The 57,671-nt window shown below is 70.7% G+C and carries 53 protein-coding genes (1 of these 53 running past the window's edge); 35 read left to right on the top strand and 18 right to left on the bottom strand.

Annotated elements, in window-relative coordinates; genetic code table 11:
- Positions 1-38: 38 nt before the first annotated feature.
- Positions 39-638, bottom strand: a complete 600-nt coding sequence (locus tag QWI33_RS01905; RefSeq protein WP_289954305.1) for a TetR/AcrR family transcriptional regulator — start codon at positions 636-638, stop codon at positions 39-41.
- A gap of 184 nt (positions 639-822) precedes the next feature.
- On the opposite strand from QWI33_RS01905, the gene QWI33_RS01900 reads away from it, so the two are divergent.
- Positions 823-2,364: an MDR family MFS transporter gene (locus QWI33_RS01900; protein ID WP_353895373.1), complete on the top strand. Its 1,542-nt coding sequence runs from the start codon at positions 823-825 to the stop codon at positions 2,362-2,364.
- Between the two features lie 98 nt (positions 2,365-2,462).
- Here QWI33_RS01900 and QWI33_RS01895 read toward each other — a convergent pair whose 3' ends face one another.
- From QWI33_RS01895 to QWI33_RS01870, 6 genes are all read right to left on the bottom strand, one after another.
- Positions 2,463-2,873: a hypothetical protein gene (locus tag QWI33_RS01895; protein WP_289954300.1), complete on the bottom strand. Its 411-nt coding sequence runs from the start codon at positions 2,871-2,873 to the stop codon at positions 2,463-2,465.
- A 145-nt stretch (positions 2,874-3,018) separates the two neighbouring features.
- Positions 3,019-4,566: a polyamine aminopropyltransferase gene (locus tag QWI33_RS01890; protein ID WP_353895372.1), complete on the bottom strand. Its 1,548-nt coding sequence runs from the start codon at positions 4,564-4,566 to the stop codon at positions 3,019-3,021.
- A 43-nt stretch (positions 4,567-4,609) separates the two neighbouring features.
- The gene (locus QWI33_RS01885; protein WP_289954295.1) at positions 4,610-5,056 is read right to left on the bottom strand and encodes a DUF350 domain-containing protein; all 447 of its coding nucleotides are present in this window, start codon (positions 5,054-5,056) and stop codon (positions 4,610-4,612) included.
- Between the two features lie 36 nt (positions 5,057-5,092).
- Entirely contained in the window at positions 5,093-5,557 is a 465-nt protein-coding gene (locus QWI33_RS01880) for a DUF4247 domain-containing protein (protein ID WP_289954294.1), read from the bottom strand.
- Positions 5,558-5,614: 57 nt separating this feature from the next.
- Positions 5,615-6,106, bottom strand: coding sequence for a DUF2617 family protein (locus tag QWI33_RS01875; protein ID WP_289954293.1), 492 nt, complete (start codon positions 6,104-6,106; stop codon positions 5,615-5,617).
- Between the two features lie 70 nt (positions 6,107-6,176).
- Positions 6,177-6,788 carry a DUF4178 domain-containing protein gene (locus tag QWI33_RS01870; protein ID WP_289954291.1) on the bottom strand — a complete coding sequence of 204 codons (612 nt, stop codon included), beginning with the start codon at positions 6,786-6,788 and terminating at the stop codon, positions 6,177-6,179.
- 210 nt (positions 6,789-6,998) lie between these two features.
- Here QWI33_RS01870 and QWI33_RS01865 point away from each other — a divergent pair, with 210 nt between their 5' ends.
- Positions 6,999-11,897, top strand: coding sequence for an NAD-glutamate dehydrogenase (locus QWI33_RS01865; protein ID WP_289954289.1), 4,899 nt, complete (start codon positions 6,999-7,001; stop codon positions 11,895-11,897).
- Positions 11,898-12,075: 178 nt separating this feature from the next.
- Positions 12,076-13,245 carry an ROK family transcriptional regulator gene (locus QWI33_RS01860; protein ID WP_289954287.1) on the top strand — a complete coding sequence of 390 codons (1,170 nt, stop codon included), beginning with the start codon at positions 12,076-12,078 and terminating at the stop codon, positions 13,243-13,245.
- Between the two features lie 66 nt (positions 13,246-13,311).
- Here the strand turns inward: QWI33_RS01860 and QWI33_RS01855 are convergent, their stop codons facing one another.
- Positions 13,312-14,337, bottom strand: coding sequence for an ABC transporter permease subunit (locus tag QWI33_RS01855; protein ID WP_289954285.1), 1,026 nt, complete (start codon positions 14,335-14,337; stop codon positions 13,312-13,314).
- A complete protein-coding gene (locus QWI33_RS01850; protein ID WP_289954283.1) occupies positions 14,334-15,401 on the bottom strand; it encodes an ABC transporter ATP-binding protein in 1,068 nt (355 codons plus the stop codon). Before QWI33_RS01850 ends, QWI33_RS01855 begins: the two co-directional genes overlap by 4 nt.
- Before the next feature lie 234 nt (positions 15,402-15,635).
- Between QWI33_RS01850 and QWI33_RS01845 the strand changes: the two genes are divergently transcribed.
- Positions 15,636-16,427: an ABC transporter ATP-binding protein gene (locus QWI33_RS01845; RefSeq protein WP_289954281.1), complete on the top strand. Its 792-nt coding sequence runs from the start codon at positions 15,636-15,638 to the stop codon at positions 16,425-16,427.
- A gap of 319 nt (positions 16,428-16,746) precedes the next feature.
- Positions 16,747-18,129, top strand: a complete 1,383-nt coding sequence (locus tag QWI33_RS01840) for an alpha/beta hydrolase (RefSeq protein ID WP_289954279.1) — start codon at positions 16,747-16,749, stop codon at positions 18,127-18,129.
- Between the two features lie 58 nt (positions 18,130-18,187).
- Here the strand turns inward: QWI33_RS01840 and lipB are convergent, their stop codons facing one another.
- Positions 18,188-18,859, bottom strand: a complete 672-nt coding sequence (gene lipB, locus QWI33_RS01835; protein WP_289954277.1) for a lipoyl(octanoyl) transferase LipB — start codon at positions 18,857-18,859, stop codon at positions 18,188-18,190.
- Positions 18,860-19,109: 250 nt separating this feature from the next.
- On the opposite strand from lipB, the gene QWI33_RS01830 reads away from it, so the two are divergent.
- From QWI33_RS01830 to QWI33_RS01805, 6 genes are all read left to right on the top strand, one after another.
- On the top strand, positions 19,110-19,865 hold the full coding sequence (locus QWI33_RS01830) for an amino acid ABC transporter ATP-binding protein (RefSeq protein WP_289954276.1): 756 nt from the start codon (positions 19,110-19,112) through the stop codon (positions 19,863-19,865).
- 57 nt (positions 19,866-19,922) lie between these two features.
- The gene (locus QWI33_RS01825) at positions 19,923-20,846 is read left to right on the top strand and encodes a glutamate ABC transporter substrate-binding protein (RefSeq protein ID WP_289954275.1); all 924 of its coding nucleotides are present in this window, start codon (positions 19,923-19,925) and stop codon (positions 20,844-20,846) included.
- A 154-nt stretch (positions 20,847-21,000) separates the two neighbouring features.
- Positions 21,001-21,657, top strand: a complete 657-nt coding sequence (locus tag QWI33_RS01820) for an amino acid ABC transporter permease (protein WP_289954273.1) — start codon at positions 21,001-21,003, stop codon at positions 21,655-21,657.
- A 13-nt stretch (positions 21,658-21,670) separates the two neighbouring features.
- Complete coding sequence (locus QWI33_RS01815) at positions 21,671-22,567, top strand: amino acid ABC transporter permease (protein ID WP_289954271.1); 897 nt, start codon at positions 21,671-21,673, stop codon at positions 22,565-22,567.
- A 177-nt stretch (positions 22,568-22,744) separates the two neighbouring features.
- Entirely contained in the window at positions 22,745-23,713 is a 969-nt protein-coding gene (locus QWI33_RS01810) for an ATP-binding protein (RefSeq protein ID WP_289954270.1), read from the top strand.
- Positions 23,714-23,841: 128 nt separating this feature from the next.
- Positions 23,842-24,252 carry an SCO5389 family protein gene (locus tag QWI33_RS01805; protein WP_205323911.1) on the top strand — a complete coding sequence of 137 codons (411 nt, stop codon included), beginning with the start codon at positions 23,842-23,844 and terminating at the stop codon, positions 24,250-24,252.
- Between the two features lie 73 nt (positions 24,253-24,325).
- Here QWI33_RS01805 and QWI33_RS01800 read toward each other — a convergent pair whose 3' ends face one another.
- Positions 24,326-25,036: a TetR/AcrR family transcriptional regulator gene (locus QWI33_RS01800; RefSeq protein ID WP_289954264.1), complete on the bottom strand. Its 711-nt coding sequence runs from the start codon at positions 25,034-25,036 to the stop codon at positions 24,326-24,328.
- Positions 25,037-25,056: 20 nt separating this feature from the next.
- Positions 25,057-25,470: a hypothetical protein gene (locus tag QWI33_RS01795; RefSeq protein ID WP_289954263.1), complete on the bottom strand. Its 414-nt coding sequence runs from the start codon at positions 25,468-25,470 to the stop codon at positions 25,057-25,059.
- Positions 25,471-25,621: 151 nt separating this feature from the next.
- Here QWI33_RS01795 and hisF point away from each other — a divergent pair, with 151 nt between their 5' ends.
- The 3 genes from hisF (at position 25,622) to QWI33_RS01780 (ending at position 30,449) form a co-directional block, all read left to right on the top strand.
- On the top strand, positions 25,622-26,386 hold the full coding sequence (gene hisF, locus QWI33_RS01790; RefSeq protein WP_289954261.1) for an imidazole glycerol phosphate synthase subunit HisF: 765 nt from the start codon (positions 25,622-25,624) through the stop codon (positions 26,384-26,386).
- A 413-nt stretch (positions 26,387-26,799) separates the two neighbouring features.
- On the top strand, positions 26,800-28,668 hold the full coding sequence (locus QWI33_RS01785) for an ABC transporter ATP-binding protein (RefSeq protein WP_353895371.1): 1,869 nt from the start codon (positions 26,800-26,802) through the stop codon (positions 28,666-28,668).
- Positions 28,665-30,449, top strand: a complete 1,785-nt coding sequence (locus QWI33_RS01780; RefSeq protein WP_289954257.1) for an ABC transporter ATP-binding protein — start codon at positions 28,665-28,667, stop codon at positions 30,447-30,449. Before QWI33_RS01785 ends, QWI33_RS01780 begins: the two co-directional genes overlap by 4 nt.
- Before the next feature lie 316 nt (positions 30,450-30,765).
- Here QWI33_RS01780 and QWI33_RS01775 read toward each other — a convergent pair whose 3' ends face one another.
- Positions 30,766-31,692: an NADP-dependent oxidoreductase gene (locus QWI33_RS01775; RefSeq protein WP_353895370.1), complete on the bottom strand. Its 927-nt coding sequence runs from the start codon at positions 31,690-31,692 to the stop codon at positions 30,766-30,768.
- Between the two features lie 112 nt (positions 31,693-31,804).
- On the opposite strand from QWI33_RS01775, the gene QWI33_RS01770 reads away from it, so the two are divergent.
- Positions 31,805-32,812, top strand: coding sequence for a GlxA family transcriptional regulator (locus QWI33_RS01770; protein WP_289954254.1), 1,008 nt, complete (start codon positions 31,805-31,807; stop codon positions 32,810-32,812).
- Between the two features lie 3 nt (positions 32,813-32,815).
- On the opposite strand, the gene QWI33_RS01765 is transcribed toward QWI33_RS01770, so the two are convergent.
- The 3 genes from QWI33_RS01765 to QWI33_RS01755 form a co-directional block, all read right to left on the bottom strand.
- Entirely contained in the window at positions 32,816-33,778 is a 963-nt protein-coding gene (locus tag QWI33_RS01765; protein ID WP_289954252.1) for a quinone oxidoreductase family protein, read from the bottom strand.
- A 54-nt stretch (positions 33,779-33,832) separates the two neighbouring features.
- Entirely contained in the window at positions 33,833-35,581 is a 1,749-nt protein-coding gene (locus QWI33_RS01760; protein ID WP_289954251.1) for a BCCT family transporter, read from the bottom strand.
- 194 nt (positions 35,582-35,775) lie between these two features.
- Positions 35,776-36,501: a RibD family protein gene (locus tag QWI33_RS01755; RefSeq protein ID WP_289954249.1), complete on the bottom strand. Its 726-nt coding sequence runs from the start codon at positions 36,499-36,501 to the stop codon at positions 35,776-35,778.
- A gap of 79 nt (positions 36,502-36,580) precedes the next feature.
- On the opposite strand from QWI33_RS01755, the gene hisI reads away from it, so the two are divergent.
- The 19 genes from hisI (at position 36,581) to QWI33_RS01660 (ending at position 55,654) form a co-directional block, all read left to right on the top strand.
- Positions 36,581-36,925, top strand: coding sequence for a phosphoribosyl-AMP cyclohydrolase (gene hisI, locus QWI33_RS01750; RefSeq protein ID WP_289954247.1), 345 nt, complete (start codon positions 36,581-36,583; stop codon positions 36,923-36,925).
- Positions 36,922-37,506, top strand: coding sequence for a Trp biosynthesis-associated membrane protein (locus QWI33_RS01745; RefSeq protein ID WP_289954245.1), 585 nt, complete (start codon positions 36,922-36,924; stop codon positions 37,504-37,506). The genes hisI and QWI33_RS01745 overlap by 4 nt, the downstream gene beginning before the upstream one ends.
- 6 nt (positions 37,507-37,512) lie before the next feature.
- Positions 37,513-38,313, top strand: a complete 801-nt coding sequence (gene trpC / locus QWI33_RS01740) for an indole-3-glycerol phosphate synthase TrpC (protein ID WP_353895369.1) — start codon at positions 37,513-37,515, stop codon at positions 38,311-38,313.
- Positions 38,314-38,399: 86 nt separating this feature from the next.
- Positions 38,400-39,608: a tryptophan synthase subunit beta gene (trpB, locus tag QWI33_RS01735; RefSeq protein WP_289954241.1), complete on the top strand. Its 1,209-nt coding sequence runs from the start codon at positions 38,400-38,402 to the stop codon at positions 39,606-39,608.
- Positions 39,609-39,610: 2 nt separating this feature from the next.
- The gene (trpA, locus tag QWI33_RS01730; RefSeq protein ID WP_289954239.1) at positions 39,611-40,399 is read left to right on the top strand and encodes a tryptophan synthase subunit alpha; all 789 of its coding nucleotides are present in this window, start codon (positions 39,611-39,613) and stop codon (positions 40,397-40,399) included.
- 159 nt (positions 40,400-40,558) lie between these two features.
- Complete coding sequence (gene lgt, locus QWI33_RS01725) at positions 40,559-41,590, top strand: prolipoprotein diacylglyceryl transferase (protein ID WP_289954238.1); 1,032 nt, start codon at positions 40,559-40,561, stop codon at positions 41,588-41,590.
- A 22-nt stretch (positions 41,591-41,612) separates the two neighbouring features.
- Positions 41,613-42,767, top strand: a complete 1,155-nt coding sequence (locus tag QWI33_RS01720) for an FAD-dependent oxidoreductase (RefSeq protein ID WP_289954236.1) — start codon at positions 41,613-41,615, stop codon at positions 42,765-42,767.
- 229 nt (positions 42,768-42,996) lie between these two features.
- On the top strand, positions 42,997-43,515 hold the full coding sequence (locus tag QWI33_RS01715; RefSeq protein WP_289954235.1) for a GNAT family N-acetyltransferase: 519 nt from the start codon (positions 42,997-42,999) through the stop codon (positions 43,513-43,515).
- Between the two features lie 33 nt (positions 43,516-43,548).
- Positions 43,549-44,520: a hypothetical protein gene (locus tag QWI33_RS01710; RefSeq protein WP_289954234.1), complete on the top strand. Its 972-nt coding sequence runs from the start codon at positions 43,549-43,551 to the stop codon at positions 44,518-44,520.
- Between the two features lie 38 nt (positions 44,521-44,558).
- Positions 44,559-45,542, top strand: a complete 984-nt coding sequence (locus QWI33_RS01705; protein ID WP_289954232.1) for an NAD-dependent epimerase/dehydratase family protein — start codon at positions 44,559-44,561, stop codon at positions 45,540-45,542.
- Positions 45,542-46,306: a WecB/TagA/CpsF family glycosyltransferase gene (locus QWI33_RS01700; protein WP_289954230.1), complete on the top strand. Its 765-nt coding sequence runs from the start codon at positions 45,542-45,544 to the stop codon at positions 46,304-46,306. Before QWI33_RS01705 ends, QWI33_RS01700 begins: the two co-directional genes overlap by 1 nt.
- Positions 46,307-46,436: 130 nt before the next feature.
- On the top strand, positions 46,437-47,033 hold the full coding sequence (locus tag QWI33_RS01695; protein WP_289954228.1) for a maleylpyruvate isomerase family mycothiol-dependent enzyme: 597 nt from the start codon (positions 46,437-46,439) through the stop codon (positions 47,031-47,033).
- Between the two features lie 162 nt (positions 47,034-47,195).
- The gene (locus QWI33_RS01690) at positions 47,196-47,963 is read left to right on the top strand and encodes a methyltransferase domain-containing protein (protein WP_289954227.1); all 768 of its coding nucleotides are present in this window, start codon (positions 47,196-47,198) and stop codon (positions 47,961-47,963) included.
- A 104-nt stretch (positions 47,964-48,067) separates the two neighbouring features.
- Positions 48,068-49,243, top strand: coding sequence for a sensor histidine kinase (locus QWI33_RS01685; RefSeq protein ID WP_289954225.1), 1,176 nt, complete (start codon positions 48,068-48,070; stop codon positions 49,241-49,243).
- Between the two features lie 292 nt (positions 49,244-49,535).
- A complete protein-coding gene (locus QWI33_RS01680) occupies positions 49,536-50,198 on the top strand; it encodes a response regulator (RefSeq protein WP_289954224.1) in 663 nt (220 codons plus the stop codon).
- Between the two features lie 94 nt (positions 50,199-50,292).
- A complete protein-coding gene (locus tag QWI33_RS01675; RefSeq protein WP_289954221.1) occupies positions 50,293-52,449 on the top strand; it encodes an MMPL family transporter in 2,157 nt (718 codons plus the stop codon).
- Between the two features lie 84 nt (positions 52,450-52,533).
- Positions 52,534-53,694 (top strand): alkaline phosphatase family protein, encoded by a 1,161-nt coding sequence (locus QWI33_RS01670; RefSeq protein ID WP_289954219.1) that lies wholly within the window; start codon positions 52,534-52,536, stop codon positions 53,692-53,694.
- A gap of 163 nt (positions 53,695-53,857) precedes the next feature.
- Positions 53,858-55,042 (top strand): DNA polymerase IV, encoded by a 1,185-nt coding sequence (gene dinB / locus QWI33_RS01665; RefSeq protein WP_435367553.1) that lies wholly within the window; start codon positions 53,858-53,860, stop codon positions 55,040-55,042.
- Positions 55,043-55,243: 201 nt separating this feature from the next.
- On the top strand, positions 55,244-55,654 hold the full coding sequence (locus tag QWI33_RS01660) for an SCO2097 family morphological protein (RefSeq protein WP_289954213.1): 411 nt from the start codon (positions 55,244-55,246) through the stop codon (positions 55,652-55,654).
- 132 nt (positions 55,655-55,786) lie between these two features.
- Here the strand turns inward: QWI33_RS01660 and QWI33_RS01655 are convergent, their stop codons facing one another.
- Positions 55,787-56,482: a DUF4191 domain-containing protein gene (locus tag QWI33_RS01655; RefSeq protein WP_289954211.1), complete on the bottom strand. Its 696-nt coding sequence runs from the start codon at positions 56,480-56,482 to the stop codon at positions 55,787-55,789.
- Between the two features lie 61 nt (positions 56,483-56,543).
- Entirely contained in the window at positions 56,544-57,455 is a 912-nt protein-coding gene (gene lipA, locus QWI33_RS01650) for a lipoyl synthase (RefSeq protein ID WP_373897056.1), read from the bottom strand.
- Between the two features lie 155 nt (positions 57,456-57,610).
- On the opposite strand from lipA, the gene QWI33_RS01645 reads away from it, so the two are divergent.
- Positions 57,611-57,671 carry the 5' end (the start) of a phosphoribosylaminoimidazolesuccinocarboxamide synthase gene (locus QWI33_RS01645; RefSeq protein WP_289954205.1) on the top strand. 776 nt of this gene lie beyond the right edge of the window, so the window shows 61 of its 837 coding nt (coding positions 1-61); its start codon is at positions 57,611-57,613; the stop codon falls past the right edge of the window.

Here is a 57,671-nt window from a genome sequence, read left to right as displayed (position 1 = left end):
GGACGGGAAACCGTCCGGCCCTGCGGCGTGCCCGCGGGTCAGCGGTCGGCGGTGATCAGGGGCATCACGACCTGGTCGAGGATCTCGTCGACGACCTGCTGCGGGGCGGCGTGGCCGCGGGTGAGGAAGTAGTGGGTGAGCAGGTTCGGGGCGAGGTTCACCACGCGCGGCTGGAGGGCTTCGGGGCGGACCGCGCCGCGTTCGACGCCGTGCTTGAGGATCTTGGCGAAGACCATGATGCGCGGTGTCTCGATCCGCTGCCGCAGGTCCTCGGCCTCGGCCTCGTCGGCGGGGGAGGAGCCGAGCTCGCCGACCCAGCCGCGGATGGCCTCGCCGAAGGGCCCGTTCTGGTAGTCGGCGATGAAGCGCATGACGCGCGCGAAGTCGGCGCGCACGTCGTCGCTCGGTTCGAAATCGGTCTCGACCTCGGTCGCCTTGTAGCGGGCGGCGGCGCGCACGAGGTGCGCGCGGTCGGGCCAGCGCTTGTAGAGGGACGCCTTGCCGGCCTTGGCGCGGGCGGCGATGGCCTCCATGCGGAGGTTGGCGTACCCGACTTCGGCCAACTCCTCCAGGGCGGCCTCGAAGATCGCGCGTTCGAGGTCGTCGCCGCGTCTGCGGCTCGCTGTGGAATCGGTCACCGGCCATCCCTTCGGTAGTGAACGATGCGTTCACTAAATGCTAGCGTTATATAAGAGACGCAGCGTTCACTACATTGCGGCGTCTTCATGTCTCCGGCCGCCGGGCCCAACGACCCCCCGGCCCTCCTCCAGCAACACCCTAGGAGGCCGTCTCTTGACCGCCGCAACCGCCGCACCCGCGCCGATGACCCACCGCGAGATCATGCGGGCCCTCTCCGGCCTGCTCATGGTCCTGTTCGCGGCGATGGTCTCGTCCACCGTCGTCTCCGTCGCGCTCCCGCAGATCGTCGGCGACCTCGAGGGCACGCAGTCCCAGTACACGTGGGTCGTCACCGCGACCCTCCTCGCGAGCACGGCGTCGACGCCGGTGTGGGGCAAGCTCGCCGACCTGTTCGACAAGAAGCGCCTGCTCCAGATCGCGATCGTCATCTTCGCCGCCGCCTCGCTGCTGTGCGGCCTGGTGGAGAACACGGGCCAGCTCATCGCCCTCCGCGCGGTCCAGGGCCTCGGCATGGGCGCCCTGCAGGTCCTCGTGCAGGTGATCATCGGCGCGATGGTCAGCCCGAAGGAGCGCGGCCGGTACAACGGCTACCTCGGGGCCGTCATGGCCGTCTCCACTGTGGGCGGACCGCTGCTGGGCGGCGCGATCACCGACGCCGACTGGCTCGGCTGGCAGTGGTGCTTCTTCCTGGCCGTCCCGATCGCGGTCGTGGCCTTCCTGATGCTCCAGCGCACCCTGCACCTGGCCGAGACGAAGCGGCCCGACACGAAGATCGACTACCTCGGTGCGACGCTCATCGCCGCGGGCGTCAGCCTGCTGCTGCTGTGGGTCACGTTCGTGGGCAACGACTTCGACTGGATCTCCTGGCAGACCGCGCTCATGGTCGCCGGCTCGGTGCTCCTGCTCGGCGCGGCCACGGTCGTTGAGGCCAAGGTCAAGGATCCGGTCGTGCCGCTGCACGTCATCAGGCGCCGCGACCCCGCGCTCGCGGTCGTCGCCAGCCTCGCGGTGGGCATGGCCATGTTCGGCGGCGCGGTCTTCCTCGGCCAGTACTTCCAGATCGCCCGCGGCTTCTCGCCGACCGAGGCCGGGCTGCTGACCATCCCGATGATGTTCGGCGTCATGGTCTCCTCCGCGGTGGCCGGGCGGATGGTGTCCGAGTCCGGGAAGGTCAAGCCGTACATCGTCACCGGCGCACTGGTCTTGACGGGCGGCTTCGCGATGCTCGCGACCATCGACCACACGACCTCCCTGGTGTTCATGGGGGCGGGCATGTTCCTGGTCGGCACCGGGGTCGGCATGGCCATGCAGAACCTCGTGCTGGTGGTCCAGAACTCGGTGCCGCTGCGCGAGCTCGGTGCGGCCTCGGGCGCGATCGCGTTCTTCCGTTCGCTCGGCGGCACGATCGGCGTGTCGGTCCTGGGCGCGGTTCTCGCGAACCAGGTCGCGGACAAGATCGCCTCGGGCCTTGCGGCCCTGGGCATCGATGCGAGCGGCAGTCTCGGCGGATCCACACTGGACTTGGATGGGATGCCCGAGCCGGTCGCCGAGATCGTGCGCGCCTCCTACGGGGACGCGACGGGGCACCTGTTCATGATCTCGGCCTGCATCGCGGCGGTCGGGTTCATCGCGGCACTGTTCCTCACCCCTGTGAAGCTGCGGGAGACGGTGGATCTCCTGGAGGAGGTCGTCGTGGGCGAGGAGACCGTGCTCGGGGCGAAGTAGCGGCCCGGTGGCAAGTGGCGGGGGGGGGGGCGGGGGGGGGGGGCCCCCCCCCCCCGCCACATTGCCGTGTCCGATGTGGCCGTTCGCTTGGCCGGGGGTCAGGCCTGGGGGAGGACTGCGATGAGGCGGGCGAGGTCGTCGCGGTTCATGCCGACCATGCTGACCTTGCGGGGGCCGCCGCTCTGGCGGGCGCGCATGATCTTGGACTTGGCCGGGTCGAAGTAGATGCGCTCGCCCTTGGGCGCGCCGTAGGAGCGCATGCGGTAGCCGAAGGGGTGGAACAGGTCCAGGGCGCCGGTCGCGGTGTCGTAGGTGGCGTAGGGCCTGGTGAGGGAGAGGATGCCCATGGCCAGGAGGAGCGGGCCGAGGACGAGCCAGAAGCTGAACCTGCCGCCGAGGAGCGCGAGCACGCCCAGCAGCAGGAGGAGGCCGCCCGCGACGATGTTGAGGACGGAGAGGCCGGTGCCGTACTTGACGGGGACGAGGTATGGGTTCTGCGGTGCGGTCACTGGGGTTCCTTGTGTGAATGGTGGGCTGGTGGGGCTGGGGGCGAGGGGAGTGTCAGGATAGCGCAGTGTGCCGAGCCGGTGCCGCGGTGCGGTTCGGGCCGGGTTGCGGCGGACGGCGTTCACGTGCGGGGCGGGGTGCGCCGGGTCAGTAGTTGTTCCACTCGGATTCGACCCGGTCGAGGATCACGGGGCGCATGAGGGTGGAGGGCTCCATGTCCATGCGGTCGCGGTCGGGCGGGAAGACCTGGGCGGCTTCCACGAGTTCGGGCGTGAGGGACTGGAACGGGCCGACGGAGGTGTCGAGGCCGAGGTCGGGGACTTCGCCGCCCGCCTGGACGAGCATGTAGCCCCAGTCGCCGAAGCTGGGCACCGACACCCAGTACGGGGCGGGCTTGTGGCCGGCCGCTTCGAGGGTCGAGGCGATGGTCCAGAACGTCTTCGGCGCGAAGTAGGGCGAGCCGGCCTGGACGACCATCCGGCCGGTCTCGGCGAGGTGGTCGGTCGCGAGGCCGTAGAACTCGACCGAGTACAGCTTCGCGGTCTCGGTCGCGTCCGGGTCGGGCATGTCGACGATGATCGTGTCCCAGGTGCCGGTCTGCTCGCGCAGCCAGGTGAACGCGTCGGCGTTGACGACGTCGACCTTGGGGTCGTTCATGGCGTCTTCGTTGAGCGCCACCAGGTCGTCGAATTCGCGGGCGAGGTCGGTGACGGCCCCGTCGAGGTCGACCAGGGTCACCGTCTCGACGTCGGGGTAGCGGAGGATCTCGCGCACGGCGAGGCCGTCGCCGCCGCCGAGGACCAGGACGTTCTCGTGGGGGCCGTTCATGGCCGGGTGGACGAGCGCCTCGTGGTACCGGTATTCGTCCACTGAGGAGAACTGCAGGTCGCCGTTGAGGTAGAGCCGCAGGTCCTGCTCGCCGAACGGCGAGGCGGCCTCGGTCATGACGATCTGCTGGTACTGGCTGTCCTCGCTGTAGACGATCGGCGCCGCGTACAGCGCCTGCCGGGCCGCGGTCTCGAACTTCCCGGTGTACGCGAACGCGGCCACCAGCAGTATCGCGGTCAGTGCCGCGACGACGGTGAGGAGCTGCTTCGCGGCCTTGGAGAGGTCGTGGCGGAACAGGACCCACACGAGGAGGACGCCCGCGACGGCGTTCACCGCGCCCACCAGGAGCGCGCCCTGGATCTGCCCGAAGAACGGCAGCAGGATGAACGGGAACGCCAGGCCCCCGATGAGCCCGCCCAGGTAGTCCGCGGCGTTCAGGTCCGCGACGGCCGCGCCCGCGGCCTGCTCCCTGATGCGCTGCAGCAGTTCCATGAGCAGCGGGATCTCGGCGCCGATCAGGAGCCCGATCGCCGCGGCCACGACCACCAGCGGCAGGCTGTACAGGTCGGTCCAGGAGAACGCCGCGTACAGCAGCATCACACTGAACCCGCCCAGCAGGGCCAGGGCGAGCTCGACCGCGGCGAACGCCAGCGCCGGCCAGCGCCGCAGCGGCTTCGCCGCCAGTGCGCCGAGCCCCATCGCGAACACCATGACGGCCAGGACGATCGACGCCTGCTTCGCGGTGTTCCCGACCAGGTAGGCGCCCAAGGTGATGAGCGCCAGTTCGTAGACGAGCCCGCACGCCGAGACCGCGAACGCGGTGGCGAGCAGACCGAAGCGCGCCAGGCGGACCCGGCGCGCAGGCATCACGGTCTGAGGGGCGGCCTCAGCGGTCAAGACAGCACCGGGTTCACGACAGCGCCATGGCGATGACCCCGCCGAGGGCCAGGTGCATGGCGGAGCTGACCCACACGGCCGGGTGCGGCTCCTCGTCGACGACGAGCGCGCCGAGCTTCCCGGGGGTGATCACGTCGAGGATGAGGAACGCGACGGCCATGGCGCCCAGGCCGATCACGCCGAACACGAACGTCGAGATGACGCCTTGGACGAGGTTCCCCTCCGAGGCCCAGATCGCGCCGACCACAATGAGGCCGACGCCGATCAGGTTGGAGGAGAGCAGGAGCGAGGCGTTGCGGTTGCGGTGGGTCCAGATCAGTTCGCCGAGCTTGCCGGGGGTGAGCCAGTCGACGATGAAGAATCCGAGCACCATCAGCGCGATGCCGATGACGCTGTAGGCGAGCGCGCCGGCGACGTCGCCCCCGAACCCTCCCAGTTGACTTTCAACCTGTGCGAGCATGTTGGGTTGCCTTTCCTTGTCTGGGTTGGGTTCGCGCTACTTGCCGGAGCCGGGGCCGCCGCCGCGGAACGGCGAGGGGGGTGAGGACGACCATCCCCACAGGATGAACACCGAGGAGTAGTGGTTGTAGCCGCTGCGGTAGTCGTGCAGCATGATCTTCGAGCCGCCGTTGTAGGGCGAGACGGCCACGATGTGCTTGGAGTACTGCAGGTAGTACGTGCCGCCCGAGGACCGCTCCGAGCGCGCTTCGGCGTCGTCGTCGATCTGGTCGGCCACGATCGCCGGGGAGGAAGACGAGGTGTACGCCTTGCCGCCGCCCTCGTCGAGGTTCGCGGCCCGCGTGTAGTGGTCGCGGATCGTGTCCGTCGGGTTCGAGAAGTTCGTGTTCATCAGGAAGACCCCGCCGCAGCACAAGGCGATCACGACGATGATCGCGGTCCAGTGCTTCCAGTTCAGGCCGCGGGAGGCGGGCGGCGGAGGGGGCGGGTGCTGATCGGTCATCGGTGGTCCTCGGGTCGTCCTGTCGGGGAGTCGGTTCAGCTTACGGGCGCATTGCGACTACGTCGGTACGACAGTGCTCGTGGTGGTCACGACTTCGCCGTACTGCGGGTAGGTGTGGACGGTCCGCCACGACAGCGGCGCCGTCCCGGTGACCTCCAGGGCCGTGAGCGCGTCCGGGTCCTCCCCGAACACGCCCACCAGCAGGTCCGGTTCGCCGGTGCGCAGCACGGCCCGGTCGCGCAGGGCCCGGACCCGCTGCCGCAGTTCGGGAACCGTGAGCTTCTCGACCCTGCACTCGTACCGGTGCCGCCACGAGCCGACCCGCTGGCTGAACGCCTCGGGCAGGTCCGGCCCGAAATCGGACCGGTAGGCGAGGGTCTCCGAGAGGAGCCCGTCAGGGGTCGCGACGACCGCCTGGTGGCTCGCGCCGAGCAGCCGCAGCGAGAGCCGCAGCGGTCCGGCGTCGCGTTCGAGCAGGTCCAGGACCGGCATCGACGGGGCGTCCGGCCGGAAGGTGAGCGAGGCGGCCGAGACGTCGACGAACGGCACCTCGATATGCGCTATCAGCGTGGGCTCCAGTGGGGAAGGCGAGCGGGGATCGCGGGGGAGGGAACGGGGGTCAGGCCTCGTCGCTCTGGTGGTAGATCGTGACCTGGTTGCGGTCCAGGGTAAGCCCCTTCGCCACCTCCCACTTGGCGTCGTCGCCGAACGCCTCGAAGGACAGCTTCTGGCCGTCGGGGCCCGCGTAGTCGTGATAGCGCAGCGTACCGGCCGGGGCCAGGCCCGTCGTCGCCTCGCTCACGTACTTCGCCTTGCCCTTCTCGTCCGACTTGAACGAGACGCCTTCGTGACTGAGTTCACGCGGGCCGGGCTGCAGGTCGGTGTCGGTGACCTCCTCCCACAGCACCATCTCCACGTCCGGGTCGGCCTCGACCGACAGCCAGCGCCGCACACCGGTGCCGGTGTCCAGGAAGTGCTCGGCCCACCGGTAGTCGCCCTCCGACAGGCGCAGCGTGCCGCGCACGGCGAGGGTTTTGCCGTACAGCTCGACCAGGTCGGCCGCCTTGAGCCGCAGCGGGTCGCCGCGCAGCACGTCGGTGTCGGCGTCCGCGAACGGGTCGGCCGGGGGCCGCGGGGGGACGGGTTCGTTCTTGCGGGAGTTCCTGCGCCACAACCACCAGCCGGCGAACACGACGGCGGCGATGAGCAGCAGGATGATGACGGCTTCCATGGCGTGGCCTTCACAAAGTGGGTGCGGGATGGTTCCTTGACGTCACTCTACCGCCAAGTTGGCAAAGCCGGTGTCACCGCAGTTCCGCAATGCAGGTGTAACCCCCGTGTCGCGTGAGAACCCTACGATGCCCGCTCAGATCCATAGGATCTAGCCTGTAGGCGGCCCACGACGAGGTGGGCCGAGTCGAATCGGACTGGAGATCGAGACGTGTTGGCGTTCATCGGCGACGAAGAGTTCCGCGAGACCCTCCCCGACCGGGAGGAACTGCTCCAGGAGGCCGCCCGACTGGCCGGCCCCGACGAATCCCTGGCGAGACTGGTCGAGCTCTACTGGAGCCTCGTCTCCGACGACGACCTCGTCGGCCGCAGCGCCCACCAGCTCCTGGAGACCACCGCCCACCACCGCCGCATGGCCGAGGTCCGCGCCCCCGGCCAGATCATCCTCGAACTCGACTGCCCCGAGGACGCCGAAGGCCCCGACGCCGCCTCCTCCACCCGCGTAGACATCGTCTGCGACGACTCCCCGTTCCTCGTGGACTCCCTCACCGGCCTGTTCAACAAGCACGGCGTCGACGTCTCCGTGTTCGTCCACCCCATCGTCCCCGTCCGCCGCGACCAGGACGGCAACCTCCAGGAAGCCCCCGCCGCCGACGGCCGCGCCGAATCCTGGATGCACATCGAGACCCAGCGCGTCGCCGACGCCGCGTTCCTCGCCGAACTCGAAGCGGACATCCTCGAAGTCCTCTCCGACGTCGGCGTGTGCGTCGCCGACTGGCAGGCCATGCGCGCCAAAGCCCTCCAGATCGCCGAAGACCTCGACCGCGCCGCCACCGGCACCGAAGGCACCACGCCCCTCCCCGTCCCGCCCAAGGACATCGACGACACCGTCGAACTCCTGCGCTGGCTCGCGGACGACAAGTTCACGTTCCTGGGCTTCCGCCAGTACCGCCTCACCGGCGCCGGCGACGACGAAGCCCTCACACCCATGGCGGAGACCGGCCTGGGCCTGCTGCGCAAGGCCCCGACCGCGCCGCGCCCGCTCGCCTCCTTCAACACCGACGCGCGCGCGCAGATCGGCGCCAAGCGGCTCCTGGTCATCACCAAGTCGAACGCCCGCTCCACCGTCCACCGCACGTCCTTCATGGACTACATCGGCGTGAAGACCTTCGACGCCGACGGCAACCCCGACGGCGAACTCCGCTTCCTCGGCCTGTTCACCTCCGCCGCCTACCTCTCCAGCGTCACCGACCTGCCCGTCGTCAAACGCAAAGTCCAGGACGTCCTGGAACGCTCCGGCGTCACCCTCTCCTCCCACTCCGGGAAGGACCTCGTCACCGCCCTCGAGACCTACCCCCGCGACGAGCTGTTCCAAGCCCGCACCGACGACCTCTACACCACCGCCATGGGCGTCCTGCGCCTCGCCGGACGCCGCCGCCTGCGCCTGTTCGCCCGCCGAGACGTCTACGGCCGCTTCTACTCCTGCCTCGTCTACCTCCCGCGCGACCGCTACAACACCGAGAACCGCCAGAAGATCGAAGAGATCCTGCGCCGGCGCCTGCGCGGCTCCCAGATCGACTACGACGCCCGCGTCACCGAATCGGTGCTCGCCCGCCTCCACTTCGTCGTCCGCATCGACCCCTTCGCCGACCACCCCCCGGTCGACGTCGAGTCCATCCAGGCCGAACTCGCCGACGCCACCCGCTCCTGGGACGCCGACCTCGCCCTCCAACTCGACCACCACATCGGCGAAGGCCAGGCCCGCATGCTCGCCAAGGCCTACGCCCACGCCTACCCGCCCGCCTACAAGGCCGAGCACTCACCGATCGACGCCGCCAAGGACATCGCGAAACTCGAAACACTGCGCGAACCGGGCGACATGGAACTCCAGCTGTTCCGCCGCGGCGGCAGCGACGACGACGTCCACTTCAAGATCTACGCCTTCGACCAGGCCATCGGCCTCTCCGAAGCCCTCCCCGTCCTGCGCCACCTCGGCGTCACCGTCGCCGAAGAACGCCCCTACCACATCAAACGCGCCGACGGCACCATCCACCTCCACGACTTCGGCCTCCAACTGCCCGGCCGCGCCGCCGAATCCGTACCGCAGCTGCGCATCCGCTTCGAGAACGCGTTCCGCGCCGCCTGGACCGGCGAAGCCGAATCCGACCGCTTCAACGAACTCGTGATCGCCGCCGGCCTCACCTGGCGCCAAGTCGTCGTCCTCCGCGCCCTCGCGAAATACCTCCGCCAATGCGGCTTCGTGTTCTCCCAGGCTTTCATCTCCGCCACCCTCGGCGCCTACCCCGAGATCGCGGCGAACCTCGTACGGCTCTTCGAAGCCCGCTTCGACCCCCGCGTCGGCGCCGACCGCGACGCCGCCGTCGCCCGCATCGACGACTCACTCGCCGAAGGCCTCGCCGCCGTCCCCAACCTCGACGCCGACCGCATCCTCCGCGCCTTCCTGACCCTCATCCGCTCCACCCTCCGCACCTCCTACTTCCAGCGCGCCGACACCGGCCGCCCCAAGGAGCACGTCGCCTTCAAATTCGACGCCCGCGCCATCGACTTCCTGCCCAAACCCCGCCCCATGTTCGAAGTGTTCGTGTACTCACCGCACTTCGAAGGCGTCCACATGCGCTACGGGCGCGTCGCCCGCGGCGGCCTGCGCTGGTCCGACCGCCTGGAGGACTTCCGCACCGAGATCCTCGGCCTCGTCAAAGCCCAGGAAGTCAAGAACACCGTCATCACCCCCGTCGGCGCCAAAGGCGGATTCGTCCTCAAACGCACCGACTTCCCCGACCGCACCGCACTCCAAGCCGAAGGCGTCGCCCGCTACCGCGAGTTCATCTCCGCCCTGCTCGACATCACCGACAACCGCGACGCCGACAACACCGTCGTCCCGCCCCCGAACGTCGTCCGCCACGACGGCGACGACCCCTACCTCGTCGTCGCCGCCGACAAAGGCACCGCCACCTTCTCCGACATCGCCAACGCCGTCGCCGCCGAATACGGCTTCTGGCTCGGCGACGCCTTCGCCTCCGGCGGCTCCGTCGGCTACGACCACAAGAAAATGGGCATCACCGCAAGAGGCGCATGGGAATCCGTGAAACGCCACTTCCGAGGGCTCACCCGAGACGGCGACGAGCACAACCCCGCCGAAGGCATCGACACCCAGACACAGGACTTCACCGTCGTCGGCATCGGCGACATGGGCGGCGACGTCTTCGGCAACGGCATGCTCCTCTCCGAGCACATCCGCCTCGTCGCCGCGTTCAACCACATGCACATCTTCATCGACCCCAACCCCGTCGCCGCCGCCTCCTACACCGAGCGCCGCCGACTCTTCGACATGCCCCGCTCCACCTGGGCCGACTACGACCCCACCCTCATCTCCGCCGGCGGCGGCGTCTGGGAACGCTCAGCGAAATCCATCCCCGTCTCCCCGGAAGCACGCACCGCACTCGGCATCCACGCCGACACCAAGGACCTCACACCGCCCGAACTCATCCGCGCGATCCTCACCGCCCCCGTCGACCTCCTCTGGAACGGCGGCATCGGCACCTACGTCAAATCCACAGCGCAGACCGACGCCGACGCCGGCGACAAGGCCAACGACGCCGTCCGCGTCAACGGCGAGCAACTCCGCTGCCGCGTCGTCGGCGAAGGCGGCAACCTCGGCTTCACCCAGCTCGGCCGCATCGAATACGCCCAAACCGGCGGCCCCGACGGCACCGGCGGACACTGCAACACCGACTTCATCGACAACTCCGCCGGCGTCGACACCTCCGACCACGAAGTCAACATCAAGATCCTCCTCCGATCCGCCGCACTCACCGGCCGCGTCGAACCCGAACACCGCAACAAGCTGTTCATGGACATGGCCGACGACGTCGCCGACGCCGTCCTCGCCCACAACTACGGCCAGAACATGGCGCTGGCGAACGCGTCCCGCCTGGGCACCCGCCTCCTGCCCGTCCACATCAGACTCATGAAGCACCTGGAGAAGACGGTCGGCCTCGACCGCGAGATCGAAGGGCTGCCGAGCGACAAGCAGCTCAAAGAGCGGGTCGCCACGGGCACGGCGATGACCGAACCCGAACTCTCGGTCCTGCTCTCGTACGTGAAGATCTGGGCGAAGCGCGCGGTGCTCGACTCGGGGCTGCCCGACGAGGAGTGGACCGCACCGGTGCTGCGCTCCTACTTCCCCGCACCGCTTCGCGAACCGTACGCCGACCTCATGGCCGACCACCCGCTCCGGCGCGAGATCGTGGCGACCGCGGTCGTCGGCGAAGCCGTGAACCGGGCGGGCACCACGTTCCTGTTCCGCATCGCCGACGAGACCGGCGCCGACGTCGTGGACGTGATCCGGGCGTACGTGATCATCCGGGACGCGTTCGGCCTGCCGGACCTGTGGCGGCGCATCGAGGCGCTCGACAACCAGGTGCCGCAGGACGCGCAGATCGCCGGGATGCTGGTCATCCGCCGGCTCCTGGACCGCGGCGTGCGCTGGCTCGTGCAGCACCGGCGCGGGGCCCTGGACGTGTCGGCCGAGACCGAGCGGCTGCGGCCGGGCCTCGCGGTGCTGCAGCCGCGCCTGCCGGAGCTGCTCCACGACTCCGAAGCGGTCGGGTTCGAGCAGTTCTGCGACGAGCTGGAGGAGCAGGGGATGCCCGCGGAGATCGCGCGGGACGCCTCGGCCCCGATCTTCGGGTTCGGCCTGGTCGACGTCGTGGAGTGCGCGCGGCTCAACGACACCGATCTGCACCAGACCGCCGAGGTGTACTACGGGATCGCGGCGACGGTCCACCTCGACGCGATCCTCAACGAGATCTCGGCGCTGCCGCGCACGAACCGGTGGCAGACGCTCGCGCGCTCGGCGCTGCGGTACGACCTGTACGGCGCGATGGCGGGCCTGACCGCGAGCGTGCTGCAGGCGAAGCCGGGCACGGACCCGGACGAGGCGGTGGACTCCTGGGCCGACCGCAACGCCGCCGAGATCGAGCGGATCCACGAGGCGACGGCCGAGGCCACCCGCTCGGACGAGAAGCTCGCGGTGCTGTCGGTGTCGCTGCGCCAGATCAGGGGCCTGGTCGAGACCGACGGGGAGTAGAGGAGGCGCCGGGTGCCGGACTCGGGGCGGGCGGCGGCGCCGCCGCTGCACGCCGAGCCCGGCACCCGCCCGCTCCGCCGGGGTTTGCCGATCAAGCGTTCGGCTTTCGCGCGCTAGCTGCGGGAGGGGCGGGTGGGCAACCGTGGATAATGTGGGCTCGGAGAATAAGGAAGTACGAATGCCGAAGAGCCACACCCCCGGGGTGCCCAAACTGCTTCGCGTCCTGAACGATCAGGCCGCGCTGAAACTCCTGCTGGAGGACGGCCCCCAGACCCGCGCCCAGCTCGCCGAGCGGACCTCGATGTCCAAGGTCACCGCCTCCCAGATGATGGAGCGCCTCCAGACCCGCGGCCTCGTCGAGGTCGTCGGCTCCAAGTCCGGCGGGCGCGGCCCCAACGCCTCCCTGTACGCCGCCGTACCGGCCTTCACGTACGTCGTCGGCGTCGAGGTCGGCCCCGTGACCACCAAGGGCGCCTGCGCCGACTTCACCGGCCGCATCGTCGGCCGCGCCGAGATCGACGTCGAGCACTCGACCGACCCGGTGGCCGTGGTCCGCCGCGTCGTCACCGACTCCGTCGCCGACGCGGGCGTCGAGATGTCCAAAGTGCAGCGGATCGTCCTCGGCACCCCCGGCGTCATCGACCCCGCGAGCGGCGACATCGGCTTCTCCTGGAACCTCCCGGCCTGGCACCGCGGCCTGCGCACCGCCCTGAACGAGGAGTTCACCCCGGCCGTCGAGATCGAGAACGACGTCAACCTCGCCTGCCTCGCCGAGCAGCGCTCCGGCGGCGCCGGCGGCGCCACCGACTTCGTCTACGCCTGGTTCGGCGGCGGCCTCGGCCTCGGCGTCATCCTCAACGGCCAGTTGTACCGGGGCGCCAGCGGCGCCGCCGGCGAGATCGGCTTCCTGCCCGTCCCCGGCGGCGAACTGCCCACCGGCGGCGTCGTCACCCGCCTCTCCAAAGGCTCCTACCAGCGCGTCATCGGCGGCGACGCCGTCATCGACATCGGCGCGAAGCACGGCTTCGACGCCGCCGAACCCGGGGACGTCCTGACCGCCGCCATCGACGCCGGCCCCCAGGGCGCCGCATGCCTCGACGAGATCGCCCGCGGCATCGCGCTCGGCATCGTCGCCGTCTGCGTCCTCCTCGACCCCACCGTGGTCGTCCTCGGCGGCCCCGTCGGCTACGCGGGCGGGCTCGAACTCGCCGGACGCGTCGCCGCCCAGACCTCTCAGCTCGCCCCCGTCAACCCGAGCGTCGTCGCCGGCTCGGTCACCGACGAGCCGGTCATGCGCGGCGCGATCCTCCACGGCCTCGACGCCGTCCGCGAAAGCCTCTTCGACTAGCCCCGCCCGAGACAGCAGGACGCCGCCCGCGGAAACCCGCGGGCGGCGCCCTCGCTTGTGCTGCGACTACGACACGTCGCGCCGCTGGAACGCCCAGGTCGCCAACGCCGCGAAGGCGAGCACGATCCCGCCCAGCATCAGCCCCGCCTCAGTCGAGGTGATCACCATGACGTCCGGGAACTCCTGGTTCATCTCGCTCCAGTCGTGCAGCTCGATCTTCCCCTCGATCCACGCGGTCACCCACGTGTACAGCGACAATCGCTCCGAGAACGGCATCTGGATCGCCATGCCCGCGAACCGCACCAGCATGTCGCCCACGATCAGGTAGCCGGCGATGATGCCGCCCGAGATCGCCGTGTGCCGCCCCAGCATCGCCAGCGACGCACCGAGCACCGTCATCGCCACCGCCAGCAGGCCGGCGCGCGCGAGCTTCGGCAGGTTCTCGTCCCACCAGGCCGCGTTCAGGTCACCGACCTCGCCGCGAGCCGCCGCCGTCATGTACAGCAGCCCGAACGCCAGTACCAGCACCGCGACCACCGCCGCCACGCACACCACGGAGGCCGCACCGAGCTTCGCACCCCACACCTTCAACCGGTTCGGATGCCACAGCAGCAGGTTCGCCAACCCGCCGCTCGACCACTCCGCGCCGATCGCCGACGACGCGAGCATCATCATGATCAGGCCCGCGATGACCGCCGCACCGATGAGGACCAGCGGACTCTCGTCGGCGAACACGAACGTGTAGGTGTAGATGAAGTCATCGGCGGTCCACATGACGAACATGTCGGCGCAGAGCTCTTCATGCGTCATGTCCGCGTAGTACGGCTCGGTCTCGATGTAGCTGTACTCCTCGGCGTCGAAGTACGCCTCGTCGTTCAGGCACTCCTCGTACCCCGAGTCGACCCCGTTCTCCTCGTTCATCATGTCGGCCTGGGCCTGCGCGTCCGCGAGCTCGGCCTCCGTCGGGCCCTTGCTCGAGGTGAACCAGAACACCGCCGTCAGCACCAGCAGCCCCGCCGCGGCGATGATGGCGAACACCAGCGACAGGCGGCGGCGCGCCAGGCGCCGCAGTTCGGTCTTGAACAGATTCACCGCTCGGCCCCTTCCGGCTCGACCTCGATGGCCACGACACCGTCGGCGACCGGCCCGGCCGGCGCCTGCGGCACCGTCACCGACTCCCCGATCTGGACGGTCTGCCCCGGGACCGGCGCGGTGCCGGTCAGCTCCAGGAACACCGACTCGAGGTTCTTCGTCTCCGCCCGCAGCTCGGACAGGTAGATCCCCGCGTCAGCGAGCGTCTTCGTCACCCACGCCGCCTCCGGCGCGCCCTTCACGACCAGCCGGTCGCGGTCGACCGAAGCCGTCACCGCGGCCTTCGCCGCATCGAGCGAACCCGACGCCACCGCAAGGGCCTCCGCCGCCTCAGGCAGCGACGCCGCGTCCGGGAACCGGACCGTCAGACTCGCCTCCCCGTGGCCGGCGATGATGTCGGCGACCTTGCCGTCGACGATGCGCCGCCCCCTCGAGACGATCGTCATCGAATCGCACAACTGCTGCACCTCGGAGAGCAGGTGCGAACTGACGACCACCGTGACGCCCTGCGAATGCGCCAGCCACTGCAGCAGCTCGCGCATGTGGTGGATGCCGGCCGGGTCCAGCCCGTTCGCCGGCTCGTCCAGAATCAGCAGCTGCGGCTGCTTCAGCAGCGCCTGCGCGACCGCGAGGCGCTGCCGCATGCCCAGCGAGTAGCCCTTGACAGAGGCCTTCGCGGCATCGCGCAGACCCACCTGCTCCAGCACCTCCTCGACACGAGCCCTCGACACCCCGGCGCTCTCGGCGAGCAGCTGCAGGGTCAGACGCCCGGAGAAGTGCTTGAAGAACTGCGGGGACTCCACGACCGCGCCGATCCTCGCGATGACGTCGGGGAGCCGGTGGGGGACCTCCTCGCCGAAGATCCGCATGGTCCCGCCGTCGACGCGGATGAGACCGAGCAGGGCCCGCAGGGTCGTGGTCTTGCCGGAGCCGTTGGGGCCCAGGAAACCGTGCACCTGGCCCGCGGCGACCTCGAGATCGAGGCCGTCCAAAGCATTGTGCGGCTGACGGAAGGCCCTCGAATAGGTCTTCCTCAGCCCCGATATCTCGATGATGGGGGGCATCTGCTCATTCCAGTTAGGACTTGCATGGTCAAGGCGACCGGCCGGCGAACGCCGGCGCCGAGGCGCCGCCGCCGGAGACCGGCGTCTGATAGTTCAGACGCCGCCGGACGCGGCGTCGTTGCACCGCCCGGCGATGCACTCCAACGCGCCACCGGACGTTCGCCCGTGTGTCGTAATACCGCCGCCGAGGCCCGCCCGCGACCGTTCGTCCCGAGCCCGTGGTTTCATTGACCCGTGGCTCAGTCTGAACGCGTCCTCGACCTGTCCGGCGTCACCGTGCGACGCGGCGGCAACCAGCTCCTCGACGGCATCGACTGGCAAGTCGACGCCGCACAGCGCTGGGTCGTCCTCGGCCCCAACGGCGCCGGCAAGACGACGCTGCTCAACCTAGCGGCCGCCCGCAACCACCCCACCTCCGGCGTCGTCGAGATCCTCGGCGAACGCCTCGGCCGCGTCGACGTATTCGAACTGCGCCCCCGCATCGGCCTCACCACCACCCAGGTCGCCGACGCGATCCCCAACGACGAGCAGGCCTTCGACGTGGTCCGCACCGCCGCCTGGGGCATGATGGGCCGCTGGCGCGAGGAGTACGACCCGCAGGACGACGAGCGCGCCGCCTCGCTCATGCGCTGGCTCGGCGTCGCCCAGCTCGCCGAGCGGCGGTTCGGAACGCTCTCGGAAGGCGAGCGCAAGCGCGTGCTCATCGCCCGCGCGCTCATGACCGACCCGGAGCTGCTGCTCCTCGACGAGCCCGCCGCCGGGCTCGACCTGGGCGCCCGCGAGGCCCTCGTGGCGACCCTCGCCGGTCTCGCCCGCGACGAGGCCGCGCCGGCCCTGGTGCTGGTGACCCACCACGTGGAGGAGATCCCGCCGGGCTTCACGCACGCGCTGGTCCTCTCGGCCGGCGGCGTGATCGCCGCGGGCCCGATCGCGGAGGCGCTCACCTCGGAGACCCTCTCGAAGGCCTTCGGCCTCCCGCTCACCCTCACCGCCAACGGCGACCGCTTCACCGCCACGGCCTCCTGACCAGCGGGCCCAGCCCGCCAACGGCCCCGAACGCGAGCGGTGCTCGGTTCGTGCCGCGATGTCAGACCCGTGTGTCAGGGTTTGCACCGGGGGCCCGAAACACGGCCCCGATCGGCTCGGCCCCTGCCCTGAAAACCGGCCCCGATGCGAGACCGGCTCGGACTCAACGGCATGTCGTACCCCCATGTCAGGGTCTATACCGGGGGCCCGAAACACGGCCCCCGGCAGCTCGGTCCCTGCCCTCGTTTGCTCCGCCTGGAGGCTGCCCTCACACGCGCAGCGTTCGCCGGGCCCCGACGTCCTCGGTTACGCTGACTCGGTGAGATTTCGGTGGTGGCGTGCGACGGTCGTGACGGCCGTCGCCGTTTTCGCGCTCGTCTACCTGGCCGGCCTGACGCGCCTCGGTGAAGCCGAGGCCGACCAGCTCCACGCGGTCCCCGTCCTCGCCGCCGACCCCGCGAGCGAGCTCTCGGCGCTGCGCGCCGACGCCCCCGTCGCCGGGGACGACCCCGCCGCGGCGCTCGAGACCGCCCTGGCCGACCCCGCGCTCGCCGCCGGGCTCGTCGCCGCCGAACCGACCGCCGACTCCGGCGAACTCGGCGCGGCCCTCGCCGAACTCCGCGACGCCGGCGGCGGCCTCGACCCCCTCGACGTCAACGCGTTCTTCGACGGCCTCGGCGAGGACGCGACCGCCTGGCTCGCCGTCCTCTACCCGTCCGTCGTCGCCGAGATGCCCGGCGCGCCGTTCGACGCCCGCATCACCGCGAACCAGCTCATCCTCAAGGCCACCACCGAGGCCTCCACCACGTACGACAGCCCGACCCGTCCGTGGACGGACGACGCCGAGCGGCCCGCCCGCGAGGAGCTCCAGGCACTGGTCGGCACCGGCCGCCAGTTCCTGTACCTCGACCCGTACAACAACAACGGCGACGGCTCCTGGATCGAGGTCGTGGGCGACCTCGACACCGCCGCGAACGTCGCGGTCCTGGTCCCGGGCGGCTCCGCCGTGCTCTCCAGCGAGAACTTCGAGCTGTACTACAACCGCGCGAAGTCCTTCGTGGACGCCTCCGACGGCGAGCTCGCGGTCATCGTCTGGGCCGCCGCGTCCTGGCCCTCCGGCTGGATCGAGGAGTCCTGGGCGTCCTGGTCCCAGGTCGCCGCCGAGAGCCTCGCCTCGTTCACGTTCGACGTGCGCAACCAGATCGGCGACGACACCCCGCTGACCCTCGCCGGCCACTCCTACGGCGGCGCGGTCATCGGCTACGCCGAGACCTACGACGTCGAAGCCGACCAGGTCCTCCACATCGCCTCGGCCGGCATGGGCAACGACGTGTACAGCCCCGCCGACTACACCGAGCCGTGCCGCCCCCGCTACTCGATCACCGGCCCGGGCGACCCGATCTCCTACGTCCAGGGCATGCCGTACGTGCCGCTCCTGGGCCACGGCGCCGACCCCGACGACTTCCCCGGGAACCGGAACCTCGTCACCGGCAACCTCTCCGACGCTCCCGACGCCGTCGACGACTACGGCCTGAGCCTCTCCGACCAGGGCATCTCCGGCAAGCCCGTGGAAGGCGTCCACTCGCACTCGGAGATCTTCTACCCCGAGTCCGACGCCTGGAACAACATCTTCAAGGTGCTCCTCGACGAGACCCCCGACCTCGCCGACGAGCAGCCCGAACCCTACGACGCCTGCTCCTAGCCGCCCCGGCGACGCGAAACGGGCGCGGCGGATGCCGCGCCCGTCCCCTCTTGCCTCGCTAGTCGCGCTCGAGCAGCAGGCCCAGGTGCCGCTCCATCACCGGCAGGACCTCCGCGACGGTGACCTCCCGGCCCAGCTCCTGCGTCAGGCTCGTGACGTCCGCGTCCGTGATCGCGCACGGCGCGATCCGCTCCCAGTAGCCCATGTCCGGGTTGCAGTTCAACGCGAAGCCGTGCATCGTCGTCGCCCACCGCACCCGCACGCCGATCGCGCAGATCTTCCGCTCCGGGCCCTTGTCGTCCTCCGGCAGCCACACGCCCGTCCGGTCGTGCATCCGCCCGCGCGCCGAGGTCACCCCGAACTCGTGGCAGACCGCGGTGACCGCGTCCTCCACCCGCCGCACGTACCCGACGACGTCGACCTTGTTGCGCATCTTCATGATTGGGTAGCCGACGAGCTGCCCCGGCCCGTGCCAGGTGATCTGCCCGCCCCGGTCCACCGTGACCACGGGCGTGCCGTCCTGCGGCAGCGCCCACGTCTCGGTCCGCCGCCCGGCGGTGTACACGCTCGGATGCTCGAGGAGCAGCACGGTGTCGCCGATCTCGTCGTCGATCCGCCGCTGCTGCAGCTCCTTCTGGTAGTCCCAGGCCTCCTGGTAGTCCACCAGGCCGCGCCGTTCGACGGTGATCTTCCCGCCTGCGACGCTCGCGGTTCCCACGGTTGCGGTCATGGAACGACATTAATCCGCGCCGCGCCCCCGCGGCCACCGGACGCCGGATGCGTCACGATTGTTCCGGCCATGGGTCGTATCCGTTATGCCCAGGTCGTTCTTTATGATGCTGTTACTTAATTGCCGACTAGTTGCGGCTCTGGCCGCCCCGCTAACCGCGCGTGAGCTGTCACACTACTATTTCCAGGTACTCAAGCCAATCCGCTCGCCCCGCACCAGTCGAGGGTTGCACACGACAACAGGGACACGAATGGAAGCAACGCAGCCGAAGGCACCGATGGTCAGCATCTCCGGCGTCAACAAGCACTTCGGAGACCTGCACGCGCTCAAGGACATCGACCTGACCGTGGAGGACGGCGAGGTGGTGGTCCTCATCGGACCCTCCGGCTCCGGCAAGTCCACCCTGTGCCGCACCATCAACCGGCTCGAAACCGTCGACTCCGGCGACATCACCGTCAACGGCAAGCCGCTCCCGGCCGAAGGCCGCGCACTCGCGCACCTCCGCGCCGACGTCGGCATGGTCTTCCAGCACTTCAACCTGTTCGCACACCTCACCGTGCTGCAGAACATCACGCTGGGCCCGATCAAAGTGCGCCGCACCCCCAAGGCGAAGGCCGAGGCCCGCGCCCGCCAGCTCCTGGAGCGCGTCGGCCTCGCCGAGAAGGCCGACGCCTTCCCCTCGCAGCTCTCCGGCGGCCAGCAGCAGCGCGTGGCGATCGCCCGCGGACTGGCCATGGACCCCAAGCTCATGATGTTCGACGAGCCGACCTCCGCCCTCGACCCCGAGATGATCAACGAGGTCCTCGACGTCATGCAGGACCTCGCCCGCGAGGGCATGACGATGGTCGTGGTGACCCACGAGATGGGCTTCGCCCGCCGCGCGGCCAACCGGGTCGTGTTCATGGCCGAGGGCCAGATCGTCGAGACCGCCACCCCGGACGAGTTCTTCGACGACCCCAAGACCGCGCGTGCCCAGGACTTCCTCGCCAAGGTCATGACGCACTAGAGCCACCCGAAACCACCACACCGTTCGCCCTTGAAGGAAGGACACATCCGAATGCGCATGTTCCGTAGAACCGCCGTAGCGGCTATGGCCGCCGTGGCCATGTCGCTCGCCGCCTGCTCCGGCGAAGCCAGCCAGGACGCCGAAGAGAAGGAATCGGTCGAGGAGTCGGTCGGCGAGTACTCGCTGGGCCAGGCCGAAGCGATCCCCGCCGGCTACATCCAGGAGATCCAGGACAAGGGCTTCATCACGGTCGGCGTCAAGTACGACCAGCCGCTCATCGGCCAGATGAACACCGCGACCGGCGAGGTCGAGGGCTTCGACGCCGAGATCGCCCGCCTCCTGGCCACCTACATCTTCGGCGAGGTCACCGAGGGCGACGACGGCAACCTCCGCTTCGTCGAGACCACCTCGCAGAACCGCGAGACGTACATCAACGACGGCACCGTCGACGTGGTCATCGCGTCCTACTCGATGTACCCCGAGCGGCTGACCCAGTTCGACTTCGCCGGCCCGTACTTCGAGACCGGCCAGAACGTCATGGTCGCCGCCGACAACACCGACATCCAGTCGGTGGCCGACCTCGCCGGCAAGGACGTCTGCATCGCCGAGGGCTCCGGCTCGATCGCGAACCTCGAGAAGGAGAACCCCGAGGCCACGATCACGCCGCTGGCCGACTACGCCGCCTGCGCCCTGGCCCTGGAGAACGGCCAGACCGAAGCGGTCAGCACCGACGAGACCATCCTCTACGGATTCACCGTCGACAAGCCCGACGCCTACCGCGTCCTCGGCTCCGCGAACATCTTCACCGACGAGCCCTACGGCGTCGCCATGCCGCTCGGCCAGACCGACGCCCGCAACTTCGTCAACGACATGATCGACGCGATCATCGCCAACGGCGACTGGCAGAAGGCCTTCGACAAGACCTTCGGCGCCGCCGGGATGCCCACCCCCGAGGCGCTCCCGGAACCCAACCGCTACTAGGTCCGCGACCGTTCGGTGAGGCGGCGGCGGCCGTGCACACGGCCGCCGCGGGGCCCCCCCCCCCCCCCCCGGGGGGGGGGCGGGCGGGGGGGGGGGGGGGGGGGGGGGCCGCGCCCCCCCCCCCCCCCCCCGCCCGCCTTATGGAGGAGTCCGCTTGTTCGACAATTTCGCCTCGATGGCCGACGCCCTGCTGGAGGGCGCGCGCATCACCGTGGTCGTGACGCTCGCCAGCTACGCCATCGCGCTCGCGATCGGCATGGTCTTGGTGGTCATGCACGTGAGCCCCGCCGCGCCGGCCCGCTGGGCCGCGAACGCCTACACGCAGCTGTTCCGCAACGTGCCGCTCCTGGCGGTCCTGTTCATCATGTACTTCGGTCTGCCGTCCATCGGCATCGAGACCACTTCCTGGGGTGTCGGCCTGCTCGGCCTGGGCATGTACACCGGGGCGTTCGCCGGCGAGACCCTGCGGTCCGGCATCAACTCGATCCCGCTCGGGCAGGCCGAGGCGGCCCGCTCGATCGGCCTGACCTTCGGGCAGTCGCTGCAGAACGTGATCCTCCCGCAGGCGTTCCGCGCGGTCATCCCGCCGCTGGGGTCGCTCCTGATCGCCCTGGTCAAGAACAGCGCCCTCGTGTACGCGGTCGGCATCACCGAGCTGTACTCGACCTCGCGGGGCCTGATCGACGACCCCCAGTCCCGGTACGACCTGTGGGGCGTCACGATCAGCGTGACCGTCTGCTACCTGGCGATCGCCTTTGTCCTCAGCTACCTCGTCCGGCTCGCCGAGCGGCGCGCCGCGTTCGTCCGATGAAGGCGGGTGACTCATGACCAGACAGCAAGAAAGCACGGTCCTGTTCGACGCGCTCGGCCCCAAGGGCCGGCAGCGCTCGCTCATCGCCTCCATCGTCTCCGGCGCGGTGATCCTGGCCCTGCTGGGCTGGGGCGCACTGACACTGGCCCGGGACGGCTTCTTCGAGGAGACTCGCTGGGCCAACCCGCTGGACGTGCTCGTCGTCCAGAACACCTGGATCCCGGCGATCCTCAACACCCTCCTGGCCTTCGCGCTCGGCTCGGTCCTGGCGATCATCCTCGGCGTCGTCTTCGGGTTCGGCCGGATCTCCCGGTTCGCGCTGACCCGCTGGGCCGCCACCGGCTACGTCCAGTTCTTCCGCTCCCTCCCGCTGGTGCTGCTCATCTGGATCTCCTTCACGATCGACGGGGCGTTCCGATTCACCGGTGAGACGTTCGGCTGGGACGGCGACACGCGGCGGCTGGTGTTCCTGGTGCTGGGCCTCGGCATCTACAACGGCGCGGTCCTCGCCGAGATCCTGCGGGCGGGCGTCGCGGCGCTGCCGCCCGGCCAGGCCATGGCCGGGTACGCGGTCGGGCTGAACCACGGCCAGGTGCAGCGCTTGGTCGTGCTGCCGCAGGTGGTGCGCAACATGCTCCCGGCGGTGCTCGCGCAACTGGTGATCCTGCTGAAGGACACCTCGCTCGGCGCCGTGATCACCTACCCGGAGCTGCTGCACTCGGCCAACATCGTCGGCCACGACTACGGCAACTCCTATCTGCAGGCGCTCATCATCGCCGCGCTCATCTACTTCGTGATGGCCTACGCGCTCTCGAAGCTGGTGGTCGTCGTCGAGCGGCGCATGCGCACGAAGACCGCGGCCCCGCTGGCGCGGGTGCGGCAGATCGAGGCGACCGCCGTCGCCGAGTAGCGCGTCACGCATCACCGAGGGCCCCGTCGCATCAGCGCGACGGGGCCCTCAGTGCACCCAGCAGCATCAACAGGCACCGTCCGTACCACCGACCAATATGAGGCGCAAGCACATTCGGGCCCTGCTACGCTCCATTTGAAATCAACAACCATTTTCAATTGGTGGGGGAACCACAGCATGAAACTCGCCTTCGTCGGCAAGGGCGGCTCCGGCAAGACCACGATGGCCTCGCTCTTCGCGCGCCGCGCAGCAGCTCTCGGACACCCGGTCATGGCCATCGACGCCGACATCAACCAGCACCTCGCCGCCGCGCTCGGCCTCGACCCCGAAGCCGCCGCCATGGGACCCGTCCTCGGCGAGCACCTCCACCGCATCAAGGACTACCTCCGCGGCAGCAACCCCCTCATCCCCAGCGCCGACCTCATGCTCAAGACCACCCCGCCCGGGCCCGGCTCGCGCCTGCTCACCGTCGGCGAATCCAACCCGGTCTTCGACACCCTCTTCACCGAGCACGACGGCATCCGCTTCGCCGCCACCGGCGGCTTCGTCGACGACGACCTCGGCGTCTCCTGCTACCACTCCAAGGTCGGCGCCGTCGAACTCCTCCTCAACCACCTCGTCGACACCACCGACGAGTTCGTCATCGTCGACATGGTCGCCGGCGCCGAAGCCTTCGCCTCCGGCATGTTCACCCGCTTCGACCACACCTTCCTCGTCTGCGAACCCACCCTCCGCAGCGTCGGCGTCTACAAGCAGTACCTGGGCTACGCCGAGGACTACGACGTCCGCATCTCCGTCATCGGCAACAAGATCGACGACGACGACGACATCGCGTTCCTCCGCGAGCACGTCGGCGACGCCCTCATCGGCTGGTGCACGCGCTCCCGGTACGTCAAGGCGGCCGAGCGCGGCACCGTCGGCCCGGTCGGCGCCCTCGAACCCGAGAACCTCGCCGTCATCGACGCCGCCCGCGAGCGGGCCGCGACCGACGGCAAGGACTGGGCCAAGTTCACCCGGCAGGCCCACGACTTCCACCGCAAGGCCGCCCTCGCCTGGGGCAACGACCGCGCCGGGGTGGACCTGGCCGACCAGATCGTGCCCGGGTACGTCCTCGGGGAGCACCTGCTCCGCGCGCAACACGTCTGACCGCCGCACAGCGCCGTGCGGCGCGTTCTGGACGGCTCGGGTTCCGGGACCCCTCTGCGTCGACTACCCGACAGCGGAGGGTCACGGGACCGAGCACAATGAACCGATTCGAACCGAGAGGAGAACGCATGTCCCTTGACGTCTCTGAAGACCTGCTGCACAAGGCCGAGGCAGGGGAGGTCGGCGACGCCGACTTCATCGACTGCGTCAAGCAGTCGCTGCCGTTCGCATGGGAGCTCATCGCCAAGGTCGTCAACGACCTGAAGAACGGGGTGGTCTCGTCGAGCGGCTCGACGCAGTTCGCCGACAACACCACCCCGCCGCCGGACGAGCAGTCGCGCGGGCAGCTGCTGCGGGTGCTCGCCTCGGACTCGATGCGCGGCGCGCTCGAACGCCACTACGGCGTGAAGCTCGCCTTCCAGAACTGCCACCGCATCGCGGCGTTCCCGCTGGCGGAGGTCGACTCGGACACGTACCGCAAGTTCATCTCCCCCCGCGGGCAGCTCCTCAACCAGTCGCCGGAACTGCGCGACTGCTGACCTCTGCGCCACTGCGCTGCGGCACCGGCTGAACGGGCCGGCGGGACACTCGTCCCGCCGGCCCGTTTCGCGTCTACTCGGGGCGCCTGGTGATGAGGAAGTCCCGCACGAGCTCCTCGCCCTGCTTCACCAGGGGCCGCAGGATCTTCAGGCGGGAGAGGGCGACGACGCGGGCCGCGAGCGGGGCGGTGCGCTGGGCCAGCTCGCGCGACTTCTCCTGGCCGGGCGAGGCGTCGTACACCCAGTACAGGACCACGACCATCTGGTGCAGCCACAGCATCTCGGGCAGGATGTCCGCCATGTCCTTGGGCACCTTGGTCTTCGAGCCTTCGAGGACCTCGCGGTAGAGCGCGATGTCCCGGTCGCGGCTCTCGGTGGAGTCGGCGGAGAAGGGGCTCAGCGGGCTGGACGGGTCGGCGGCGTTGCGGAAGAACTGGCCCGCGAACGCGTGGTAGGGCCCGGCGATGTCGAGCCAGGCGAGCAGCGCCGCCTCGATCCGCTCGGCGAGGGTCTCCTTGCCGTCGAGCAGGCGCGGGGTGAGCTCGGCGTGGCGGGTGGTGGCCTGCTCGTAGAAGCCCTGGATGAGGTGCTCTTTGGACTTGAAGTAGTAGTAGGCGTTGCCCACGGAGACACCGGCCTCGGCGGCGATCGCCCGCATCGTGGTCTTGTCGTAGCCGCGTTCGGCGAACATGTCGAGCGCGGTGTCGATGATGCGCTGACGCGTCCGCTCGCCCTTCGAGGAGGGGCGGGCGGACGCGTCGGAGGCCTCGGCTTCGGTGCTCACGCAGGCGATCCTACTGCGGTTCAGGCGCCGTACGCCTGCGGCCGCTGCGGCGGGCGCGGCGGTTCCAGGGTGGCGAGGGCGCGGGCGTCGACGTGGCCGCGCTTGCGGAAGCCGTTGAGCACCAGGACGTTGAGGACGTGGAGGACGCCGAGCACGAGGAGTACGGCGCCGATCTTGACGGCGACGGTCTCGAAGACGCCGCGGGCGTCGGGGATGGGGTCGGCGGTGCGCAGCCACAGTGCCACGAACCCGAAGTTCAGGAGGTAGAAGCCGACCTGGAGGAGCTTGTTGACGGCCTGGGCGAGCTGCTCGTCGCCGGCGAAGACGTCCTTGATGAAGTGGAAGCCGTTGGCGCCGAGGGTGCGGGCGACCCAGACGGTGAGGGGGATGGCGACGAGGAGGTAGGCGATGTAGCCGATGACTGCCAGGTCCATGGCAGTGCTCCGTTCTGTGCGGGGTACTTGCTGGCTTGAGTTGAACATGTTCAACTTCTGATCTCACGCTACACCGGCGTCTTGAACATGTTCAAGTTCGTTTCGGAAATATGGCGGACGACACGCGAGGCGGCGCCTGTAGGCTTGCCGCGTGACTGTTGCGGTGCGTGTGATCCCCTGCCTGGACGTCGACGCCGGGCGAGTCGTCAAAGGCGTGAACTTCGAGAACCTGCGCGACGCGGGCGACCCGGTCGAACTGGCCGCCGCCTACGACGCCGCCGGAGCCGACGAACTCACCTTCCTCGACGTGAGCGCCTCATCCGGAGACCGGGCGACCATGTACGACGTCGTGGCCCGCACCGCCGAGCAGGTCTTCATCCCGCTCACCGTCGGCGGCGGCGTCCGCACCCCCGACGACGTCGACCGCCTCCTGCGCGCCGGCGCCGACAAGGTCGGCATCAACACCGCCGCCATCGCCAGGCCCGAAGTCATCTCCGAGATCGCCGAACGATTCGGCAACCAGGTGCTCGTCCTCTCCGCCGACGTCGCCTCCGGACGCGACACCGCATCGGGCTGGGAGGTCACCACCCACGGCGGCCAGAAGCGCTCCACCGGCCTCGACGCCGTCGAATGGTGCGCCCGCGCCGCCGAACTCGGGGCGGGGGAGATCCTGCTCAACTCCATCGACTCCGACGGCATGAAGCAGGGCTTCGACCTCAAGCTGATCGCCGCCGTGCGCGCCGCCGTCGACATCCCGCTCATCGCCTCCGGCGGCGCCGGCAAGGCCGCCCACTTCCCGCCCGCAGTCGACGCCGGCGCCGACGCGGTCCTCGCGGCCTCGATCTTCCACTTCGGCGACGTCGCGATCGGCGAGGTCAAGCAGGAACTGCGCGACGCGGGCCACCCGGTCCGCTGAGGCCGAACGCGAGCGGAGGGTCTCCGCAAATCGGACATCGACGGGCCCCCGGCATCAACCCTGCCCGACGGGTACGACAAGTTCGGCCGCCGCGGATCGGCGCCGCGAATGTGAGCGGAGCGTCCCGGCAAATCGGACACTGATGGGCCCCCGGTATCTACCCTGACCTAGGGGTACGACAGTCTGTCGACCGACACTGAACCGTGCGTGACCATGCCGTTCGATGCCGCCCGGTGGAATTGCGGTTGGCGACTGCCGCAGGCGCGAGGCATGATTGCTAGCGGTTGCTTGCCGACCGGCTAGCCAGCGCTTCCCAGGGCTGGCGCCCGTACCCACCGACCGGAGACCCGATGACGCTGCCCACCGGCGCCGACACACCGTCGTCCCTCGACGACCAGCCCGCCGACGACCGCATCCTCCGCCAAGGACTGCGCAACATCGGCGACATGATCCGCCTCGAACCCAAACCGTTCGCAGTAGGCGCCGCCGGAGCCATGGCCAACACCGCGATGACGCTATTCCTCTCCTTCGTCGTCGGCTGGGTCGTCTCCGCGATCGCCGTCCCCGCCTACGAGAACGGCGAAGTCGTCTTCGGCACCGTCATGATCGGCGTCGCCGCACTCGTCGGCACCTCCATCATCCGCTTCTCCACCATGTGCGCCCGCCGCATCGGCGCCGGCGTCATGATGTTCGGCGTCCAAGCCCACTGGCGCCGCCAGATCACCCGCCGCTACCTCGCCCTCCCCGTCTCCTGGCACCAGAAACACCCCACCGGCACCCTCCTCTCCAACGCGAACGCCGACGTCGAAGCCGCCACCCGCCCCCTCGCCCCACTCCCCTTCGCAGTCGGCACCCTCTTCATGGTCATCGTCGCCATGGGCGCCTTCCTCTGGATCGACTGGGCCATCGCCCTCGTCGCCCTCGGCATGTTCCCCGCCCTCTTCGCCCTCAACGCCCTCTTCGCCACCAAAATGGCCCCCCGCGCCAAACGCGCCCAAGAACTGCGCGCCGAAGTCTCCGCCGTCGGCCACGAATCCTTCGACGGCGCCCTCGTCGTCAAAGCCATGGGACGCGAAGCCGCCGAAACCGAACGCTTCACCGCCACCGCCGAGGACCTCCGCGACGCCATGATCGGCGTCGGCCGCCTCCGCGCCGCCTTCGAACCGGCCATCTCCGGACTCCCCGAAATCGGGGTCCTCGTCGCCCTCCTCGTCGGCCTCGCCCGCTTCGAAGCCGGCGCCATCGACCTCGGTCAACTCGTCACCGTCTCCTTCATGTTCTCCGTCCTCGCCTTCCCCGTCCGCGCCATCGGCTGGGTCCTCGGCGACCTCCCCGGCTCCGTCGTCGGCCGCCGCCGAGTCGACCACGTCCTCTCCGCCACCGGCGACATGGCCTACGGCGACAACGAACTCCCCGACACCACCACCCCCGCCCGCCTCGAATTCAACGCCGTCGCCTACGCCTACCCCGACGGCCACGAAGCCCTCCACGAAGTCACCTTCACCGTCGAACCCGGCACCACCGTCGCCCTCGTCGGCGCCACCGGATCAGGCAAATCCACCCTCGCCCACCTCGCCGCCCGCCTCGTCGACCCCACCCGCGGCACCGTCACCCTCGACGGCCACGACCTCCGCGACCTCACCCACGCGAGCCTCGCCCGCACCACCGCACTCGTCCAGCAGATCCCGTTCGTCTTCGACGACACCGTCCGCGCCAACCTCGCCCTCGACCGCCCCGGACTCACCGACGACCGACTCTGGGACGCCCTCATCGCCGCCGGAGCCGAAAAATTCGTCGCCGCCCTCGCCAGCACCACCGAAACCGGCGACCCCGACACCAGCGGCCTCGACACCGAAGTCGGCGAACGCGGCACCACCCTCTCCGGCGGCCAACGCCAACGACTCACCCTCGCCCGCGCCCTCGCCGGCAAACCCCGGATGCTCATCCTCGACGACGCCACCAGCGCCGTCGACCCGAAAGTCGAGTCCCAGATCCTCACCGGCCTCAAAGACTCCGCAGACGTCGCCAGCGTCCTCGTCGTCGCCTACCGCAGAGCCACCATCGCCCTCGCCGACGAAGTCGTCTTCCTCGAGAACGGCCGCATCACCGCCCGCGGCCCCCACCAGGACCTCCTCAAAACCCACCAGCCCTACGCCGACCTCGTCACCGCCTACGAGCGGGCCGAAGCCGAACGCGAATTCGACAGCGAATTCAACGACACCGACCTCGGCGACACCGACTTCAACGGCACCAAGCACAACGAAGAGGAGACCACGGCGTGAGCGCCCAGGAAGCACCCCAGACGCAGCCGGGCCCGTGGCAGACCGTCAAACGCGGCCTGCGGCTCTCACCCGAACTGCGACGCGGCCTCGGCTTCACCGTGTTCCTCGCGGCCGTCACCTCGGTCGGCCGCCTCGTCGTACCCATCGGCGCACAGCAGGTCCTCGACAAAGGCCTCCTCGGCGAAGGCGGACCCGACATCGGCTACGTCATGCTCGTCGCCTCCCTCGGCGTCGCCGCCCTGCTCGTCACCACCGGCACGAACTACCTCATGAACCGCCGCCTGTTCGTCGTCTCCGAACACGCGCTGGCCTCGCTGCGGCGCAGGACGTTCCGGCACATCCACGACCTGTCGATGCTGCACCAGCAGTCCGAGCGGCGCGGCGCGCTCACCGCGCGGGTCACGACCGATATCGACCAGGTCAGCACGTTCCTCCAGCAGGGCGGCATGGTGCTGGTGACCGCGGCGGCGCAGATCGTCGTCGCCACCGTGGTCATGGCGGTCTACTCGTGGCAGCTGGCGATCGCGGTGTGGATCGTGTTCATCCCGGTGACCTGGCTGATCAAGTGGCTCCAGGGGCACCTGGCCGCCGCTTACACGGACGTGCGCAAGAGCGTGTCCAAGATGCTCTCTGCCGTCGCCGAGTCGGTCGTCGGCGCGGGCACGGTGCGCGCGTACGGGGTCGGCGCGCGCACGAGCGAGCGGCTCGACGCCTCGATCGACGAGCACCGGCGCGACCAGACCCGCGCGATCAGCCGCTCGGCGTTCTCATTCGGCGCGGGGGAGCTGGTCTACCTGGGCGTCAACGTGGTCGTGGTGGTCCTCGGCGCGTTCCTCGTCGCCGACGGGTCGATGACCGTGGGCGAGCTGACGGCGTTCCTGTTCCTCGTCATCCTCTTCACCCAGCCGGTGGTGATCGGCACCGAGACGCTCAACGAGGCCCAGAACGCGGTCTCCGGCTGGCGGCGCGTGCTCGACATCGTCGACACCGAGCCCGACGTCGCCGACCCGGTCGACGGCGTGGCCCTTCCCGAAGGGCCCCTCGGGGTCCGCTTCGAGGGCGTGCGCTTCGCGTACCCCGGCGGCGAGGAGGTGCTGCACGGCATCGACGTCGAGATCCGGGCCCACACGAAGGTCGCCGTGGTCGGCGAGACCGGCTCGGGCAAGACCACGTTCGCGAAACTGCTGACCCGCCTCATGGACCCGACCTCGGGGAACGTGCTCATCGGCGGCGTGCCGCTCACCAGTGTCACGTTCGCGTCGCTGCGCGGGCGCGTCACGATGGTGCCCCAGGAGGGCTTCCTGTTCAACGGGTCCCTCGCGCACAACGTGCGGTTCGCGCGGCCCGACCTGACGGACGCGGAGATCTATGTGGCCTTCGCCGAACTGGGCCTCGACGACTGGCTCGAGACGCTCCCGGCCGGCCTCGACACCGAGCTGGGCGAGAGCGGCGCCAACCTGAGTGTGGGCGAGCGCCAACTGGTCTCGCTGGTGCGCGCCTATGTGGCCGACCCGGACCTGCTCGTCCTCGACGAGGCCACGAGCGCCGTCGACCCGGCCACGGAACTGCGGCTCTCATCCGCGCTCGATGCCGTGACGCGCGGGCGCACCACGGTGATCATCGCGCACCGCCTGTCGACGGCCGAGACCTCCGACGAGGTGCTGGTCTTCGACGCGGGGAACCTGGTGCAGCACGGCCCGCACGCCGAACTCGCCGCCGAGCCCGGCTCGGTCTATGCGGGGCTGCACGGCTCCTGGGTGGAGCAGACCCGCTCGAATTGAGTCGAGTCTTATCTGAACTGAACTGGTGTTGCGGCGTGGCGGTCGGGTTGGGCCCGACCGCCACGCGCGGCCTCCGCGGAGGCGGAGGGGTGTGGCACCTGGCGGGGACCGCGCGCGGGTGGCTTCCCGCGCGCGGTCTCGGTATGGCGACGTTCGCGAATCCCCTGGTGTCGCCGCCATCCCGCTGGTGCCCGATGGCGTTTTTGCCATCTACTACAACACGTGGGGTAGTCGAGCGGCAACAAGAGTTTTCCGCCTGTGGATAACTTCGTGAGCAGCACTTTTATTGCCTGGTGAAGGGCTTGTGGACAACTGGTCAGACGACGGTGAGCACGATCTTGCCGATCGTGCGGCCCGGCTCCAGGGACTCGTGGGCCTTGCCCGCGTCCTCAAGGGCATAGGTCTCGGCGACCGTCGGCTTGAGCTGTCCCGCCTCCACCAGGGCGGTGATCGCCTTGAGCCCGCCCAGGTCGGGTTCGACGATGTTGAAGCCGGCGTTGATCCGGGCCAGCTCCGATGCGGGCAGCTCCGCCGCGCTCGGCAGGATGACGAGGTGGCCGCCGTCGCGGACCACCGCAGCAGAGCGGGCGGCGTAGTCGCCGCCGACGCCGTCGAGGACCACGTCGACCCCGCTCACCTGCTCGGTGAAGTCGCCGGCCGTGTAGTCGATGACCTCGTCGGCGCCGATGCCCCGCACGTACTCGAGCTTCGCGGCGCTGGCGGTCGCGATCACGTACGCGCCCTTGGCTTTCGCGATCTGGACCGCGAGGTGGCCGACGCCGCCCGCGGCGGCGTGGATGAGGACCCTCTGGCCCGCTTGGAGATCCGCGACGTCCACGAGGGACTGGTAGGCGGTGAGGGCGGCGAGCGGCAGGGCCGCGGCCTCCTCGTGGCTGAGACCGGCGGGCTTGGGCGCGAAGTGGCGGGCGGGCGCGGTCACGTACTCGGCGTAGGCGCCGGCGAAGTGCGGGAACCGCGGCATGCCGTAGACCTCGTCGCCGACCCGGTAGAGCTGCACGCCAGGGCCGACGGCTGCCACGGTGCCCGAGACGTCCCAGCCCACGGTGAACGGGGCCGGGGCGCCGGTGAGCGCGCCGTAGGTCCGCACCTTCCAGTCCACCGGGTTGAGGCCGGCGGCGTGCACCTTCACGAGGATCTCTCCCATGGCCGGTTCGGGCCGTTCGACCTCGACGAGTTCGAGGACTTCGGATCCGCCCAGGGCGTTCTGGGTGATGGCGCGCATGGTGGTCATGGCGGTTTCCTTTCTGGCAGTGGCCTTTCGGTGCCCCCTAGTCTTCGCCGCAGGCGGATCCTCGCCTAGCGGCCTGAAGGCCGTTATGTGAAAGAATCGGGCCATGACGGAATCCAGTGCGGCCGCACCCCACCGCGTCGCGGTCCTCGCCCTCGACGGCGTGATCACGTTCGACCTCGGCATCCCCGAGCGCGTCTTCGCCGCCGCCGGCCGCGCCGACGGCACCCGCCGCTACGACGTGCGCGTGTGCTCCCTCGACGGCGGCCCCGTCCGCGCCACCGCCGGGTACACGATCAATGTGGAGCACGGACCCGAGCTGCTGGCCAGCGCCGACACCGTCATTGTGGCCACTGTGGACCCCACGGGCGGGCCCTCGTGCGAGGTGCCCGACCTGCTCGCCGGGCTCGAGCCGGCCTTCGCGCGCATCCGGCCCGAGGCGCGGATCGTCTCGTTCTGCAGCGCCGCGTTCGTCCTCGCCCACCTGGGCCTGCTCGACGGCCGTGCCGCGACCACGCACTGGATGCTCACCGACCTGCTCAGCGAGCGCCACCCGAAGGTCAGGGTGGACCCGGACGTGCTGTTCGTCGACGAGGGCCGCATCCTCACCTCGGCGGGCGCCGGTGCTGCCGTGGACCTGTGTCTGCACCTGGTGCGTCGCGACCACGGCAGCCAGGTCGCGAACGCGGTCGCGCGCCGCTGCGTGGTGCCGCCGTGGCGCGAGGGCGGGCAGGCGCAGTTCATCGAGCGGCCCGTGCCCGAGGAGACCGGGGTGAGCACCGCCGGGGTGCGCGAATGGGCGCTCCAGCACCTCGACCATCCGCTGTCGATCGATGATCTGGCGCGGCGGGCGCGGATGAGCCGCCGCTCCTTCACCCGCCGGTTCCGGGAAGAGACCGGGCAGAGCCCGACGCAGTGGCTCACCCGCCAGCGGGTCGAGCACGCCCGGCGGCTGCTGGAGTCGAGCGAGCTGACGGTGGACCAGATCGCGCAGCGCGCGGGCCTGGGCACGGGGGTGTCGCTGCGCCAGCATCTGCGGGCGGTGCTGGGGGTGTCGCCGTCGGCGTACCGGCGCACGTTCCGCGAGCGGTCGAACATGTCCGTTGCGCAGTAGCGGCTAGGGGATGAGGAGGAGTTTCCCGGTGGTCTTGCGGGCTTCGAGGGCCTGGTGGGCTTCGGGGGCCTCTTCGAGGCGGAAGGTCTCGCCGACGCGGACGAGGAGGTCGTCGTCCTCGATCATCTGGAAGACCTCGTTCGAGCGCCAGAGGTACTCCTCGCGGGTGGCGGTGAAATCGTGGAGGGTGGGCCGGGTGAGGACGAGTGAGCCGCCGCGGTGGAGGTCCTGGGGGTCGACGGGCGGGACGGGGCCGCTGGCCTGGCCGAAGAGTGCCATGACGCCGCGGCGGCGCAGTGCGGTGAGGCCTTCGCTGAAGGTGGTCTTGCCGACGCCGTCGTAGACGGCCGCGACGCCTTCGCCGCCGGTGAGTTCGCGGGCTTTGGCGCCGAAGCCTTCGTAGCGCATGACGTGGTCGGCGCCGTTCTGGCGGGCGAGTTCGGCTTTCGCGTCGGTGGAGACGGTGCCGATGACCTTGCCGCCTTTGGATTTGACCATCTGGGTGAGGAGGAGGCCCATGCCGCCGGCGGCGGCGTGGACGATGACGGTGTCGCCTTCCTGCACGGGGTGGACGGTGGTGCACAGGTAGTGGGCGGTGAGGCCTTGGAGCATGACGGCGGCGGCGGTCTCGACGGCGACCTTCTCGGGGACGAGCACGAACTGGTCGGCGTCGCCGATGACGAGGTCGGCGTAGGAGCCGGGGACGCTCTTCCAGGCGACCTCGTCGCCGACGGTGAAGCCGGTGACGCCGGCGCCGATGGCCGCGACGTAGCCGCCGCCTTCGAGGCCGGGGGTGAAGGGCAGGGGGAGCCCGTAGGCGCCGGTGCGGTGGTAGACGTCGATGAAGTTGACGCCGGCGGCGGCGACCTTGACGGCGATCTGGCCGGGGCGGGGGCCCGGGTCCTCGCCTTCGAGCACTCGCATGACGCCCGGCCCGCCGGTCTGCTCGACCACGATCGCCTTCATGGGGTTTCCTTCCGCCGCAGGGTCACCCCATAAAATAGCAGCGCCCGGCGCCGGCTACTCCTCTGTGCCGCCGCGCTTGCCGTTGCCGACGCCGAAGCGCACGCGGCTGCGGCTCCACCTGTTGGGGTTCGCGGTGCGGGAGTCGACCTCTTCGCCGACGAGTTTGCGGATGGCCTCGCGGAAGCCCTTGTGCCGCAGCTGGTGCCGCAGCGGGTGCCCGGCCGGGTCGGTGGCGAGCTCCTTCATGAGCGAGACGCAGAGGAGGAGCATGACGACGACGAACGGGAGCGCGACGATGATCGTGGCGTTCTTGAGGCCCTGGAGTCCGCCGGAGAGCAGCAGGACGGCGGCGACGGCGCCGATGGTCGCGCCCCAGAAGACGACGAGCGGCTTCTTGGGGGCGAGGGAGCCGTGGCTGGAGAGCGAGCCGAGGACGAGTGAGGCGGAGTCGGCGCCGGTGACGAAGTAGATGGCGACGAGGACCATGGACAGGCCTGAGAGCAGGCTGTAGAGCGGGAGTGATTCGAGGAGTGCGAACAGGGAGTACTCCTCGCCCATGGCGACGGCTTCGCTGAAGTCCTCGCCGTGGTTCTGCTGCCACAGGGCGGTGCCGCCGAGGATCGCGAACCACAGTGTGGAGGCGGCCGAGGGGATGAGGAGGACGCCGACGATGAACTGGCGGATGGTGCGGCCGCGGGAGATGCGGGCGATGAAGGTGCCGACGAAGGGCGCCCAGGAGAGCCACCACGCCCAGTAGAAGATCGTCCAGGTGCCCAGCCACTCGCCGCCGCCGAACGCGCCGGTGGCGCTGGAGATGCCGGCGAGCTCCGAGAGGTAGCCGCCGATGGCGTTGGGCCAGGCGTCGAGGATGAACAGGGTCGGGCCGGCGAAGAACACGAACACGATGAGGAACAGGGCGAGGACGACGTTCGTGGTGGAGAGCCATTTGACGCCGCGGTGGACGCCGGAGAACGCCGAGGCGACGAACGCGGCGGTGAGCGCGATGATGACGACCAATTCGAGCTGGGTCGACTCGGGGACGCCGACCACGATCTCGAGGCCGACCGCGACCTGGAGGGCGCCGAGGCCGAGGCTGGCGGCCGTGCCGAACACGGTGGCGAACACGGCGAGCAGGTCGATGGCCTTGCCGGTCACGGGCCCCCAGCGCCTCCCGGCGGTGAGGGGCGCGAACGCGTCGCTCATGTTGTTGCCGCGCTGCTTGCGGAACGTCGAGTAGGCGAGGGCGAGGCCGGCGACGGCGTAGATCGCCCACGGGTGCAGTCCCCAGTGGAAGAACGAGTAGACGAGGGCGCCTTCGGTGAGCTGGTCGTTGAAGAAGGGGGAGGCGGGGTCGAGCTCGAGCGGCGGGGGCGCGTCGAAGTAGTGGGCCAGGGGCTCGGCGACGCCGTAGAACATGAGGCCGATGCCCATGCCGGCGGCGAACATCATGGAGATCCACGGGAGGGTGCCGAACTCGGGCTCCTCGTCCGTGCTCGCGGCGAGCTTGATGGCGCCGAAACGGCTGGCGGCGATGTAGACGGCGAGGACCACGAAGATGTTGCCGGCGATGATGAACAGCCACGCGAAGTTGACGATGACCCAGTTGAGGGCGGCGGTGGAGCCGGTCTCGAACTGGTCGGGGTAGACCGCGCCGAAGACGATGACGGCGAGGATGACGACGGCGCTGATCCAGAACACCGGCCGGTCGACCGGGTAGGTCGTCTGGCGCTCCTCCGCATCGACGGGCGCGGCGGGCGGCGGGGTCTCCCCGGGGTCGGTGGGCGGCGTCGCGGTCGTTGCCATCGGACGGGCTCCGTTCGTTGGTGGAGTGGCGCTTCAGTCACCATAAGTGACGAAATGCGCGTGTCCGCCCGATTCGGCCACGCCGCGCCGCGCTCTCGTACAGGCGGACCGTCTCGTACAGGCGGACCAGTGGTGCAGGCGGATCGGCCGTGCGAGTCGATCGGTCGCGCAGGTCGATCAGCTGCGTCCGCGGGTCAGTCGCGCCGGTAGACCAGCAGCGCGACCTCTCCGATCGCCCGCGTCTCGACCAGTTTCAGGGGCCGCTCGGGCGACTGGGGGAACGCCGCGGCGTGCACGAACCGGGGCCCGCCCGCGCTCCCCAGCAGGAACGGCGCGACCGCCAGGTGCACCTCGTCGACCAGGTCGGCCGACATGAACGCGGTGTGCACGATCCCGCCGCCCTCCACGAGGACCCGCTCGATGCCGCGCCGCGCCAGGTCCTCCAGGACCGCGAGGGGCGCCACGCCACTGTCGCCGACCGCCACCACCTCCGGATGCACCGACCCCTCCGGCCACGTCGCCGGCCCGAACTCGTCCGCGTCCGGCCCGAGCGGGAACGTCCGGGCCCCTGCGGTGCTCGTGTACACCACGACCGGCCCGGCCGCGTCGTCCGCGGCTCGGTCGAAGAGCCTGGCGCCCGGTTCGAGCCGCCCCGAGGGGGAGATCACGGCCCGCAGCGGCGACGCCGGGCTCCCGCCCGCCACCCGCTCCTCGCGCCGCTCCGCCGACCGCACCAGCAGCCGCGGGTCGTCCGCGCGCACCGTCCCGGCCCCGACGAGGATCGCGTCGACGCTCGCGCGCACCGCGTCCACCCGGTCGAAGTCCGCCGCGTTCGACAGCATCAGCCGCTCGGGCGAGACGTCGTCGAGAAAGCCGTCGATGCTCATCGCGGCCGAAACGATCACATAAGGGCGCTCCATGCCCCCGAGAATCCCACGATGCACTCCCGACCGGGGCCGGGTGGCGGGCCGCGCCGGGGTGCGATCACAATCGGTAGTCGTGGAAGCAGGACAGACCAGCGACGACGTGATCGCGAACCTCACGTTCAACGCCGACGGGCTCGTCCCCGCCATCGCGCAGCAGCACGACACGGGCGAGGTCCTCATGCTCGCGTGGATGGACGCCGAAGCGCTGCGGCGCACCCTGGCCACCCGCAAGGCCACCTACTGGTCGCGCAGCCGCGGCGAGTACTGGGTCAAGGGCGAGACCTCCGGCCACCACCAGGCGGTCGTCTCGGTCGCGGTCGACTGCGACGGCGACACCGTCCTGCTCCAGGTGGACCAGACCGGCCCCGCCTGCCACACCGGCACCCGCACCTGCTTCACCGGAAGGGAGATCGCATGAGCGAAGCGAACCACGAGACCAGCGCCGCCGACGACGGCACCGCCGAGCAGCGCGCCGCCGAGCGCACCCGCGTCCTCCTCGCAGGGATCCTCGCGGCCGCAGTGGCCGCGCTCGCCGCCTCCCGCGACTGGACCGCCACCAACGAGACCGGCCACGCCGGGATCACCGCCACCACCGCCCAGGCCGGCACCGACCTCGCCTCCTGGGCCCTGCCGTGCGCCCTCGCCGGCGGCGCCGCCTTCCTGGCGATGCTCGCCACCGGCAACCGCGCCCGCCGCGTTCTCGGCGTCGTCGCCGCCCTCGCCGGCCTCGCGACCGCCCTCGGCGGGGCGCTCAACCTCGACGCCGGCCCCTGGCCGATCGCCATGGGCGCCGCCGCGCTCGTCCTCGCGTTCGCCGGGGCCGCCACCACCGCCCGAGCAGGCGGCTGGCCCGACAGCCGGGACCGCTACGAAGCGGCCCCCGACAAGGCGTCCGCCATAGCAGAGGACCCGGTGTCGCTGTGGAACGCCCTCGACTCCGGCGAGGACCCCTCGTCGCCTAATATCACGGCATCGGCGCAGGAGAAGGGACGATCTTAGGTGAACGTGCTGGAGCAGATCATCACCGAAGTCCGCGCCGATCTCGAACGGCGCCAGACCGAGACCCCCATCGAGAAGATCCGCGAGCGCGCCGAGGCCGCACGCCCCGCCCTCGACGGGTACGCCGCGCTCTCCGGCGGCGGCGTCAGCGTCATCGCCGAGGTCAAGCGGGCCTCCCCCTCCAAAGGCGCCCTCGCCGACATCCCCGACCCGGCCGTGCTCGCCGCCGAGTACGCCGCGGGCGGCGCGTCCGTCATCTCGGTCCTCACCGAGCAGCACTACTTCAAAGGCAGCCTCGACGACCTCGACGCCGTCCGCGCCAAGGTCCAGATCCCGGTCCTCCGCAAGGACTTCGTGGTCTCCCCCTACCAGGTGCTCGAAGCCCGCGCCCACGGCGCCGACCTCGTGCTCCTCATCGTCGCCGCCCTCGACCAGGACACCCTCGTCTCGCTCCACGAGCGCATCGAGGGCCTCGGCATGACCGCCCTCGTCGAAGTCCACACCGAGTACGAGGCCGACCGCGCCCTGCGCGCCGGCGCGAAAGTCATTGGCGTCAACGCCCGCGACCTGACTACCCTCGAAGTCGACCGCTCGGTGTTCGAGCGCATCGCCCCCGGCCTGCCCCGCGGCGTCGTCAAAGTCGCCGAATCGGGCGTCAGGGGCACCCGCGACCTCATCCGCTACGCCAGCGCCGGCGCGGACGCCGTGCTCGTCGGCGAGGGCGTCGTCAAGACGAAGAGCCCGCGCGACGCCGTCGCCGAGCTGGTCACCGCCGGGTCCCACCCGGCCACGCCGCGCCCGATCTAGCGGTCGCGGACGGAACACACAGGTGAGCCCTGTGGTGCGCGACGCCGCGCGCCCGGGCAGCGAGTTGCGAAGGGGAGCGAGACACCGTGCCTAATCCAGATGCCAGCGGCCACTGGGGCGAATTCGGGGGCCGTTTCGTCCCCGAGGCGCTCATCAGCGCGCTCGACGAGCTCGAGGCCGCCCACACGGCCGCGCTCGCGGACCCGGCGTTCACCGCCGAGCTCGACAAGCTCGGCCGCGAGTACGGGAACCTGCCGTCCCCGCTGTACCTCGCCGAACGGCTCTCCGAGGAGGCCGGGGTCGAGGTCTGGCTCAAGCGCGAGGACCTCAACCACACGGGCGCGCACAAGATCCGCAACGTGCTCGGGCAGGCCCTGCTGACCAAGCGCATGGGCAAGACCCGCATCATCGCCGAGACCGGCGCGGGCCAGCACGGGGTCGCCTCGGCGACCGCCGCGGCCTACTTCGGGCTCGAGTGCACCGTGTACATGGGCGAGGAGGACACGCGCCGCCAGGCGCTGAACGTCGCCCGGATGCGGCTCCTCGGCGCCGAGGTCGTGCCCGTCACGACCGGTTCGCGCACGTTGAAGGACGCCATGAACGAGGCCCTGCGCGAGTGGGTCGCCTCCGTGGACCACACGCACTACCTCATCGGCTCGGTCGGCGGACCCCACCCGTTCCCGCAGCTCGTGCGCGACTACTGCCGCGGCATCGGCGACGAGGCCCGCGCCCAGTTCCTCGAGCGGACCGGTGCGCTGCCGGACGTCGTGGCCGCGTGCGTGGGCGGCGGCTCGAACGCGATGGGGATCTTCACCGCGTTCCTCGACGACGCCGATGTGAAGCTCTTCGGGTTCGAGGCGGGCGGCGACGGGTACGACACCGGCCGCCACGCCGCGACGATCACGGCCGGGCAGGTCGGCGTCCTCCACGGCGCCCGCACGTTCGTCCTCCAGGACGAGGACGGGCAGACCGTCGAGTCGCACTCGATCTCCGCGGGCCTGGACTACCCGGGCGTCGGCCCCGAGCACGCGCACCTCGCCGCCACCGGCCGCGCCGCCTACGAGCCCGTGGACGACGCGGAGGCCATGGCGGCCCTGGAGAAGCTGGCCCGCACCGAGGGCATCATCTGCGCGATCGAGTCCGCGCACGGCCTCGCGGGCGCCCTGCGCCTCGCGAAGGGCCTGAAGCCCGGCTCGCGCGTCCTGGTGAACCTCTCCGGGCGCGGCGACAAGGACATGGGCAACGTCGTCGAGTACTTCGGCTTCGCGGGCGCCCCTGAGAAGAGGGGGGCGTAGCCGTGCACGCTGCCGACGCTTTCGCGAAGACCAAGGCCGAGGGCCGGGCCGCGCTGGTGGGCTACCTGCCCGCGGGCTACCCGACGCTCGCCGACTCGATCAAGGCCGTCGACATCATGATCGACCACGGGGCCGACATCATCGAGCTGGGCCTGCCGTACTCGGACCCGGTGATGGACGGCCCGGCGATCCAGAAGGCCGCCGACCAGGCCCTCGCGGGCGGGTTCCGGACCCGGCAGGTGTTCGAGGTGACCGAGGCCGTCGCCGGCCGCGTCCCGATCCTCGTCATGACCTACTGGAACCTCGTGGAGCGGTACGGGGTCGACCGGTTCGCGCGCGACTTCGCCGCCGCGGGCGGGGCCGGGCTCATCACGCCCGACCTCATCCCCGACGAGGCGGGGGAGTGGATCGCGGCCTCTGACGCGCACGACCTCGACCGGGTCTTCCTGGTCGCCCCGTCCTCCACCGAGGAGCGCATCATCGCCACCGTCGCGGCCTGCCGCGGGTTCGTGTACGCGCAGTCGGTCATGGGCGTCACCGGCGCCCGCGCCGCCACCTCGGCGGCCGCCCCGGCGCTCGTGGAGCGCACCCGTAAGCACACCGACCTGCCGATCGGCGTGGGGCTGGGCGTCCGCTCGGGCGACCAGGCCGCCGAGATCGGCGCGTACGGGGACGCGGTCATCGTCGGCTCCGCCATCGTCAACTGCTACCTGGAGTCCGAGGACATCCCCTCGGGCCACCAGAAGCTCGCCGAGCTCACCGCGGACCTCGCCGCGGGCGTGCGCCGCTAGCCGTCACGCAGGCCTCGCGGGCGGTGCCCGCGGGGCCTCGCCGTGCCCGCCCGAAATGGGCGGTATGCGAGAGCGTCGCCGCCGCATCGGGAGCGGCGGCGTGGGACCGGCTCGGGCCCGTGCCACGCCCCGCTCGCGCAACCGATAGGTTTACTCGTCGTGGACCTCGCATATATCCCGAGCCCGTCGGAGTCCGTCTGGCACCTCGGCCCCATCCCGATCCGCGCGTACGCGCTGTGCCTCATCGCGGGCATCGTCGCCGCCTGCTGGATCGCCGAGGCGCGCATGCGCTCGCGCGGCGCCCCCAAGTGGGCCGTGCTCGACCTCGCCGTGTGGGCCGTGCCGTTCGGCATCGTCGGCGCCCGCCTCTACCACGTCTTCTCCAGCCCCGACGCCTACTTCGGCGCCGACGGCGACCCCTGGAAGGCCCTCGCGGTCTGGGAGGGCGGCCTCGGCATCCCCGGCGCCGTCGCCCTCGGCGCGGTCGGCGTGTGGCTCGGCTGCCGCCAGCTGAAGCTGCCGTTCGCGATGGTCGCCGACGCGATCGTCCCCGGCATCCCGGTCGGGCAGGCCGTCGGCCGCCTCGGCAACTGGTTCAACCAGGAGCTGTACGGCAAGCCCCTCGACACGTGGTGGGCCGTCTCCATCGACTTCGACCACCGGGTCGCCGGGTACAGGGAGTACGCGACGTTCCACCCCACGTTCCTGTACGAGCTGCTGTGGAACGTCGGCGTCGCGATCGCCGTGGTCCTGGCCGACCGCAAGGCCAAGTTCGGGGCCGGGCGCGCCGTCGCCCTCTACGTCGCCCTCTACGGCATCGGCCGGTTCTGGATCGAGGGCCTGCGCATCGACCCCGCCGAGGACTTCGGCGGCCTGCGCCTCAACCAGTGGATGAGCGTCATCGTCGTCGTCCTCGCCGTCGCCTACCTCATCTTCGCGCGCGGCACCCGCCAGGTCTTCGTGCTCGACGGCGGCGAGCGCGTCACCGTCGACTGGGACGCCCCCGAAGCGACTGCCGCCGGGTACGTGAACGGGGCCCTTCCCAAGGGCGCCGAGCCGGGCGAGATCGATGCCGCCTCCGACGCGGACGACGACCCCGAACCCGACCGGCCCGAGGACGACGTGGTCCCCGACGAGCCGCTCGACGCCGAGCCCTCGGCCGACGCGGGCAAACCCCGCGACGACAGCTGACCCCACCCCCGGGCAGGTGCAGATGCAGAACCGAAGAGCCGTAGTCGTCGGCGCCGGCGTCGCCGGACTCGCCAGCGCCATCGTCCTGTCCCGGCTGGGCTGGAAGGTGGCGCTGCTGGAGCGGCGCGAGCGCCTCAAAGGCGACGACCTCGGCATGATCCTGTGGGCCTCGGGCGTGCGCGCACTGCGCGCGCTCGGCGTCGACGCCCTGCTCGACGCCTCCGGGACCCCGGTGGACCGCTTCGAACTGCGCAACGAGGAGCGCCTGTCGAGCTCGTTCGCGGCGGCGATGCTCGGCGCCGACGACAGCACGCCTTCGGTCATGGTGCACACCGCGATGCTCTACGAGGCGCTCGTGTCGCGCCTGGGCGACAACGTCCAGGTCCACCCGGCCGTCCAGGTCGACCGGATCGACATGGTCGACCTGGCCGCCGGGGACGCCTCGCGCCGCTGGGACGCCGAGCTCATCGTCGCCGCGGACGGCATCGACTCGCCCAGCCGCGCGCTCATCGCCCCCGGTTCGCCCACGGTGGACGCCGGGGCGGTGTGCTTCCGCGGCCTCGTGCCCGCCCACCGCGCCCCCGAGCGCACCACCGACGCCGTGGAGATCTACGGGCCCGACCGCCGCCGCTTCGGCTACGGCGACCTCGGGCACGCCGGCGCCTGCTGGTGGGCCACGGTCCCGGGCGGGATGCGGCCGGAGTCGCCGCAGATCCAGCACGAGCTCATCAACCGGTGGTTCGCCGACTGGCCCGCGCCCGTGGGCAAGTTCATCGCCGCCACCCGCCCCTCGGAGCTGACGCAGCAGCCGGTCCGGTATGTGTGGCCGGTCCCGCCGGTGTTCCACCAGGCGGTCGGCGCCGGCGGCCTGGTGCTGCTGGGCGACGCCGCGCACGGCGTGGCGCCGATCCTCGCGCAGGGCGGGAGCCTCGCCCTGGAGGACGCGGTGACGCTCGGCTGGGCGCTGCGCCGCAGCCCCGAATCGGTCCCGGCCGCGCTCGGCTCCTACGACCGGGCCCGCATGGCGCGGGTCAAGCGCGTCGCGCGCCTCTCGCGACGCGTCCACATGATCGCCTCGGGCGGCAGGGGAGTGACGAAGAGCCTCCTGCGGGCCGTACCGGACTCGTGGGTGCAGCACCAGGCGGCGTCCCTGTCGGACTGGCAGCCGCCGCGCTGAGGGACCGGGCGTGCCCTGGCGCCGGCCTTCAGATCGGACCTGCGGAGACCCCGGCATCAACCCTGCCGCACCGATTCGACGATTCCTGTTGGGGCCCAATGTGAACGGAGGGTCCCGGCAAATCGGACATCGATGGGCCCCCGGCATCAACTCTGACAGGCGGGTACGACATCGTTCAGCGCGCAAGCGCGCTGGCGCCGGTACCCCTCGCCGATTACGCTTTCGTGCCATGCAGATCCGTGACGCCCGCCCTGAGGACTGGCCCGCCGTGTGGGCCTTCGCCCGGCCCATCGTCGCCTCCGGCGAGCACTTCGTGTGGGATGCCGACACCCCCGAGGAGCGCCTGCGCGCCTACTGGATCGAGAAGGAGGCGCCCGCGAGCGCCCTCGTCGCCGTGATCGAGGACGGCACCGGCGACGACGGCACGCCCGCCGGCCGCGTCGCCGGGATCGCCGAGATCCACCCCAACCAGCCCGGCCGCGGCTCCCACATCGCCAACGCCGGGTTCATGGTCGACCCGGCCGTCCGCGGCCAGGGCCTCGGCCGCGCCCTCGGCGAAGCCGCCCTCGCCCGCGCCCGCGCCGACGGCTTCACCGCCATGCAGTTCAACGCCGTCGTCGCCACCAACACCCGCGCCGTCGACCTCTGGCACTCACTCGGGTTCCGCACCCTCGCGGTCCTCCCCGAGACCTTCCACCACCCCGCCCGGGGCCTGGTCGGCATGCACCTCATGTTCCGCGAACTGTGACCCGGGCAGCCACTGTGTAGCATCACCATCGCTATGAACGAACTGCGCGAGTCCATCCTCTCCGTAGGCGTGGCCGACCCCGAGACGGCCGTCAGCGTCCACGCCCTCCTCGGCTCCGACCCCGCCCTCCTGGCCCAGGCCGGCGACCTCCCCCAGAGCAGGCACGCCGTCGACGCATGGGTCAAGACCACGTTCCTGCGGCCCGAGAGCCCCTTCCTCGAAACCATGGCCGGCGCCGTCGAAGCCGTCCTCGGCGAAGCCCCCGACAAGCCCCAGGACGACGTCCTCGCCGCCATCACCACCCGGCCCCGCACCCCCTACGACCTGCGCGCCACCACCGGCCTCGGTGAAGCCGACCTCGACGCCGTCCTCCAGGGGCTCGCAGCGGCCGGCCTCATCCGCGCCGACCCCAACCCCCTCGACCCCGACGCGCCCTTCTGGACCATGGACCACCGCTTCGTGCGCTTCCACTACGCCATGGTCGCCCCGCACCTGGCGCGCTGGCGTCGCGGCTACATCACCGACCGGCTGTGGCGGATGACCCACGCCCGCTTCGACCGGTACGTGTGCCGCCCCGAGTTCCACCGCCTCGCCCGCGAATGGGCCCTCAACGACCCCGCCGCCGCGCAGACCACCCGCCTCACCGTCCCCGACCCGCGCTTCCGGCAACTGCGCACCATCGAACTCGCGGCCTGGAGCGAGACCGGCGAACCGATCGCGCTGGGCACCATCCGCTGGAAGTTCCAGATGGTCGAACGCCAGCTCAAACGCCTCCGCTACGTCAAGCGGCTCCTCGGCGACCCCAAGGCGCGCCTCTACTGCATCGCCTCCCGTGTGGAGGCCGCCATCACCGACGACCCCGATCCGGACCTGTTCGTGATCGGCCCCGCACAGCTGCTGCGGCGCGGCGCGAACGAGCCCGCGAACGCCCCGGAAAACGCCCCCAACGGTGACTTACACCCCATTTCCCGGCTGGTGGGCGCGGAGACGCGACGGGTAGGCTGAGGCTTCTTTCCCCGTATCCGAAACCTTGAGGAGTGACGATGGCGGCAAGCGTGGACGCGGTAGTGGCGGGAGCCGGTGGGTTCATCGGCGGACACCTGGTGGCGAGCCTCCTCGCCGAAGGCAAGACCGTGCGCGCCGTCGACGTCAAGCCCCTCGACGAGTGGTACCAGGTCCACGGCGACACCGAGAGCCTCCAGCGCGACCTCGCCGACCTCGCCGCCTGCCGCGAAGCAGTCGGCGACGGCGCCGCCGAGGTCTACAACCTCGCCTGCAACATGGGCGGCATGGGCTTCATCGAGAACAACAAGGCCCTGTGCATGCTCTCGGTCCTCCCCTCCACGCACATGCTCATGGCCGCCAAGGACGCCGAGGTCGGGCGCTTCTTCTACTCCTCCTCCGCGTGCGTCTACGCCGGCTACAAGCAGACCGAGGCCGACATCGCGCCCCTGAAGGAAGAGGACGCCTACCCCGCCGACGCCGAGGACGGCTACGGCTGGGAGAAGCTGTTCTCCGAGCGCATGTGCCGCCACTTCCGCGAGGACTTCGGCCTCCAGACCCGCATCGCCCGGTACCACAACATCTACGGGCCCGAAGGCACCTGGGACGGCGGCCGCGAGAAGGCCCCCGCCGCCACCTGCCGCAAGATCGCCCTCGCCGCCCTCAAGGGCGAGAAGACCGTCGAGATCTGGGGCGACGGCGAGCAGACCCGCTCCTTCACCTACATCGACGACTGCGTCCAGGGCACCAAGATGCTCACCCGCGGCGACGTCACCGACCCGCTCAACCTCGGCTCCTCCGAGCTGACCACCATCAACAACCTGTACTACCTGGTCGCCGACATCGCCGGCATCGACATCGAGCTCAAGCACATCGACGGCCCCCTGGGCGTCCGCGGCCGCAACTCGGACAACACCCTCATCCAGAAGTACTACGGCTGGGAGCCGTCCATCAGCCTCCGCGAAGGCATGACGAAGACCTACGAGTGGGTCTACGACCAGGTCAAAGCCAAGTACGACCGGTAATGACCGACCCGCAGCTCCGCCGTGTCGACGTCCTCGGCGTCGGCGTCTCCACCGTCAACCAGGCGACGGCGCTGGCCGAGGTGACCCGCTGGGTCGACCACGGCGAGCGCCACTACGTGTGCGTCACGGGCGTGCACGGCGTCATGGAGTCCCAGCGGGACCCCGAGCTCCTCGCCATCCACAACGCCTCCGGGCTCACCACGCCCGACGGCATGCCGATGGTGTGGGCCGGGCACAAGGCCGGCGCCGACTGGATGGACCGGGTCTACGGGCCCGACCTGATGCTCAACGTGCTCGCCCGCGCCGCCGAGCGCGGCTGGACCTCGTTCCTCTACGGCGGCAAGGACGGCGTGCCCGAACTGCTCGCCGAGAAGCTCGCCGAGCGCATTCCCGGCGTCAAGTTCGCGGGCATGTACTCGCCGCCGTTCCGCCCCCTCACGGAGGAGGAGGACGACGCGATCGTCAAGCGCATCAACGACTCCGGCGCGCAACTGGTGTGGGTGGGGCTCTCGACGCCGAAGCAGGAACGCTGGATGGCCGCCCACCGCGACCGCCTGAACGCCCCCGCGATGTTCGGCGTCGGCGCCGCGTTCGACTTCCACGCCGGGCTCGTCCCGCAGGCCCCGCCGTGGATGCAGCGCAACGGCCTCGAATGGCTGTTCCGGCTCACGAAGGAGCCCAAGCGCCTGTGGCGCCGCTACTTCCAGAACAACCCGGCCTACCTGCGGGAGATCCGCAAGCGACCCCCGTTCCTGCGCGACTAGCGCGACGCCGCTGCGGCCGCCCCGGTCCCGGCGACCGGACGCCCCCTGTGACTGCAGGGCGGCGGCCGCAGCGGCATAGCATCGGAACCGACGGCGACACCCGCCGGAAACCGGTCAAAGGGAGCGATGGATGAGCGGCGCACCGATCGACATGCGCGAACGCGAAGCACTGTGCGACCTCCTGGCCGAGCTCGGACCGGACGCACCGACGCTCTGCGAAGGCTGGGACACCGCCGACCTCGCCGCGCACCTGGTGCTGCGCGAGCACTTCAAACGCGGGACCGACGAGCACATGGCCGCCGAGAAGGCCAAAGGCCTGCCCGCCCTCATCGACCGGCTGCGCGGCGGCGCACCGCTGCTGCCGTGGCGCGTGCCCGGACTCCGCACGCTGATGAACGGCGCCGAGTACTTCATCCACCACGAGGACGTCCGCCGCGCCAACGGCCTCGGGAGGCGGACCGACCGCCCCGACCTCGAAGCGCTCGCCTGGCGCATGAGCGGCTACCTCGGCCGCCGGGCCGCCCGCCGGATCCGGCCGTACGGCCTGGAACTGCGCCGACCCGACGGCGAACCGCGCCGCTTCGGGGCCGCCGGGGGCGCGGTGCTGCAAGGCGAACCGACCGAACTGCTGCTGTACCTCAGCGGCCGCCGCGACGCCGCAGAGGTCCGCCTCGCCGGAGACGCCGACGCCGTGGCCGCACTCCGGAAGGCGCACACCGACATGTGACGGACTCCCTGGTCAGGGCCGTGTGACACCCCCTTGTCACACCCCCCTGCCAGGGTTGGCGCCGGGGGTCCAACAATGTCCGATTTGCCGTGACCCTCCGTTCGCCTTCGGCTCACCCCACCTTCCTGACCCGCACGCCGCAGCGACGCTAGGCTGTGGCGCATGGTCGACATTCCCAAAGAGCTCACGCACACCGGGCACCACCCCCGCATGGCCGTCGTGTGGTCGGTCCTGTCGGCCGAGATCGAGCGATTCGCCGCAGGCACCGGAGCGACCCTCCGCATCCTCGATGTCGGCGGCGGCTCCGGCGGATTCGCCGTCCCCCTCGCCGAACTCGGCCACGACGTCACCGTCGTCGAACCCAGCGCCAACGCGCTCGCGTCCCTGCGCCAGCGCGCCGCCGACGCGGGCGTCACCGACCGCGTCCGCGCCGTCCAGGCCGACGCCGACGAGCTCCCCGACGTCGCCGAGCCCGGCACCGCCGACCTCGTCCTGTGCCACTCGGTCCTGGAGATGGTCGACTACCCGGACATCGCGCTCGACGCCCTCCGCCGCGTCTGCGCGCCCGGCGGCGGCGTGAGCATCCTCGTCGCCAACCGCATCGCCGCCGTCCTCGGCAAGGCCCTCGCCGGGAACTTCCCGGCCGCGCTCGACCTCCTCACACACGTCGACGGCGTCATCGCGGCCCGCGACACCATCAAGCGCCGCTTCGAGACCGCCACGCTCACCGCGCTCGTCGGCGGCTCCGGCCTCGTCACCGAGCAGGTCCACGGCGTCGGCGTCGTCGGCGACCTCCTCCCCGCCGCGGCCGCGAAGGGCGAGGCCGGCACCGACGCCCTGCGCGAGTTCGAACTGGCCACCGCCGCACGGGTCCCCTTCCGGGACATGGCCACCCACATTCACCTGCTCGCCCGCAAACCCATGCGCTGACCGGGACGGGTGCCTTTCGGCAGCCGCGTCTACGTCGAGGCGCGTAGGCGCGGCTACGTCCGCACGCCGAAGGCGGCGGGCCCGCCGGACCGTAGCCTGGACCCGTGACCTCGCCAACCGCCGCACGCACCAGGATCCCGGCCCTCGCCTTCGACACCGGCCTCGCCGCCCTGCTCGGCGTCCTCACCGCCGGCACCACGATCGGCGCCGCCTCCGACCACCACCCCGGGCCGCTCGCGTTCGCGCTCATCGGCGTCACCGCCGCGTTCCTGGCCGTGCGCCGCATCTGGCCCGAGGCCACCCTCGCCGGGACCCTCGCGGGCCTGTACGTCTACCTCTACCTCGGCCTGCCCGAAGGCCCGATCTACATGCTCCCGGCGGTCGCGGTCTTCTACTACGCGTTCGCGCGGCCGCTCAAGACCGTCCTCATCGTCCTGGCCGGCCTCTTCGCGGTCAACACGGCCTTCCAGACGTTCGCCCTCGGCGACATCCCCGACCTGTGGGTCAACGCCACCATCACGTTCGTGTGGCTCGGCATCGCCGCCGCAGGCGGGCGCATCGTCCGGGAGGCCCGCCACGCCCGGGCCCGCGAACGCGAGGCCGAACGCGAGCGGTACCGGGCCGACGAGCGCGTCGAAATGGCCCGGGAGATCCACGACGTGGTCGGCCACAGCCTGGCCGTGGTCAGCATGAACGCCGGTGTCGCCCTGCACGTCCTGGAAAAGCACCGCCTGCAGCGCGGCGCCGCCGAAGGCGCGGCGGCCCCGCCCGAGGTCGTCGAGAACCTCCAGGCGATCCGCGACGCCTCGACCCGCGCGCTCCAAGACCTGCGCGCCACCCTCGCGCCCCTGCGCCAGGGCCGCCAGTCCGAGCTGCGCCCGACCGGCGCGATCGCCGACATCCCGTCCCTCGTGGAGGCCGTGCGCACCGGCGGCCTGCAAGTCGAGTACGCGGTCGCGGGGGAGCCCGGACTCGTGCCGACGAACATCGCCGCCACCGCCTACCGGGTCGTCCAGGAGTCGCTGACGAACGTCATCCGCCACGCCGAGGCCACCAAGGCCACGGTCCGGATCGACTGCGACCCGACCTGGATCCGCATCCTCGTCGAGGACGACGGCCGCGGCGGCCCCATCGACTTCGACCGGATCGGCCAAGGCGTCACCGGCATGATGGAGCGGGTCCTCACCAGCGGCGGCGTCTTCAGCGCCGCGCCCAGACGCGGAGGCGGCGGCTTCGCCGTCAAGGCCGACATGCCCTACGAGCGCAGCGCGAACCCATGACTCGCCGGCGTCGCCGGCCGCGCCCAAGGCTTCGCTCGCAAGCGCCGCCGAGAGCGGCGATTGACCTCTCGCAAGCGTCGCCGGCTGTGTTCATGCATGGCTCGCAAGCACCGCCGGCTGTGTTCATGCATGGCTCGCAAGCTTCGCCGGCTGTGCTCATGCATGGCTCGCAAGCTTCGCCAGCTGTGCTCATGCACGGCTCGCAAGCTTCGCCATGAGTACCGATCGACGGCTCGCCGCCGTCGCTTACAGTGCAAGACCGGCTCGTCAGACCCGCAACGGAGGACCGCGCATGATCGAACTCGTGATCGCCGACGACCAGAGCCTCATCAGGATGGCGCTGCGCAACCTCTTCAACGGCGAGGACGACATCCACGTCGCCGCCGAAGCCGAGAACGGCCAGGAGGCCTGGGACCTCGTCTCGCGCCTGCGCCCCGACGTGGCCCTGCTCGACATCCGCATGCCCGGCATCGACGGGCTCGAAGTGCTGCGCCGCATCAGCCACGACGCGAACCTCGCCGCCACCCGCGTCGTCATGATCACCACCTTCGAAGTCGACGACTACATCTTCGACGCCCTCTCCAACGGCGCCGCCGGGTTCGTCATGAAGGACGCGGACCCCGAAGACCTCCTCAAAGCCGTGCGCCTCGCCGCCGCCGGCGACTCCCTGCTGAGCCCGGACGTCACCCGCAAGGTCATCAACGCGTACGCCGAACGCGGCACCGGCACCGGCAAGCCCCACCCGAACCTCGCCGACCTCACCGAACGCGAACTCGAGATCCTGCGCTGGGTCGCCACGGGCCTGGCCAACGACGAGATCGGCGAGCGCCTCTTCATCAGCCCCGCCACCGTCCGCACCCACGTGGGGAAGCTCCTCACGAAGCTCACCGCCCGCGACCGGGCCGGCCTCGTCGCCATCGCGTACCGCTCGGGCCTCGACATCCCCGAGGTCTGAACCCGCGCCCTCGCGCGGGTCGTCGCCGGAGCGTAGACGCGGACACGTCGCCGCGCTGATGCGCATCCGGCCGGCAGCGGCGAGATTGGGAGACATGGCATCCCGATCAGAAACCACCCCACCCGCGTCGACACCGAGCAGCGCCCGCCTCGCGTTCGCCGGCTCCCGGCGAGGCCGCTGGCCCGCCCTCGCCGCCTGGGCGATCCTCGCCGTCATCGGCTTCACCCTCGCCCCGAGACTCGGCGGCATCCAAGACGACGCCCAGATCAACTGGCTCCCCGCCGACGCCGAATCCACCGAAGCGAAACACCTGGCCGAAACCGAGTTCAACCAGAAGAACCTGACCAGCCTCCTCGTCGTCTACACCGCCGAAACCCCGCTCACCCCCGAAGCCCACGCCGCCGCAGCAGCCGACCGCGCCGCCCTCGACGCACTCGCCGCCCCAGGCGAGCGCACCACCGGCCCGATCCCCTCCGAAGACGGCCAGGCGCTCATGCTCGTCGTCCCCCTCGCGGACACCGCCATCGACGCCGACGGCGAAGCCCTCTTCGCCGAAGCCGACGCCATCGTCCAGGAAGGACTCCCACCCGGCCTCGAAGCCGGCCTCACCGGCGGCGCCGCGGCCTCCCGGGACATGGAGTCCGCGTTCGAGCAGCTCGACGGCCCCCTCACCTGGATGACCGTCGCCGTCGTGGCGCTCGTCCTCGTCCTCACCTACCGCTCCCCGCTGCTCCTGCTCCTCCCGATGGTCTGCATCGCACTGTCCGAGCAGCTCGCGACCGGCCTCGCCTACCTCCTCGGCCGGTACGCAGACGTCACGATCAACGGCCAGAACACCGGCATCCTCACCGTCCTCGTCTTCGGCGTCTCCACCGACTACACGCTCCTGCTCGTCTCCCGGTACCGGGAGGAACTGCTGCGCACCGAGGACCGGTTCGCGGCCATGCGCGCCGCCCTCACCGCCTCGACACCCGCGATCGTCGCCTCCGCCGGCACCGTCGTCCTGGCGCTGGCGGTCCTGCCGCTCGCCTCGGTCTCCAGCACCGCCGCGCTCGGCCCGGTCCTCATCGCGGGCGTCGCCAGCGCCGTCCTCGCGTCGCTGACCCTGCTGCCCGCCGTGCTCTCGCTCTTCGGCCGGGCCGTGTTCTGGCCCCTGGTGCCCCGCCACGACCCGGCCGAGGCCGCCGCCCCGGCTCAGCGCCGCCACCGATTCTGGGGCCGCGTCGCCGGGGCCGTCTCGGCCCGGCCCCGGCTCATCGCCGTCGCCACCACCACGGGCCTGCTCCTGCTCTCCCTCGGCTGGACCGGCCTCTCCATCGGACTCGAGCGGTCGGAACTGCTCACCACCGAGACCGCATCGCAGCGCGTCAGCGCCGCGATGGCCGAGCACTACCCGGCCGGGGCCTTCGAACCCGTGGAGGTCTACGTCCGAGACGCCGACACGGATGCGGCCCTCGCCGTCCTCGAAGCGGCGCCCGGCATCGCCCAGACCGAGGCGCCGGTCCGCGCCGCCGACGCCGACTGGGTCCGCATCGACGCGGTCCTCGCCGACGAGGCGTCCTCCGACGCCGCGGAGGCGACCGTCCGCGATCTGCGGGAGTCCTTGGCGCACAACGACACCGTGAGCACCGCCCTGGTCAGCGGACCCACGGCCACGCAGATCGACCTCGCCGCCGGCAACGACCGCGACCTGCGGCTGCTCGTCCCGCTCATCCTCGCCGTGGTCCTCCTCGTGATCGTGCTCCTGCTGCGGGCCCTCACCGCCGCGCTCGTGCTCATGGCCTGCACGGTCCTGTCCTACGCCGCCGCGGTCGGCGCCGCGAACCTGGTGTTCAAGGGCCTCGGCCAAGACAATGTGGACACGAGTTTCCTGCTCATGGGATTCCTGTTCCTCGTCGCGATGGGCATCGACTACACGATCTTCCTCATGACCCGCGTCCGCGAAGAGGTCCCGCGATGGGGACACCGGGTCGGGACCCTCCGGGCCCTCACCGTGACCGGCGGCGTCATCACCTCTGCGGGACTCGTCCTCGCCGCCACCTTCACCGTCCTGGCCCTCATGCCGCTCACCATGCTCATGCAGCTGGGCATCTTGGTCTGCGCGGGCGTCCTCCTCGACGCGATCATCGTCCGCTCCCTCCTCGTGCCCGCCCTCGCACTGTGGATCGGCGAACGCTTCTGGTGGCCGAGCCGCACCGCGCGGCGGCCCACCCCGGCACCCGCACCCGAACGACAGGAGGCGAACGACTGACCGCCGGCGGCGGCCCCGGCACCGGGGCCGCCGCATTCATACGTGGTGTGGCCGAACCGACACGAAACCGGCTAGCCTCGGGCCATGCCTTCGAGCCCGTACCTCACGGCGATGCGGCCCGCCTACGGCACCGGCACTCTCGCCGATGTCATGCCGACCGCCCTTGCGGCCCTTGGAATCCCCTCCCGCGGCGTGAACCTGCGCAGCGCCGAGCTCCACGGCGTCCGCCGCATCGCGGTGCTCCTCCTCGACGGTTTCGGCTTCCACCTCCTCGGCCAGGCCGCCCAGGCCAGCGACACCGTCGGCGCCATGCACCACGGCGAACTCGGCACCCTCACTCCGATCACCGCCACGGTCCCGTCCTCGACCCCGATCAGCCTCGCGTCCCTCGCGTGCGGGCTCCCGCCCGGCGAGCACGGCATCATCGGCTTCACCGTGCGCGTGCCCGACACCGGCGACCTGGTCACCCACATCCGCTGGGACGGCGCCCCCGACCCCGAGACGTGGCAGCCCGAGCCGACCTGCTTCGAGCAGGCCGACGCCCAGGGCGTGGTGTGCACCGTCGTCTCGAACGGGACCTTCCGCGACACCGGCCTGACCCGCGCGATCTACCGCGGCGCCGACTGGCTCCCCGCGATCGCCCCGCACGAGGTCGCCGAAGGGGTCCTGGCCGCGCTGGCGCGCGGGGACCGCAGCCTCGTGTACGCGTACCTGCCGGACGTGGACACCGCCGGGCACTTCCACGGGATCGGTTCGCCCGAGTGGCTCGAGGCGGTCGCGAAGGTGTCGGAGGCGATCGACGGCATCCTCACGGGCCTGCCGCGGGACGCGGCGCTGATGGTCACGGCCGACCACGGGATGGTGAACGTGACGGACCGGCTGCACGTGGACCGGCGGCCCGACCTGACGCACGGGGTCGAAGCCGTCGCGGGCGACGGGCGGATGCGGTACCTGTACGCCGCACCGGGCGCGGTCGAGGACGTGCGGCAGGCGTGGACGGCGGCGGTCGGCGAACGCGCCGAGGTGATCGGCAGGGACGAGGCGATCGACCGCGGCTGGTACGGCCCGAAGGTCACCGAGTCGAGCCGCGAGCGCATCGGCGACCTGGTGGTGGCGTGCCGCGGCACGTTCGCGATCGTGGGCGTCGAGGGCGAGCCGCCGCACGTCGCGAGGCTCGTCGGCCACCACGGCGGCCTCACCGCCGCCGAGATGGCGGTCCCGCTGTGGAGCTACCGCAACGGCTGAGCGGGAGCAGTTCCGGCGGCCGGGCAGGGGCGACGGCCTCAAGGGCTCGTGCCCTCCGGGCCGGTTCCGGGAGGTTGTCGGACCCGCTGGCTAGGCTTCGGGGGTGGCCAGCGATCTTGATCGGTTCATCGGTCCCGGGCTGTCCGATGACGGCCTGGGGATCATGCACGTCGACATGGACGCGTTCTTCGCGTCCGTGGAGATCGCGCGCGACCCCTCGCTGCGCGGCAAGCCCGTGATCGTCGCCGGGCTCGGACCCCGCGGGGTCGTCGCCGCCGCCTCGTACGAGGCCCGCGAGTACGGCGTGCACTCGGCCCTGCCGACCGCGGTCGCCCGCCGCCGCTGCCCCCACGGCGTCTACATCACCCCCACCACCTCGTACGGCGAGGTCTCGCGCGCGGTCATGGCGATCTTCCGCGAGTTCACACCGCACGTCCAGCCGATCTCGGTCGACGAGGCGTTCCTCGACGTCGCAGGCGCGCGCCGCCTCATCGGCTCGCCCGTCGAGATCGCCCGCGCGATCCGCGAGCGCGTCCGCGCCGACCACGGCATCACCTGCACCGTGGGCATCGCCTCCACGAAATTCCTCTCCAAGCTCGCGAGCGAGGCCTCCAAGCCCGACGGCCTCGGCGTCGTGCCCGCCGCGACCGAGCTCGAGTTCCTGCACCGCCTGCCGATCCGCTCCGTGTGGGGCATCGGCGAGAAGACCGCCGAGAAACTCACCCGGCTGGGCATGCGCACGGTCGGCGACCTGGCGCGCCTCGACGTCGACAGCCTCGCCTCCTCGGTCGGCACCGCCAGCGCCGAGCACCTGTACGCGCTGTCGCGGAACATCGACCCGCGGCCGGTGCGGCCCGAGCGGGTCGAGAAGTCGATCAGCAACGAGACGACGTTCGACCGCGACGCCCCGGACGGCGCCGTGTGGGGCCCGGTGCTGCTGGAGCTCTCGCGCAAGGTCGCGTCGCGGGCCCGCAAGGCCGGCTGGGCGGGGCGCGGGGTGACGGTGAAGATCCGCTTCGGGGACTTCCGCACGATCACGCGCTCGAGGATGCTGGCCGCGCCCACCGATGTGGGCCGTGAGATCTACGACGCCGCAAGGGAACTGGCGGACGCGGCCGCGACGGCGCCGGTGCGGCTCATCGGGGTGAAGCTCGATCACCTGGTCGAGGCGGCCGCGGTGGGCCGGCAGTTGGCGCTCGGCGAGCCCGAGCACGGGTGGCGGGACATCGAGACGGTCATCGACCTGGCGAGCGCGAAATTCGGGAAGGGAGCGGTCCGGTCGGCAGGTCGGCTGGCGCGCCGTGACTCGCGTGTAGACACCCCGGAATCGGGGAACCCGGGTCGATGAGCGCCGGGTCTCGGCGAAGCTCGCGAGCGGTGAATGGGCATTGCGCCGAGGCGCCCCCGTCAGCTCGCGCATCCAGGCCAGAACGGACTGATTCAAGCACGAACTGCCTTCCGCCTCGGGCGAAAGCCTCGTAGACTTGGATGCAAGCAGTGGAGTCGCCGTGGCGGCGGCTCCGTCGAGCACTAGCGCAGGAGGAGTGTCGTGCCGCTCTCCGACCACGAACAACGTCTGTTCGAGCAAATCGAGCAGTCCTTGTCCGAAGACCCGCAGTTCGCCTCTGCTGTGCGCGCCCACGATCCGGCGCACGTGACCCGGCGCAGGCTCATTCTGGCCGGCATCGTCACCGTTCTCGGGATCGGCGTCGTCATCGGCTCCGTGATCGCAGGGGGCGACGTCGCCGTGTTCGGCGCCCCGATCGGTGCGGTGCTCATGTTCGGCGGTCTGATCTTGGGTCTCTGGGCGCAGCGCCGCGGCACGAATGTGAAGCTGAAGGCGGTCGACGGCAAGGCCAGCCGCCCCGTAGGCGGCTCGAAGTCCCCCAAACCCGGTGGTTTCACCTCCCGCATGGAGGAGCGGTGGCGCCGCCGCCGCGACAACGGCGACATCTTCTAAATCGACTTCGCGCGCTGCGGCACGACCGGCAGCGCGAAAAAACCGGCCCGGCGGGGGAGTTCCCCCGCCGGGCCGGTTCATGTTCAGCGGCGTTGCAGCGCCTGGGTGTGCCGGCGAGCGCGGCGGCGCGGTCTAGCGGCCGCGCAGCATGGCGCGGCGCGCGCCCTTGCCGGCGTTGGCGCTGGTCGGGATCGGGCCCTTCGGGATCGCCATGCCGATGCCGAGCGCGTCGAGGCGCTTGGCGATGTGATTGGCGTCCTTGGAGTCGATGTTCTTGGGCAGCTTCATGAGGCGCTTGCGGACCTCGGTGACCGAGAAGTCGTCGCCGCCGGTCTCGCCGACGAGGAAGGTGTAGATCGGGGTCGAACCGACCACGCGCGAGATGCGCTTCTTCTCCTGGCCGAGGAGCTTGCGGACCTTCGGGCCGCCCTCGCCGAGGAGGACCACGCCGGCCTTGCCGACCGCGCGGTGCACCATCTGCGTCTCGGACAGGGCCGCCACGCCGGGGGTGACCTGCCAGCCGCGGATGCCGTCGATGAGCGCGTACGCCGCGCCCGGCTTGCCCACGGCCTCCTTGTTCACCACTTTGCTGGTGCGCATGTTGAGCACGATCAAACCGGCCAGGAGCGCCACGAACAGGGCGCTGACGTACCAGAGCAGGGAGAACTTCGCGAAGATCACCAGCGCGGTGATGATCACGAAGGGCAGCAGGATCGCGGCGGCCTCCAGCGGCACGAACAACTTGTCGCGCTGGTGCGTGAACTTGATCGCCATCCCGATGGTCTTCAGGCGCGACCCGAACGTCTCTTTTTCCTGCTGCTTTGCCATGTCGTCAATTCTAATGGGCGGTCGGGGACGCTCAGGACCGGGCTGAACTGCGGCTTTCGGACTACACCGGGGTGGCGGCGGCTCGTGCTTCGATCGCCTGCTGGTACAGGCGTCCGGCCCGGTAGGAGGAGCGGACCAGCGGGCCGCTCATGACGCCGGCGAAGCCGATCTCCTCGGCCTCGGCGGTGAGCTCCACGAACTCCTCGGGCTTGACCCAGCGGTCCACCGGGTGGTGGCGCTTGGTCGGGCGCAGGTACTGGGTGATGGTGATGAGCTCGCAGCCGGCGGCGTGCAGGTCCTTGAGAGCCTGGGAGACCTCTTCGCGGGTCTCGCCCATGCCGAGGATGAGGTTCGACTTGGTGACCAGGCCGTCTTCGCGGGCCTTGGTGATGACCTCGAGGGACCGCTCGTAGCGGAACGCGGGCCGGATGCGCTTGAAGATGCGCGGCACGGTCTCGACGTTGTGCGCGAGCACCTGGGGGCGGGAGGAGAAGACCTCGGCGAGCTGCTCGGGGACCGCGTTGAAGTCGGGGATGAGGAGCTCGACGCCGCAGCCGGGGACGGCCGCGTGGATCTGGCGGACGGTCTCGGCGTAGAGCCAGGCGCCGCCGTCGTCGAGGTCGTCGCGGGCGACGCCGGTGATCGTGGCGTACTTCAGGCCCATGGTCTGCACCGACTCGGCGACCCGGCGGGGCTCGTCGCGGTCGAGCGCGTCGGGCTTGCCGGTGTCGATCTGGCAGAAGTCGCACCGTCGCGTGCACTGGGAGCCGCCGATGAGGAACGTCGCCTCCCGGTCCTCCCAGCATTCGTAGATGTTGGGACAACCGGCTTCTTGGCAGACCGTGTGCAGGCCTTCGCTCTTGACGAGGCTCCGCAGTTCGGTGTATTCCGGGCCGGTCTTGGCCTTGACCTTGATCCAGGAGGGTTTCTTCTCGATCGGGGTCTGGGCGTTGCGCACTTCGAGGCGCAGCATCCGGCGTCCTTCAGGCTGTACGGAAGTCACCGGCCCAGCCTACGCCGCGCAGGCGTCGGTCGGCAGGTGTCGCTGGGCACAGCGGCGGCTTCGATGAAACGTAGGATGACGCTCCCGCTGCTCTAATGGGGGCGGAGTCGAGTAGAGGAGCAACTGTGGAACTCATTCACCAGGGCAAGGTCCGCGACGTCTACGCCGACGGCGACGACCTGGTCC

The sequence above is a fragment of the Glycomyces tritici genome (assembly GCF_030403505.1).
The sequence above is the reverse complement of the archived record's forward strand: the minus strand, read 5'-3'. Positions and strand labels throughout refer to the sequence as shown.

Bases quoted from the DNA above. Each gene is read 5' to 3' on its own strand.
- QWI33_RS01900 (WP_353895373.1), top strand. From the start codon at position 823: ATGACCCACCGCGAGATCATGCGGGCCCTCTCCGGCCTGCTCATGGTC.
- QWI33_RS01890 (WP_353895372.1), bottom strand. From the start codon at position 4,566: ATGCCTGCGCGCCGGGTCCGCCTGGCGCGCTTCGGTCTGCTCGCCACC.
- QWI33_RS01885 (WP_289954295.1), bottom strand. From the start codon at position 5,056: ATGCTCGCACAGGTTGAAAGTCAACTGGGAGGGTTCGGGGGCGACGTC.
- QWI33_RS01880 (WP_289954294.1), bottom strand. From the start codon at position 5,557: ATGACCGATCAGCACCCGCCCCCTCCGCCGCCCGCCTCCCGCGGCCTG.
- QWI33_RS01870 (WP_289954291.1), bottom strand. From the start codon at position 6,788: ATGGAAGCCGTCATCATCCTGCTGCTCATCGCCGCCGTCGTGTTCGCC.
- QWI33_RS01860 (WP_289954287.1), top strand. From the start codon at position 12,076: ATGCCGAAGAGCCACACCCCCGGGGTGCCCAAACTGCTTCGCGTCCTG.
- QWI33_RS01850 (WP_289954283.1), bottom strand. From the start codon at position 15,401: ATGCCCCCCATCATCGAGATATCGGGGCTGAGGAAGACCTATTCGAGG.
- lipB (WP_289954277.1), bottom strand. From the start codon at position 18,859: ATGACCGCAACCGTGGGAACCGCGAGCGTCGCAGGCGGGAAGATCACC.
- QWI33_RS01830 (WP_289954276.1), top strand. From the start codon at position 19,110: ATGGAAGCAACGCAGCCGAAGGCACCGATGGTCAGCATCTCCGGCGTC.
- QWI33_RS01825 (WP_289954275.1), top strand. From the start codon at position 19,923: ATGTTCCGTAGAACCGCCGTAGCGGCTATGGCCGCCGTGGCCATGTCG.
- QWI33_RS01815 (WP_289954271.1), top strand. From the start codon at position 21,671: ATGACCAGACAGCAAGAAAGCACGGTCCTGTTCGACGCGCTCGGCCCC.
- QWI33_RS01810 (WP_289954270.1), top strand. From the start codon at position 22,745: ATGAAACTCGCCTTCGTCGGCAAGGGCGGCTCCGGCAAGACCACGATG.
- QWI33_RS01805 (WP_205323911.1), top strand. From the start codon at position 23,842: ATGTCCCTTGACGTCTCTGAAGACCTGCTGCACAAGGCCGAGGCAGGG.
- QWI33_RS01795 (WP_289954263.1), bottom strand. From the start codon at position 25,470: ATGGACCTGGCAGTCATCGGCTACATCGCCTACCTCCTCGTCGCCATC.
- QWI33_RS01775 (WP_353895370.1), bottom strand. From the start codon at position 31,692: ATGCGCGCCATCACCCAGAACGCCCTGGGCGGATCCGAAGTCCTCGAA.
- QWI33_RS01770 (WP_289954254.1), top strand. From the start codon at position 31,805: ATGACGGAATCCAGTGCGGCCGCACCCCACCGCGTCGCGGTCCTCGCC.
- QWI33_RS01765 (WP_289954252.1), bottom strand. From the start codon at position 33,778: ATGAAGGCGATCGTGGTCGAGCAGACCGGCGGGCCGGGCGTCATGCGA.
- QWI33_RS01760 (WP_289954251.1), bottom strand. From the start codon at position 35,581: ATGGCAACGACCGCGACGCCGCCCACCGACCCCGGGGAGACCCCGCCG.
- QWI33_RS01755 (WP_289954249.1), bottom strand. From the start codon at position 36,501: ATGGAGCGCCCTTATGTGATCGTTTCGGCCGCGATGAGCATCGACGGC.
- QWI33_RS01745 (WP_289954245.1), top strand. From the start codon at position 36,922: ATGAGCGAAGCGAACCACGAGACCAGCGCCGCCGACGACGGCACCGCC.
- QWI33_RS01720 (WP_289954236.1), top strand. From the start codon at position 41,613: ATGCAGAACCGAAGAGCCGTAGTCGTCGGCGCCGGCGTCGCCGGACTC.
- QWI33_RS01715 (WP_289954235.1), top strand. From the start codon at position 42,997: ATGCAGATCCGTGACGCCCGCCCTGAGGACTGGCCCGCCGTGTGGGCC.
- QWI33_RS01710 (WP_289954234.1), top strand. From the start codon at position 43,549: ATGAACGAACTGCGCGAGTCCATCCTCTCCGTAGGCGTGGCCGACCCC.
- QWI33_RS01705 (WP_289954232.1), top strand. From the start codon at position 44,559: ATGGCGGCAAGCGTGGACGCGGTAGTGGCGGGAGCCGGTGGGTTCATC.
- QWI33_RS01700 (WP_289954230.1), top strand. From the start codon at position 45,542: ATGACCGACCCGCAGCTCCGCCGTGTCGACGTCCTCGGCGTCGGCGTC.
- QWI33_RS01695 (WP_289954228.1), top strand. From the start codon at position 46,437: ATGAGCGGCGCACCGATCGACATGCGCGAACGCGAAGCACTGTGCGAC.
- QWI33_RS01690 (WP_289954227.1), top strand. From the start codon at position 47,196: ATGGTCGACATTCCCAAAGAGCTCACGCACACCGGGCACCACCCCCGC.
- QWI33_RS01680 (WP_289954224.1), top strand. From the start codon at position 49,536: ATGATCGAACTCGTGATCGCCGACGACCAGAGCCTCATCAGGATGGCG.
- QWI33_RS01675 (WP_289954221.1), top strand. From the start codon at position 50,293: ATGGCATCCCGATCAGAAACCACCCCACCCGCGTCGACACCGAGCAGC.
- QWI33_RS01670 (WP_289954219.1), top strand. From the start codon at position 52,534: ATGCCTTCGAGCCCGTACCTCACGGCGATGCGGCCCGCCTACGGCACC.
- dinB (WP_435367553.1), top strand. From the start codon at position 53,858: ATGCACGTCGACATGGACGCGTTCTTCGCGTCCGTGGAGATCGCGCGC.
- QWI33_RS01655 (WP_289954211.1), bottom strand. From the start codon at position 56,482: ATGGCAAAGCAGCAGGAAAAAGAGACGTTCGGGTCGCGCCTGAAGACC.
- lipA (WP_373897056.1), bottom strand. From the start codon at position 57,455: ATGCTGCGCCTCGAAGTGCGCAACGCCCAGACCCCGATCGAGAAGAAA.